The organism is Paenibacillus sp. L3-i20, from assembly GCF_022180385.2.
GTDB lineage: Bacteria > Bacillota > Bacilli > Paenibacillales > Paenibacillaceae > Pristimantibacillus.
The window spans coordinates 1,782,802-1,840,472 of sequence record NZ_BQME02000002.1 but is presented as its reverse complement, the minus strand read 5'-3'; the positions used below and the strand labels follow the sequence as shown (position 1 = coordinate 1,840,472).

Annotated in this window: 44 protein-coding genes (2 of these 44 only partly in view); 27 read left to right on the top strand and 17 right to left on the bottom strand. The window is 40.1% G+C overall.

All coding sequences use genetic code 11. The features are described 5' to 3' along the window. From MFF31_RS22360 to MFF31_RS22340, 5 genes are all read left to right on the top strand, one after another. Nucleotides 1-230 carry the final stretch of an IucA/IucC family C-terminal-domain containing protein gene (locus MFF31_RS22360; RefSeq protein ID WP_238191175.1) on the top strand. 556 nt of this gene lie to the left of the window's left edge, so only the last 230 of its 786 coding nucleotides appear in the window; the start codon falls outside the window, past its left edge; its stop codon occupies nt 228-230. A 219-nt stretch (nt 231-449) separates the two neighbouring features. After that, complete coding sequence (locus MFF31_RS22355) at nt 450-2,288, top strand: UbiD family decarboxylase (protein ID WP_238191174.1); 1,839 nt, start codon at nt 450-452, stop codon at nt 2,286-2,288. A 201-nt stretch (nt 2,289-2,489) separates the two neighbouring features. Continuing rightward, complete coding sequence (locus MFF31_RS22350; protein ID WP_238191172.1) at nt 2,490-2,915, top strand: DMT family transporter; 426 nt, start codon at nt 2,490-2,492, stop codon at nt 2,913-2,915. Between the two features lie 36 nt (nt 2,916-2,951). Beyond that, nucleotides 2,952-3,713 carry a Crp/Fnr family transcriptional regulator gene (locus MFF31_RS22345; protein ID WP_238191170.1) on the top strand — a complete coding sequence of 254 codons (762 nt, stop codon included), beginning with the start codon at nt 2,952-2,954 and terminating at the stop codon, nt 3,711-3,713. Further along, nucleotides 3,667-4,098 (top strand): DMT family transporter, encoded by a 432-nt coding sequence (locus MFF31_RS22340; protein WP_238191168.1) that lies wholly within the window; start codon nt 3,667-3,669, stop codon nt 4,096-4,098. Before MFF31_RS22345 ends, MFF31_RS22340 begins: the two co-directional genes overlap by 47 nt. A gap of 205 nt (nt 4,099-4,303) precedes the next feature. Here MFF31_RS22340 and MFF31_RS22335 read toward each other — a convergent pair whose 3' ends face one another. Both MFF31_RS22335 and MFF31_RS22330 read right to left on the bottom strand, forming a co-directional pair. Then, a complete protein-coding gene (locus MFF31_RS22335) occupies nt 4,304-5,239 on the bottom strand; it encodes a hypothetical protein (protein WP_238191166.1) in 936 nt (311 codons plus the stop codon). Further along, nucleotides 5,239-5,388, bottom strand: coding sequence for a hypothetical protein (locus MFF31_RS22330; protein WP_238191163.1), 150 nt, complete (start codon nt 5,386-5,388; stop codon nt 5,239-5,241). The genes MFF31_RS22335 and MFF31_RS22330 overlap by 1 nt, the downstream gene beginning before the upstream one ends. 207 nt (nt 5,389-5,595) lie before the next feature. Here MFF31_RS22330 and MFF31_RS22325 point away from each other — a divergent pair, with 207 nt between their 5' ends. The 7 genes from MFF31_RS22325 to MFF31_RS22295 all read left to right on the top strand — a co-directional run bounded on the left by MFF31_RS22325 (nt 5,596) and on the right by MFF31_RS22295 (nt 19,396). Then, nucleotides 5,596-7,314 (top strand): vWA domain-containing protein, encoded by a 1,719-nt coding sequence (locus tag MFF31_RS22325; RefSeq protein ID WP_238192201.1) that lies wholly within the window; start codon nt 5,596-5,598, stop codon nt 7,312-7,314. A 24-nt stretch (nt 7,315-7,338) separates the two neighbouring features. Continuing rightward, entirely contained in the window at nt 7,339-10,728 is a 3,390-nt protein-coding gene (locus MFF31_RS22320; protein WP_238191161.1) for a tubulin-like doman-containing protein, read from the top strand. 11 nt (nt 10,729-10,739) lie between these two features. Further along, nucleotides 10,740-13,118 carry a tubulin-like doman-containing protein gene (locus tag MFF31_RS22315; protein WP_238191159.1) on the top strand — a complete coding sequence of 793 codons (2,379 nt, stop codon included), beginning with the start codon at nt 10,740-10,742 and terminating at the stop codon, nt 13,116-13,118. 53 nt (nt 13,119-13,171) lie between these two features. Beyond that, nucleotides 13,172-14,449 (top strand): vWA domain-containing protein, encoded by a 1,278-nt coding sequence (locus tag MFF31_RS22310; protein WP_238191157.1) that lies wholly within the window; start codon nt 13,172-13,174, stop codon nt 14,447-14,449. 35 nt (nt 14,450-14,484) lie between these two features. Further along, on the top strand, nt 14,485-15,120 hold the full coding sequence (locus tag MFF31_RS22305; RefSeq protein ID WP_238191156.1) for a beta-mannanase: 636 nt from the start codon (nt 14,485-14,487) through the stop codon (nt 15,118-15,120). Between the two features lie 131 nt (nt 15,121-15,251). Then, nucleotides 15,252-16,511 carry a TRAFAC clade GTPase domain-containing protein gene (locus MFF31_RS22300; RefSeq protein ID WP_238191155.1) on the top strand — a complete coding sequence of 420 codons (1,260 nt, stop codon included), beginning with the start codon at nt 15,252-15,254 and terminating at the stop codon, nt 16,509-16,511. Continuing rightward, on the top strand, nt 16,511-19,396 hold the full coding sequence (locus tag MFF31_RS22295) for a GAP1-N2 domain-containing protein (protein WP_238191154.1): 2,886 nt from the start codon (nt 16,511-16,513) through the stop codon (nt 19,394-19,396). Before MFF31_RS22300 ends, MFF31_RS22295 begins: the two co-directional genes overlap by 1 nt. Before the next feature lie 108 nt (nt 19,397-19,504). On the opposite strand, the gene MFF31_RS22290 is transcribed toward MFF31_RS22295, so the two are convergent. Next, on the bottom strand, nt 19,505-20,227 hold the full coding sequence (locus MFF31_RS22290) for a helix-turn-helix domain-containing protein (protein ID WP_238191153.1): 723 nt from the start codon (nt 20,225-20,227) through the stop codon (nt 19,505-19,507). 632 nt (nt 20,228-20,859) lie between these two features. Between MFF31_RS22290 and MFF31_RS22285 the strand changes: the two genes are divergently transcribed. Further along, nucleotides 20,860-21,213, top strand: a complete 354-nt coding sequence (locus MFF31_RS22285; protein WP_238191152.1) for a hypothetical protein — start codon at nt 20,860-20,862, stop codon at nt 21,211-21,213. Nucleotides 21,214-21,299: 86 nt separating this feature from the next. Here the strand turns inward: MFF31_RS22285 and MFF31_RS22280 are convergent, their stop codons facing one another. Further along, nucleotides 21,300-21,881 (bottom strand): hypothetical protein, encoded by a 582-nt coding sequence (locus MFF31_RS22280; RefSeq protein ID WP_238191151.1) that lies wholly within the window; start codon nt 21,879-21,881, stop codon nt 21,300-21,302. 360 nt (nt 21,882-22,241) lie between these two features. Here MFF31_RS22280 and MFF31_RS22275 point away from each other — a divergent pair, with 360 nt between their 5' ends. Beyond that, nucleotides 22,242-23,084 carry a tyrosine-type recombinase/integrase gene (locus MFF31_RS22275; protein WP_238191149.1) on the top strand — a complete coding sequence of 281 codons (843 nt, stop codon included), beginning with the start codon at nt 22,242-22,244 and terminating at the stop codon, nt 23,082-23,084. A gap of 1,580 nt (nt 23,085-24,664) precedes the next feature. Here the strand turns inward: MFF31_RS22275 and MFF31_RS22270 are convergent. The 3 genes from MFF31_RS22270 to MFF31_RS22260 form a co-directional block, all read right to left on the bottom strand. Beyond that, entirely contained in the window at nt 24,665-25,132 is a 468-nt protein-coding gene (locus MFF31_RS22270) for a MarR family winged helix-turn-helix transcriptional regulator (protein ID WP_238191147.1), read from the bottom strand. A 14-nt stretch (nt 25,133-25,146) separates the two neighbouring features. Beyond that, a complete protein-coding gene (locus MFF31_RS22265) occupies nt 25,147-25,953 on the bottom strand; it encodes an N-acyl homoserine lactonase family protein (RefSeq protein WP_238191145.1) in 807 nt (268 codons plus the stop codon). Between the two features lie 157 nt (nt 25,954-26,110). Continuing rightward, complete coding sequence (locus MFF31_RS22260; protein ID WP_238191143.1) at nt 26,111-27,091, bottom strand: LacI family DNA-binding transcriptional regulator; 981 nt, start codon at nt 27,089-27,091, stop codon at nt 26,111-26,113. 205 nt (nt 27,092-27,296) lie between these two features. On the opposite strand from MFF31_RS22260, the gene MFF31_RS22255 reads away from it, so the two are divergent. Continuing rightward, nucleotides 27,297-29,504, top strand: coding sequence for a glycoside hydrolase family 3 N-terminal domain-containing protein (locus tag MFF31_RS22255; RefSeq protein WP_375541346.1), 2,208 nt, complete (start codon nt 27,297-27,299; stop codon nt 29,502-29,504). Nucleotides 29,505-29,620: 116 nt separating this feature from the next. Here MFF31_RS22255 and MFF31_RS22250 read toward each other — a convergent pair whose 3' ends face one another. After that, nucleotides 29,621-30,493, bottom strand: coding sequence for a carbohydrate ABC transporter permease (locus MFF31_RS22250; protein WP_238191141.1), 873 nt, complete (start codon nt 30,491-30,493; stop codon nt 29,621-29,623). Between the two features lie 41 nt (nt 30,494-30,534). Next, entirely contained in the window at nt 30,535-31,392 is an 858-nt protein-coding gene (locus MFF31_RS22245) for an ABC transporter permease (protein WP_238192197.1), read from the bottom strand. A gap of 234 nt (nt 31,393-31,626) precedes the next feature. On the opposite strand from MFF31_RS22245, the gene MFF31_RS22240 reads away from it, so the two are divergent. From MFF31_RS22240 to MFF31_RS22225, 4 genes are all read left to right on the top strand, one after another. Then, nucleotides 31,627-33,426, top strand: coding sequence for a sensor histidine kinase (locus MFF31_RS22240; RefSeq protein ID WP_238191139.1), 1,800 nt, complete (start codon nt 31,627-31,629; stop codon nt 33,424-33,426). Nucleotides 33,427-33,442: 16 nt separating this feature from the next. Continuing rightward, the gene (locus MFF31_RS22235) at nt 33,443-35,050 is read left to right on the top strand and encodes a response regulator transcription factor (RefSeq protein ID WP_238191137.1); all 1,608 of its coding nucleotides are present in this window, start codon (nt 33,443-33,445) and stop codon (nt 35,048-35,050) included. A 107-nt stretch (nt 35,051-35,157) separates the two neighbouring features. Continuing rightward, nucleotides 35,158-36,837: a type 2 periplasmic-binding domain-containing protein gene (locus tag MFF31_RS22230; protein WP_238191135.1), complete on the top strand. Its 1,680-nt coding sequence runs from the start codon at nt 35,158-35,160 to the stop codon at nt 36,835-36,837. 182 nt (nt 36,838-37,019) lie between these two features. Beyond that, complete coding sequence (locus tag MFF31_RS22225; RefSeq protein ID WP_238191133.1) at nt 37,020-39,125, top strand: methyl-accepting chemotaxis protein; 2,106 nt, start codon at nt 37,020-37,022, stop codon at nt 39,123-39,125. A 160-nt stretch (nt 39,126-39,285) separates the two neighbouring features. On the opposite strand, the gene MFF31_RS22220 is transcribed toward MFF31_RS22225, so the two are convergent. Further along, entirely contained in the window at nt 39,286-39,609 is a 324-nt protein-coding gene (locus MFF31_RS22220; protein WP_238191131.1) for a DeoR family transcriptional regulator, read from the bottom strand. A gap of 205 nt (nt 39,610-39,814) precedes the next feature. Here MFF31_RS22220 and MFF31_RS22215 point away from each other — a divergent pair, with 205 nt between their 5' ends. The 4 genes from MFF31_RS22215 to MFF31_RS22200 all read left to right on the top strand — a co-directional run bounded on the left by MFF31_RS22215 (nt 39,815) and on the right by MFF31_RS22200 (nt 45,708). Further along, a complete protein-coding gene (locus MFF31_RS22215) occupies nt 39,815-40,456 on the top strand; it encodes a TetR/AcrR family transcriptional regulator (RefSeq protein ID WP_238191129.1) in 642 nt (213 codons plus the stop codon). 56 nt (nt 40,457-40,512) lie between these two features. Continuing rightward, nucleotides 40,513-42,858, top strand: coding sequence for an FtsX-like permease family protein (locus tag MFF31_RS22210; RefSeq protein WP_238191127.1), 2,346 nt, complete (start codon nt 40,513-40,515; stop codon nt 42,856-42,858). Between the two features lie 15 nt (nt 42,859-42,873). Further along, nucleotides 42,874-43,641: an ABC transporter ATP-binding protein gene (locus tag MFF31_RS22205; protein ID WP_238191126.1), complete on the top strand. Its 768-nt coding sequence runs from the start codon at nt 42,874-42,876 to the stop codon at nt 43,639-43,641. A gap of 105 nt (nt 43,642-43,746) precedes the next feature. Continuing rightward, entirely contained in the window at nt 43,747-45,708 is a 1,962-nt protein-coding gene (locus tag MFF31_RS22200; protein WP_238191124.1) for an AraC family transcriptional regulator, read from the top strand. Nucleotides 45,709-45,806: 98 nt separating this feature from the next. Here MFF31_RS22200 and MFF31_RS22195 read toward each other — a convergent pair whose 3' ends face one another. Then, nucleotides 45,807-46,364 (bottom strand): dihydrofolate reductase family protein, encoded by a 558-nt coding sequence (locus tag MFF31_RS22195; RefSeq protein ID WP_238191122.1) that lies wholly within the window; start codon nt 46,362-46,364, stop codon nt 45,807-45,809. A 451-nt stretch (nt 46,365-46,815) separates the two neighbouring features. Between MFF31_RS22195 and MFF31_RS22185 the strand changes: the two genes are divergently transcribed. The 3 genes from MFF31_RS22185 to MFF31_RS22175 are packed head-to-tail and all read left to right on the top strand — an operon-like array spanning nt 46,816 to nt 48,678. After that, nucleotides 46,816-47,199, top strand: coding sequence for a GntR family transcriptional regulator (locus MFF31_RS22185; RefSeq protein ID WP_238191120.1), 384 nt, complete (start codon nt 46,816-46,818; stop codon nt 47,197-47,199). Beyond that, complete coding sequence (locus tag MFF31_RS22180; protein WP_238191118.1) at nt 47,196-48,062, top strand: ABC transporter ATP-binding protein; 867 nt, start codon at nt 47,196-47,198, stop codon at nt 48,060-48,062. Before MFF31_RS22185 ends, MFF31_RS22180 begins: the two co-directional genes overlap by 4 nt. Next, nucleotides 48,055-48,678, top strand: a complete 624-nt coding sequence (locus MFF31_RS22175; protein WP_238191116.1) for an ABC-2 transporter permease — start codon at nt 48,055-48,057, stop codon at nt 48,676-48,678. The genes MFF31_RS22180 and MFF31_RS22175 overlap by 8 nt, the downstream gene beginning before the upstream one ends. Before the next feature lie 181 nt (nt 48,679-48,859). On the opposite strand, the gene MFF31_RS22170 is transcribed toward MFF31_RS22175, so the two are convergent. The 5 genes from MFF31_RS22170 to MFF31_RS22150 form a co-directional block, all read right to left on the bottom strand. After that, entirely contained in the window at nt 48,860-50,968 is a 2,109-nt protein-coding gene (locus tag MFF31_RS22170) for a catalase (RefSeq protein ID WP_238191114.1), read from the bottom strand. A 273-nt stretch (nt 50,969-51,241) separates the two neighbouring features. Next, nucleotides 51,242-52,114, bottom strand: coding sequence for a hypothetical protein (locus MFF31_RS22165; protein ID WP_238191112.1), 873 nt, complete (start codon nt 52,112-52,114; stop codon nt 51,242-51,244). A gap of 167 nt (nt 52,115-52,281) precedes the next feature. Beyond that, nucleotides 52,282-53,064 carry an arylamine N-acetyltransferase family protein gene (locus MFF31_RS22160; RefSeq protein ID WP_238191110.1) on the bottom strand — a complete coding sequence of 261 codons (783 nt, stop codon included), beginning with the start codon at nt 53,062-53,064 and terminating at the stop codon, nt 52,282-52,284. 36 nt (nt 53,065-53,100) lie between these two features. Beyond that, nucleotides 53,101-53,733 (bottom strand): nitroreductase family protein, encoded by a 633-nt coding sequence (locus tag MFF31_RS22155; RefSeq protein WP_238191108.1) that lies wholly within the window; start codon nt 53,731-53,733, stop codon nt 53,101-53,103. 36 nt (nt 53,734-53,769) lie between these two features. Further along, on the bottom strand, nt 53,770-54,720 hold the full coding sequence (locus tag MFF31_RS22150) for a DMT family transporter (protein ID WP_238191106.1): 951 nt from the start codon (nt 54,718-54,720) through the stop codon (nt 53,770-53,772). A gap of 164 nt (nt 54,721-54,884) precedes the next feature. Here MFF31_RS22150 and MFF31_RS22145 point away from each other — a divergent pair, with 164 nt between their 5' ends. Next, a complete protein-coding gene (locus tag MFF31_RS22145; protein WP_238191104.1) occupies nt 54,885-56,231 on the top strand; it encodes an aminotransferase-like domain-containing protein in 1,347 nt (448 codons plus the stop codon). A gap of 14 nt (nt 56,232-56,245) precedes the next feature. On the opposite strand, the gene MFF31_RS22140 is transcribed toward MFF31_RS22145, so the two are convergent. Then, nucleotides 56,246-57,671, bottom strand: partial view of a methyl-accepting chemotaxis protein gene (locus tag MFF31_RS22140; protein WP_238191102.1) — the 3' portion only. 356 nt of this gene lie beyond the right edge of the window; the window shows 1,426 of its 1,782 coding nt (coding positions 357-1,782); the start codon falls outside the window, past its right edge; the stop codon is at nt 56,246-56,248.

The window sequence follows — 57,671 nt, the reverse complement described above, 5'->3', positions numbered from 1 at the left end:
ATTTAGCAGCAAAAGTGCTTATTCATGAGGACTTTGATTATATTGTACGGATAGCAGAAGCGGGCATGTTTGGGGAACGGCGGAATCCCCTTACTCAGTTTGTGAGTATGATGAATAATACAACTATTTGTGATACTACAAATAAATTACGTAAAACATGCTGCTTGTATTACGAAATCTCTTCCGAATATTGTTTAGCCTGCCCGAAACCTGCTCACTTACGGAGTTAAATGAGTCGATAGATCGAGATCGTGGAACAATTGCAAAAATCGGAAATCTTTCCTTTAGGGGAAAGGTTTTTTTGCTTTATATAATAGAATAAATTAAGATACATAGAGAGTAATTCACTAAAGATGTACACCTATGAATCGATAGATTGATCCACTGTGGCAGAACGGTTATTGGATTTAAAAATGAAATTATTTCCTTACATAGATTGGAGTTTAAATATGAGCTATCGCAACTTGGAAGAATGCGTTATCGATTTAGAAAAACATGGTCATTTGGTTCGGATACATGAAGAAGTAGATCCCAATCTTGAAATGGCAGCTATTCATATGAAAGTATATGCGGCAGAAGGTCCAGCGTTATTATTTGAAAATGTGAAGGGTTCGAAGTATCGTGCCTTATCTAACCTTTTTGGTACACTTGAGCGCAGCAAGTTTATATTCCGTGATACGCTTGAGTCAACCCAAGATGTTATCGCACTTCGCAACGATCCGATAAAGGCGATCAAAAGCCCCTTCAAACATGTTAGTACAGGACTAGCTGCCAAAAAAGCATTGCCTATCAAATCATCTAGCGGTTTACCTTCGGGATTTCAGGAAATCCAAATTTCTGATCTTCCATTAATAAAAAGTTGGCCGATGGATGGTGGCGCATTTGTCACTTTACCTCAAGTGTATTCCGAGGATCTAGATAAGCCGGGTATTATGAACGCCAATTTAGGGATGTACCGTGTTCAGCTCGATGGCAATGATTATGAGTTGAACAAAGAAGTGGGCATTCATTATCAAATTCACCGCGGTATTGGCGTGCATCAGGACAAGGCGAACAAACTAGGGAAACCTCTCAAAGTTAGTATATTTATTGGTGGTCCTCCTTCACACACATTGTCAGCGGTAATGCCCCTTCCTGAAGGGATGAGTGAGTTGACCTTTGCAGGGCTGCTTGCAGGGCGCCATTTCCGATACAGCTATGTTGAAGGACATTGCATTAGCAATGATGCGGACTTTGTTATTACAGGCGAAATCCACCCTAGTGAAACGAAACCGGAAGGTCCTTTCGGCGATCATCTGGGTTATTATAGCCTTACCCATCCGTTTCCTGTCATGAGAGTGCATAAAGTATATGCCAAACAACAAGCTATCTTCCCATTTACCGTCGTTGGTCGTCCACCGCAAGAGGATACATCTTTCGGAGAGCTTATCCATGAGCTGACTGGAGGAGCAATTAAGCAAGAGATTCCAGGGTTAAAAGAGGTTCATGCAGTCGATGCAGCAGGCGTCCACCCATTGCTCTTTGCAATTGGCAGTGAGCGATACACACCTTATCAAGAGGTGAAGCAACCTGCTGAGATTTTGACCCTTGCTAATCGGATACTCGGAACAGGTCAACTAAGCTTAGCCAAATATTTGTTTATTGCAGCCGATGAGAAGGACAGATTAAGTACGCATCATATTGAGGAATTTTTAACATATATGCTGGAGCGGATTGATCTTCATCGCGATATTCATTTTCAAACCAATACAACGATTGATACGTTAGATTACTCAGGAACCGGACTTAATACTGGGAGTAAGGTTGTATTTGCAGCTGTAGGGCAGAAGAAGCGGGAGCTGTGTAAGGAAGTACCGAATGGACTAAAAGGAATAAAGGGATATGAAGCGGTCAAACTGATCATGCCAGGGATTGTGGCGATTCAAGGACCTGCTTTTGTAAGTTACACGGCAGTACAAGAGGAAATAAATGAACTCAGTAACGCAATTAGTGAGCGCGGTGCGATTCCGTCATGTCCGATGATCATTTTGTGTGATGACAGCGAATTTATGAGTGCGACAGTTAATAACTTTTTATGGGCCGCGTTCACACGCAGCAACCCGTCTCATGATATTCACGGCGTGAATGGTTATTATGCGCATAAGCATTGGGGATGTGATAATCTCATAATCGATGCACGCACCAAGCCGCATCAAGCACCCCCATTAGTAGCTGATCCAACTGTCGAACAAAATATAAAACGAGTATTTGTAAATGGTGCTAGTTTAAGTGGAGTTAAAATCAAGTAGAACAATTAAAACTTTAATAGAACATGAATCTTTAAAAATAGGGTGTGCCGTCCAAGTGATGGCATACCCTATTGATTTGTGAACCAGCTTTGATTCGGATAGCTTAATTTAGTTGATAATGAGTTGAGGACATATGTCCTTTCCTGCAACTCGTAATTATCGTTTAATGGAATGAGCGTTAAAGACAAGGGGGAACAACGAATGAAGGGTGTTATCTATGCATGTCTAGGAGGGGTGTTCCTGACTTTGCAAGGAGCTGCTAATGCAGCCATTGGTGATAGGATTGGTACGTGGCAGGCAGCTACGCTTACGCAAGGAACTGGATTTATAGCAGCTCTACTTATTATGTTAATGTTTCGCGATCAATCTTGGAGAAATCTCAATCAAGTGAAGCCAGTGTATCACTTTGGTGGAGCATTTGCGGCTTTTATTCTGTTCAGCAATATTAAGGCATTTCACATGAACGGTGCTGCTTTGACGATTTCGGCTATATTAATTGCCCAAATGGTCGTAACTATAATGTTAGAGAAAAGTGGCTGGTTCGGAACTGCGCAAGTACGTATAAAACCTGTGCAATGGACTGGTTTAGGCTTAATGGTTATTGGTATCCTTTGTTTAACACTATAAGGAATGCTATAGCCGCTTTCGGAGGGATTGGCGGATATGAAAGAAATGAAGGACAATGAGAAAATAAATCAATATATCAAAGAGTATAAACTAGAAAATGTATTCCCAGAATCGTTAAGAGAACATTTGATCATACACCGTTTTGAGCCTAATGAGGCACTCTGTCTACAAGGCGAAGAACCACATTACTTATACATGCTGGTGAAAGGGAAAGTAAAGGTTTATACAACCTCATTGGAAGGTAAAACATTGCTGTTAAGCTTTAATACGCCATTCGGATTCATTGGAGAAATCGAATGTGTAAGAGGCGGGGAAAATCTTAATACGGTAACTGCGGTTACGCAAGTAGAAACAGTTGCATTTCATAAGCGTTGGCTAAGCCAGTATGGAGAGGAAGCGCCGTTTCTTCGTTTTTTGCTCGATATGGTGACCCAAAAGTTTTATCTGAAGTCGTTGTCTCTCAGTTTCAATCTTATGCATCCCGTAGAAGTTAGGCTAGCGAGTTATTTACTTTCTGTATCAACTGAAGAAGAGTTGGAATCACATTCACACGTAAGCATAGAGAGTTTAAAGGATGTTGCTAATCTCATCGGCACGAGTTACCGGCATTTGAACCGAGTTCTGCGAGGCTTTTGTTCTACAGGATTGGTGGAACGGAGTAGAGGACTGCTTATTGTGAGAGATTGGAAAGGTTTGTCCGATGTGGCTGGCCGTAATATTTATGAAATAGGAATTAGGAGAGAACTAAACTATGATAGTAGGCATCATGATGGCTTTGGCAGCAGGTTCGTTGATTAGTGTTCAAACGATGTTTAATAACAAAGTGAACGAAGCAGTAAGCTCTCAGGTGACAACGACTTTAGTGCTAGGTATGGGGATGTTAGCGTCGTTTGCTATGGGAATGCTCATTGAAGGGACAAGTTTTTTATCTTTAGACTCCATGCCAACTTGGTATTGGTTTAGTGGATTGCTTGGGGTAGGCGTTGTCATTTGTGTCGTAAATGGAGTGAAGCTACTAGGAGCCAGTTATGCAATATCTATCGTAATGGCTTCGCAGCTCATTTGTGCATTATGGTGGGACTCCGCGGGTTGGTTTGGACTTGAGATCGTTCCTTTTACGTTCCAAAAAGCAGTAGGTATAACCGTTTTAATCGTGGGTCTATTATTGTTTAAGAAAAAGTAGCTACTACTGCCATATAGCGTAGAGTACTTGCTAGGAACTGTTTGCTTTCCCCATTGATAAAGATTTACGAAAAAACCACGTCTTTCGGACGTGGTTTTTGTTGCGGTATAACCTAGACTAAAGTCTGGCATCTGTCGAGACTAAAGTAGGTTTTCGATTATTTATGAGCGCTGTATGCTGAATGGAACTCGATTAGACTGATAAATTAGTTGTTACGGAAATCAGAGTCTAGGTGGTATTTCTCTTCATAAATGCGAATAACCTCATCGTACAATGGTCCCGATCGGACTAGGGTATCGCTCTTAATGATTCGATATAACCGCAGGAAACGATCCCTTGGAAGCAGGCGTGAATAACGAATTAATAAGTAGGGATATAAAGTGAGATAACGTTTCTTGCGCACAGCAGCACCTGCAACGCTGGTTAGGATGGCTTCACCATCAGGTAGTTTTAATATTTGTGCTTCATATTGAAGTACATAACGGAATGTATTTTCTTTTAGCAGATCGCGCCTAATTTTGGCAAGCTCTCCGATATAGGCAACAAGATCAACGTTGAATTTTTCCATTAACAGTGGCTCTAACATCAAATCCATATCTTTACGCAGACGGAAAGTTTGCAGGAGCATAATTTGTTCCAAGCGTAGCTGATCTGTTTGCACAAGTGCCCCAATTTCTCGTAACATCACATAAGTTAAAGGTTTGTTACCTTGTTGGAATACTGTGAAGGCAGCTTGATGATCTCGCACTAGGCCAGAAATGAGTGTATTTGCATATTGTTGAAACATTTTCTGTAGCTGTACTCGTCTAAGTGCAGGGGTGGATCTAACCTGCAACGTCCATAATAGTGATAGGAATGCAATGCCGCATGCTAAGAGTAGTCCTATCTCTAAAGGAGAAGTACTAAAGGGAATTCCAATTCCAATGAGCAGAAGAAGGAGAAGTCTCGTTTTCCATAGTTTTTTTTGTACGGTGACAGCGGCTCGCTTCTCGACTGGTTGAAGTGTAGATTTACCGCAATGTGTACAAACCGTATCACCTAACACGGTAAAATGATCACACTTTCGGCATACTTCAAGTTTTTGATAGGGATAACGTGCAGGTGTATAAGGCTGTAAAGTTACGGCTATCTTTTTCATCATTATAGATCACTCTGCCCGCGTTTTAATATGGACAATACAAGCTTGCTTATTTGTTCCTCCGAAGGAGCGCGTTTCCTTAATGAACGGTACTGTATAGCTTTTATAACAACGATAAAAACGATGAGTCCTATAACAATATATGTAACCATTTTAGTGCCTCCCTAATATGACAAAAGAAGTGATTTCTGGAATTCGATCGAGTATACTTGTTGATAGTATATCATCATAGTGGCAAGCATGACTAACAATGACTTTTGAACTAATTACGTCAATTAGCAATATGACCGAGGAGGACTATCGTGATTTCACTTAAAAAATATGTACATTATTCTATCATACTAGCACTTGTTGTTTTAATGAGTTTCAGCAGTGTGACGACTATAGCAGCAGCTGGAGGAGCATCCAAAATTGATGCTGTCCTAGTTCTTGATGTAAGTCATTCTATGGATAACAGTGATCGTGACAAGATTGGTAATGAAGCTATGAAAATGTTTATCGATATGTTGTCTGAGAAGGGAGATCGTGTTGGCGTCGTCGCTTATACCGATCAAATTCAACGTGAAAAAGCGCTGCTAGAAATTCGTTCCGCAGAGGATAAAGAAAATTTAAAATCATTTATTGATCAAATAGATAGAGGTTCGTATACGGACGTTTCTGTTGGTGTGAAGGAAGCTGTGAAAATATTAGAGGATGGGGCAGCTCCCAATCGTGAGCCAATCATTATTCTATTAGCGGATGGGAACAACTCGCTTGATCCGAAGTCCGGACGGACAGAAGCTGAATCGAATGCAGATATGGATAAAGCGGTGAAAGGGGCAAAAGACAGCGGTATTCCGATATACACAATCGGTCTTAACGCTGACGGTAAGCTTAACAAAGCTGCACTTGCTGATCTCTCCAAAAAGACAGCTGGTAAATCGTTTGTAACGGATTCAGCAGATGATTTACCACAAATTTTAAGTGAAATATTTGCTAGTCATTTGGAACTGAATATTGTTCCAGTCAACTCGTTTACCGCTAATGGATCTTATCAAGACGTAAAAATAACTGTTCCTAACAGCAATGTGCTGGAAGCTAATATTTCGATTATGTCAGCAAAGCCAGTTGATGCGCAGCTCGTTGATCCGAGTGGCAACACCGTTGCTATTCCATCGAAGAATGCTTTGTTATCCAAGTCGAAGAGCTATTCTTTAATTAAGCTGATGCAGCCAATCGAAGGAGATTGGACGCTCAAGGTCAAAGGTGTTGCAAAGGATAAGATCGATGTCAACTTGATATTTAATTATGATTTGACATTAGAGCTTTCACCACTTCAATCAACAACTTTCTCCAAAGGTGACAAGGTTGAAATTAACGCATTTTTGGCGAGTGGCGGCAAACCGCTGAGCGATGTATCGCAATACAGCAACATGCAGGCTGTAATGTACGTTAAAGATTTAACGACTGGAAAAACAGAACAAATAGAAATGAAGACGACGGACGATTATTTCCAAGGGGAATACAAAATTGCTAACAGCAATGATTATGAAATTAAAGTGAGAGCAGAGGAGCAAAGCTTCTTCCGCGAGAGCGCTGCACTTAACATTTCTGCGAAGACTGGAGCAGCTAAGCCGACTAACCAGCCTGACAAAACAGCGGAGGATAAGCCGTTTCCAACATTAATTGTGGTCATCGGAGCAATTGTTGCTATTGTCGTTCTTGCTGCTGGGTATTGGTTATGGCGGATACTTAAGGAGAAAAGTCGTGGTTTCGTTGGACAATTGATTATTGAAATTCGAGATGAAAATACAGGGGATAAATCTTCGCCCCAATATAAGAAGCTACACCACTTTAAAGGTAAATTTCAGCTGCATCAGTTGCTGCAACTTGCTCCTGAGCTTAAGGAAACAGAAAAAATTATTTTTAAGCCAGCTAACAATGATCGCGTGCTGTTAGTGAATGACTCCATATGTAAGGTAGAAAAGTTCGGAAGAGCGATAGTTGCAGGGCGTGACCTGGAGCTTCAGAGCGGTGATCGAATTACGGTTACACTTACACAAGTAGACAAAACGATCTATATCGAATATCTCGTATAACTAGAACCCAGGAGGTAAGTTGCAATGAAACCAATCGTTAGAGAGCATATACAGCAGCTGGATGTATCGTTAGGCGGGGGTATCGTCAGTGAAAAGATCAGAGTAGATACGATTGATAATCCAATCCTTATTATTGGGCTAGGTGGAACAGGTATCGATGCGCTGCTCCGTTTGAAATATCAAATAAATCGCAGATTTAAACTGCCGGAGGACCCAATTTCCAAAAGAAAGCGTGACAAGCCCGATAATGTAGAGTTTCTCGCTTTTGAGACGAATGAACAGGATCGCAACAAAAAATATAAAGGGGTCGGTCTCGATCCCATTAATGAATTTGTACTGCTATCAAATGCCGAAGTAGGGGGATTGTTGCAAAATCGCAGCATTTTGGAACCATATATAACGGATTGGCTTTCTCCTGAGTTAAGTATTACGGATGGTATGAACGGTGCGGCGGGGGTCCGTCAAGCAGGAAGATTACTTTTATTCACTAAGATTAACCAAGTTGTGCAAAGCATTGATAAAAAGGTGAAGACGTTATCTGTTGGTACAAATAAAAAGCTGATGGTGTTTCTTCTAACGGGATTATCAGGTGGAACCGGCAGCGGCTGTTTCCTCGATATTTCTTATATTGTAAGAGGCATTATTGAACGTGATCACGGTGCTGCAGGAATCGATCGAGTCAATACATTAGGCTATTTGTTCACACCGGACATCAACCTTGCGAACAACAGTTTAAGTGATCATACAAGAGAATATATTAAGAAAAATGGATATGCAGCGTTAAAAGAATTGGATTATTGGATGAACGTAGATGCAAGAGGAGAACGGTTCAAGCAGCAATATGGCAACATTTTGTCTGTAAATTCACCCCTGCCGCCGTTTAATCTATGTCATCTTATTTCTGCTACGAATACAGAAGGCAAGCTATTGGACAATGCTTACGATTATTGCATGAACGTAACAGCGGAGAACATTACTAACTTTATATCGAGTGAAGAGAAACAATCCGGTGAAGAGTTTGCGATACATGACTATATTAGCAACATTAGAACGAATATCGCCCAAATGAACAAGATGTACCCTGCTAACTATGACTACAACATCATTGGTGCTTCGTCAGCAGTATTGCCGATTGAAGAGATGACAACATATTTGGCATATCGCTTGTTTCAAAAGATGGAAGGAATGTTCCACAAAGCACCGTCACAGGAAGATGTGGAGAAGTTTGTCCACAAACTTGGGATTGACCTCGAGTCTATGATGAAGACGTTTGATGCTCGCGTTCCTGAGCCGCTGCCTGGCTTCGAGAATAGTGAACGTATGAGCTACAATAATGTCATTAAGATGCAAGCAGTCAACATGGATACTGAGCTTGAGCTGAATTTTTTGACTAGAGCACGTGAGGAATATATTAAAGCGAAGAAACAATTTCCAGGTGAAAGCGTTGAGAAGTTTAAGGATCAAATACGTCGGATTTTTCTTCATCCAGAGCAAGGTCCTTTTTATGTATCACGACTTTTGTACACGGAAAAAGGCTTTTGTTTGTTAAAGATGTTGCTTTCATATATTGAATCGCTTAAAGAAGGTTTGCAAAGACTTCCACGTGAAATTGAAGCGGCCAGAGATCAAGCAGATGAGAGAATGGGCGATGCGAAGAGCGCTTTTGTATCCAAGGATAAGAAAAAGAACAATTATATCGAAGCAAAAATTAATGAATATTGGCTCCGTGCAGATGTTGAGCGGATGGAGCGCATGATCGAATTTTATGAAGATTTATATGAGCTTCTTAATGCGGAGAATAACCGTATTTATAACGTATACACTGAAATTTTGAATGTACTTAATACGATCTTTGCGAAAAACGGTGAAATACTAACGAGTGGTGAAGAGCAAGGAGACCATAAAGGCAACAAAACGTATTATTGGAATATCGTTAGTGTGCCTGATATATCTAATGTGATCAGCCGAGTGATGGACAATAAAGACGGTGAGGATCTCATTCGTGACTTTACCCGGGAATTGCTTGATCATTCCAATCTATGGGTCAAGGAGCAAGAAATCGATATTGTCGGCTCAATCTCAGAATTTTTGACGGATAAGTTCGGAGATTTGATTACGAAATCGATGGAAGATTTCCTTGTTATGAAATATGGCAATGATGAATCAATTGAAAAATTTGTTGAGCGTAATATTGCGAGCAAGCTGGATGAGGAAGCGATTCCTGTGTTCCATCTTAGCAATAGTGCAGGTAATTTACATGTTCCTTCATGGGGCTTCGTATCGGTTCCTGTACAGGCGCCTAGCATACTGCGGGGGATTCGTAACTATCAGAATAGCTCGATTGGCAAGTCCCACTTTACGATAAAAGAAAGTGAAGTTCGCAATCGAATTTTCTGGCTCAATACGAAAAACGGTGTGCCACTTTTTGTTTATACTCCATTGAAAGTTTATGAAGAGAGCTATGAACGTACGATTTTGGACAAAGAAGGCATCGGACGCCATCTTGTTCAGAGCGACAAGGATAATTGGACCTTCTTGCCGTCGCCAATCCCTGAGAAGTCATGGGGAGAAACATATGTGAATGCCCGGGTGCAGAGCTATAACGCAAGAATTCGAGTGGAGTTTGCGAGTGCGGTGAACTATGGAATTATTGCCGAGAAGGGTATCGACAATCCGCTTAGCAATCGATACAACATTCGGTTTACTAAACCTTTCCAACTGTCGGATGTGCTAAAGTCATTCACTATGCAATTGGAAAGCGCAAAGCCGAACTTGGGTGAAGTGAAGTGTGCGGTTATAGAACTGAAGAGATTGTTGGCAGGCGGCTTAGAGGTTGAGTCGACAAAGGATATTTTCGGTAGTTATTCAGAAGAGCTGGCACAAGAAAATTTGATCCGATCACCTCAACAATTGAGGAAAGTTCGTGAGGAGCTTGCGAAGATGGATGCAATCGCAGCTTCCATTAAGGAGCTAGAAGGATTGTTAGTTCTTCATGAAAGTGAAGAGAAGTGGTTGGAGCAATTTATTGAGGCTTTGTATACAGATACAATTTGTAAGCGCGGAGCGCTATATGTCTATGATCGAGATGCCGAAGAGGAAGCATGGTCGCCGTTTGCCAACCTGATGAAGGGTGGCAACTATATTGAATATGATGTGTTCGAAAGCTTCCGTGCATTAGATGAAAAAAGCCGCAACACATTGCTGCGTAAAGCTGGCCGCCGGGTGACGGAACTTACAGCTAATGAAGATACTTCGGTACTTGTTACTAAGCTAGATGATCTATTCGGCATATACCTTGATGCCCGTGAGCGTCTGGAATATGAGAGGGCTGAGCTGGCAAACGGTGAGGAACTGTATCAGTTTTACAAAGGGATGTCTGCCAAGCTTCATGATATTCGCAGAAAGTTGAAGTAAGGATGAGAGATATGGTAGAACAATTTGCTGCCGATTATTCGGCAGCTGAACAAAGATTAAAAGGGTCGGAAGATGACCAGAGCAGTATTCATTATCCAACTGTCTTTTTATTTGTTGGTGATGAGGCTGGGCAAGCAATTGAACCTATGATGAAGTCCAATGCGCTAAGATGGGCGAATAACAGGGGTGTTGTTTATTGTCACGTATCAACTGGCGCATCTGTAAGTGAATCAGCAAATTCGGACGAAGCTTCTGCAAATCTATTTACAATACCTTTGACGGGTCTTCCATCAGAGCTTGTCGATAAACGGACAAAGCGTGAACGATTAAGCAGTACTTTTTTTTCGAGTAGAGATCATTTGATACTGCTTAATCGAACCTTCCGCCAGATTAACGATACAATCGGTGATTATGGACGGATGTATGCATCATTTGATCGCCTTCATCTAGCAGTAATTACACGTGTTGATGATCCAATAAATATTTTGATGCCTGACATTACGCTGTTAGCACAATCAATATTTGGCACATTGTTCAAGTCGGTTCAGATGGATTTATTCGCTCTAATTCAAGAGAGAGAACAAGGCGATTCATTTGGTTATGCAGCAGCATTAGGCGTTAGTTTCTTACGAGAGTTGGAGCGGGTGCAGCGGCCTGATTTCACGTACAGCGCACCTCTTCAGCTGACTGGTGACGGATTAACGATACAAGTAAATCATGGACCATCCGCGCTGTTTGATCTCGTTTATTTGTTATCAGATCGCAATGAAAGAGGAATGACTGCCCTTAATGGTATGGAGCAGAATTATGAAATCATCTGCCGAGTCATGTTATTGAAAAATCGAAGTCGCAAAGATGCCAGCAATCAATTCAGCGGAGAAAGCTATAACAACACTTCTTTTAAAAATAGTTTGAAGGCTGAATCCGGTAAAATGGGATATGTATCGGCTGGTTTAGCAAGAGTACAGCGTCCCGCATATGCCATTGCATTAACAGTGTTATACCACCTCTTTGACCAAGTCATCGTAAGGTTGCAGGCTGTACAAGAACTTGACCAGAAGGAGAAGCTTCGTTTCTTCGGAGTAGATCATGTAACACTTGCTGCAAGAAGCAACAGCTTAATTCCTGGAGCAGATCGGCTTGAAGATTTGAAGGGGCTTATCACGAGTGGAGTTAGCTATGAACAACTACGAGGTATGACGTTGTTAGAAGCAGAGCACGCCTTATATGGAAATGGTTGCGATACCTTCTTCAACAAACATTTTGTAGAAGCTACTGAACGGCTGATTGAAAGATTAAAAGTTGCCGAGGACATCAAGGCTACACTTGCTCGGAACATGAAAGAAAATACGAATATTTCCTTGTTTCATTTGTTCAAGTGGACAGACGATAGTGATGGGAAAGGTGAAGTAATAGGAGCTGTCCGCGAAAAAATTCGAGATCTTACCCGAGCTATTGAACATGCCCAAGAAGAGCTTGAGGTAACAAGTGCTACGCGAGTTGAGAACTTGAAGTTTCAACGGATTCCTTTTATGGACAAAAGAAATGTACGCTCCTTCATCAATGCTTTCTTAGAGGGAGTCTACGGACTGCGATATGAAGTGCTGCGACTGAAAGCGGAACTTACTCTTTATCGACGTATTGCTGCTGAGCTTGAACATTTGAATCAATGGTACCGTGTTCGTATTGAACGTCTGCATGATCTAAGAGCTCAATTAAAAACAGCAGCGAAGCAAAGCATTTCCTTAGGAGATGACTATATCGGGCAAAATGTGTTTGATTATTACGAACGTGTAACGTCAGATGTTGTTCTAGAACTTGAGGAGAAACGCGGGTCATCTGTATTGTTTGAGGAACGTTACATAGGGAATGTAGCGGAACTGTTGGAGCAGGAACAATCCCTGTTCATTGAGAGATTGATTGTCGTTTGCCGAAGAGACATTTTTACAACTGAACGTTTCGCTTTATCGTTTGAGGAAGAATTGCTGGAGCGAGCAAATGTGTCTGTGTCCTATAATAATCGGAAAGCATTGCCTAAGGAGGAGCTGTTTCAGCAGCTTTACCGCATGCTAGAGGACAATGCGACGATTAATATTCGACTGTTCGATTATATGCACAAAAATCGTTATGAAGAAAAGTATTTGTTCGGAGATCGAAGCAGTGAATTTATTCGTTATGCGTTCGGAATGGATGAAGCGTCACGCATTCATAAGCTCGGATGTTTGAATGAAAAGCGCAGCAGTGAGGTAGAGAAGCTTCATTTGATGGGCGGTTTTCATATGGAAGATCTTATTTATTTCCGAAATGCAAAAGTGTTCTATGTAGCTTACTTGCATGATGGCCATAAATTTCATTCGATTGACGAATCTGAGCTTTCCATTCTTCGATAAACGAATCAAATTAGGTATTAGATCAATAGTTAAGGAGAGAGGGTGCTGTCAACATGCAACGGAAAATAAATATGCTGCTTCTGCTGTTTAGTTTATTAGGTGCAGCAATTGGGTTTGCAATTGGCGAGGTTGTCATGCTTACGCTGCCAGAGGATTGGCCAAGCTACGTTGTCGTTGGACTTTATTTCGGCATACTTGCTTTAAGTATTGGTCTATCCTGTCTAATTGCGGAACTCGTTTCACCGAAGTTAAATGGACACTCATGGCGACAACGATATGTCGATATATCTTGGAAGCTGCTAGTTCCAGCTACACTTGTTCTAATGTTTGTAATAGGTGCTGTACTCCAGCTTATTTATAGTCTTGATTTCGGTGATACGAAGAAGGTAAGAGATATCGTACTTGTTATCGATAATTCTGGCAGCATGCTTGAAACAGATCCTAACAATGATCGTTTTGAAGCTGCCAAGGGGCTAATAGCCGAAATGGATAAAGAAAAGCGGGTAGCAATTGTTACTTTTGCCGATACAGCGGAATTGTTAATGCCATTTGCGAATGTAGGTACAGAAGAACAGAAATCGAGTGTCTATGGAGTAATTGATACGATTCAAGTATCTGATGGTGGAACGAACTATAGTGCAGCTCTGGACCAAGCTTTAGCTGTTATAAAAGAGAAGGAATTTGCAGAACGTGGGACGATGGTTATTTTATTGTCGGACGGATTCAGTGAATCTAATATTACGGAGCAAATTAGTGAGTTTCAAAGCCAAAACATTGCAATTCATACGATCGGGCTCAAAATGGGCTATGACCAAGGTGTTATTTTGCTTCAAGAGATAGCAGAATCTACTAGCGGGAAATATTATGATGTCTCTAAGTCGGAAGGACTTGCGGACGCATTCCAAAATATTTATATGACAATCGATAATCGGATGCTTCATGCAATTAACGCTAATGCACCAGATGAGCATTCCATATATAAATTTTTGCGTGTCTTGTCTTTTGTTATTATCGGATTAACTTTAGGAATAGCATTAGGGCTAATGTTCGATAACCGTTTCTTAGCACTTAGCTTTGGCTCTGGCGGGATTGTCGGAGGTTTGATCTCTGGTCTTATTTTGAATGCGGGATTGTCGGGTGTACCGTTTACAGATGGGATGTACCGATTGATCGCTGCACTTGTACTTGCCGCAGTAATTTCCCTGTTTACCTTAGTTGTTCCAGTAGGTGAGCGCAAAAACACTCGACGGGATAAAGGTGGAGCGATAGAGAGCCCTGTTGCAAGTGGTAGAGGTGGACGTGGCAAAGAGGGACGCAGTCATGGCTTTTAGTGAATTGTTTTTACAATAAAGAGGGGATGGAGAACATGCAGTTTATAATCGCAGAAGAAGATTCACCCCTTATTACAGGACTTTCGCGTTCACTTGAAGAGGATCGTTGCACATTGCGCTTTACGTGGCCGCGAGGAGTCGACGCAGTTTATATAAACAAGCTCGCTTTGAACGGTTCAGAAGAAGAGATTGAACATAACGATGACTTTAATCTATACACAAAAGCAGAATATAAAGCGAATAACGGATACGTTACTCGACTTGATCGCGCCCGCCTGTATCGATTTACTGTGTATGCTCTTGTTGAGTCCCAAGATGGTTCATATTTGCTTAAACAGCCAAAGGGAGATAATACGATCGAAATAAGTGCTGGAAGAGCTAAAGTCTATTATTCCATCTCGGAAAAGGGCGGATTATTCCGTACACAGAAGAGTATTCAGATCGAAGTAAATACGGAAGTAGCTCTTGGGAATGATGTATTGTGCTATGTGAAAAAAAGTGGAAGTTATCCAGCAAACCGAGAAGATGGCATCTTATATCCTTTTGTAGCCTCATTCTCAGCGGGAAGAAACATACTGCCTACTTTTGAGGTTGGGAAATCGGACTATGTTCGTTTGTTTTTAGCTGATGGTCGAACACATGGACAGTTGTATGAATTAATTTCGAGATAAACCGTGCAAGCAGGGCAGGTTAGTTGCACTGACCTTGGATGCTGCTTACAAAGTAGGTTTGCTTCGCAAACCAAAGATAATGCTTACGAAGTAGGTTTGCTTCGCAAACCTTGGAGAAGGAGTGATGGGATATGGGTCTTATGGATCTATTTAGGAAAAAGCCGGAGAGTAAGCCAAAGCCATTATTTTATGATATTGTTTGTCCATATTGCTTCAGTAAATTTGCACCAGATGAAGTTGTATTCCGTGCTTCACATTCTCGTGAAGACGATGAAGACTTTGCATTAGGCGAAGATGAAGAGCTGAACAAATACAGAGAGCGCTTCGGGCTTGATTCCTTACACGATATTGAAGCTGTAATTAGCCCGCAAGATGTACCGACAGAGGAACATATTTATTCTGGTCATGTTCTCACTGGGCTTCGTGATCGATATGGGGAGCTTACTCGCAGAAGGTTATGTCCGAAATGTCATAATGAAATTCCTATAACAGCAGGAAAAGTGCCAAGCAACATTATTTCTATTATTGGTGCTTCACAGGTCGGTAAATCTGTGTACATGACTGCACTCATTCATACGCTCCAACATACAACGGCAGATCACTTTAACGCTGCATGTATGCCATTAAATGCTGAGATTAGCCGGAAGTTCCGTACGAACTATGAAGAACCTTTGTTTGAGCGCGGTGATTTGCTTGCTTCTACCCAGAAGGAGAAGATGCAAGAACCGTTTATATTCCAATTTGTATTTAAGGACGAAGAGACGCCGCCTTTGACACTCGTATTTTTTGATGTAGCGGGTGAAGGTATGGTAGAGCAAGATTATCTTGGTCTGCACGGTCAACATATTAAAAATTCAGCTGGTATTTTGTTTATGGTAGATCCGCTGCAAATTCGTTCCATTCGTGACAAAATTAGAATTAAGCATGGTGATACACGTGGAGAATGGGTGTCGCAGTATGATGAGCCACGCGATGTGGTATTGACGATGTTTGGCGACTTTATTGCTCACCAAGACAAAGGGAAAACAGATATTCCAACGGCTGTTGTACTGACAAAAAGTGATATGCTGCATTCGCTCAAAGATGAAGATGGTGAATACATTAAGAGCAACAGCAACATTTTTAACAATATGGTTCATCGTAATTATTTTAACCTTACTGAATTTGAAAATATTGACGGTGAAATTCGACGCTTTATCGAAAAGGTAGACCGCCCCTTTAAGGGGACGATGGATGTTTATTTTACAGACACAGCCTATTACGCCGTATCTGCATTAGGTAGTAATCCTGTGGATCAGAAGCTGCAGACAGTCGTGAGCCCTATTCGAGTGGATGAGCCTTTTATTTGGCTGCTGTACAAGCTGAACTATATTGAGGGGAGAAGAGAATAGTGACAGACTATACGCCCCGCACTGCTATTCAGCAACAGATGTACACTCGTGAGAGGCGCGGCATATTCCGCTCTACTGAAGGGTATGACACGATTGCGAAATCAAGTGGGTTAGACTCTTCGTTTGTGAAGAAGGTGCTTCATCCTCTATGTGTTTATGATGCGCCTGCTGAGCTGACAGCTCGCGGTGAAAGGGATAATAATGCTTATCCTGAGGCGTTGCATCTTATTCAACTGGATAACGGAGAAATTGTACTGGGTCGAAGTGTTTATCAGGAGGCTGATTTCACAGGACTGCGCAGCACATTTTTTACTCATCACTATATTATTCCTGCGAATTACGATGATAAGGCTGATCTAGATTATATGAGTTTGCTGTCAGCGGCATTTGTAGAGAGCTATTCGATAGAGTTAGGAACTGAAATAGAACAGCTTCCTCGTCTTCCTCAAGCTTCAAGTAGTAAAGGTGAAGTATCGTCTAGTGAACTGCTAACGAAGTTAGGAATAGGTGAAAGGGAGTTTAAAGCATTATTACATGCGGTAATGGCATCCCTTGGCGGCAAGAAAAAAGTATATATTTCATTACCAGTTCCTATTGGTGAACTTTCGAATAGCGCAAAGGAACTGCTCGCTGTCTTATACAGCTGCTTACCGCATGCTCATCGTAAGCTATTAGGATTTATGACTTATTCAAAAGAACCGATTAGTCGGAAAGGGATACATGTTACTTTTGTGGAGTCGAGCAGCCTGCGCTCTGTTGAGCGTGAAATAGAGAAGGAGTTTATTTTTGACTTAGCAAATGATCGTATTTTGAATGTTGATTTGGATGGACTGGATTTTCCTTACCTCAATTATATGTGGGCAAATTTAAATAACAAAGTTGAGATAGAGAAATGTTGTAAAATGGCAGTTTTAATGCTTGAAGATATGGGCGCTGAACAAGCTCAATCTCCAGCTAGCTATCATGAATTATGTGTCTTGTATCGTTGCATAGAAGGCGACGAATTAGGAACTGCTAACAATCAAATAGCAATACTTAGTAGTGCACTCCACTATTTGAGCACACCAGGTGCACTTGATACTAAGGTACAGTTGAATGATTTGTTCCTGTCTTTCTTTGATCTTGAATATGATAAGCTATTGAATAGTGCTATCCCATCGCAGGATTCTGTCCTTATATTAAGAGACTATTATGGAATCGCAGGCAAATTGATTGAAAACAAGCTTGTTGCATTTCTTATATATGCGATCTCCAATGCCATTAAAGGTGGGGATGAAAATTCTGCCTCCTCTTTCTTTGAAATAATTGAAGGTCATACGACGTTAGGCAAAGCCTTTTTTAGTAAAATTGTGAATGAAGGTAGATTTGCAGATCGTTTATTCTTCCCTTATTTAACAGGAAAGCTAAAGGCAACCTCTTTTAAAGGAATGGTTTCATCGATTGTGGAATGGGGTAAAGCGTTTCCCAAGCTATATGAGTATGAGATGTTTTATACGATTGCACGTGACAATATAGTTTTGAAGTTAGCAAAAGAACGTTACTCACTTGGAGCATCCAACCAACTATTGGAGCAATTGAAGGCGCTTGACACAAGCTCAAAGCAAAGTAATGAACGAGGGGATAACCAGGTTATAGACTTGGTGAAAGAGCTTGAGATCGCCGTCTATTCGTCCATGTTAACGGGACTTGAGCCGGAGAAGTTAACTAGGGATGCGCTACGGCAAGCAACGTTTATGAGTGATAACGAGCGATTAAAGCGTTGGAATAAAGAACTTAAAGATTCTAATCAGAGTGCAGTAGCCCGTATGCTTGGCGCTTTATATAATTGGTTTTCACAAAAGGCGCCTAATGAGGAATTGTTTGATGAATTAACATCACAGGAAGTTAATCGTGTGCAGGGCGTTGGTCGTCACATTTTATCTGCAGGACTGAATGCAGACGACTTTCCACAGCTTGTGCTGGCCTTTCTTCGTGCTCCAGAACTTGAAGTGATAGATTATAATAGTTTAATAGACTTTATCCATGGGAAAAGCTTTGAAAAGGAGACGGTTTATCGTTTCTTCATATGGACAGAGTCACATACCCATTTCATGAGGTCGAGAGGGTTTGTTCCTGCATATAAATTAGCAATTATTAAATATTTCGTAGAGCATGATCCTACAGCGCTGAAAAAAAGAAGCAATTGGAAGGAATACTTTGATCAGAGTGGAGATCGACTTAAAGCTATTTTCAAAGAAGCACAACTAGAACTTTCTTCGCCGCTTGTACGGATGTTTCGCAAAAATCGTTCAAAAACGTTAATTTTATTTACTTTCGCTCTAGGAACGATCATGATTATTTCTGGTATTGTGATGTCGTTCTCGGGTAATGGTAATACAAATAAAGAGATTGTGAATGTTCCAGTAACGACAACCTCACCTACGCCTTCTTCCGAAACTAACATTGCTGACGGGTCAAATACAATTGTATTTGTAGAGCAATTGCAACCTGCAGTGGGAGAAAAAGCGCATGCTTCTCTTGTGTTTCAGTTTAAAAGTGAATTGATCTGCAAAAATTTTAAACCAGAAGAGTTGTCGATTCAGTTTCCAAATTCGGAAGCAGAAAAAGTTATATTTAGAGAGTTAACCGTTTTAGGAGTTTGTAAAGCTGAAGGAACAAATGCGTCGATCGATACGCAATCAACAGATAAACCAATTAATTCGGAAGTTACAACTTCACAAGTCCCATCTACTAGTACAACAGATGAAGTACCCAGTGATAATCAAAACGAGCAATACAAAAGTCGTGTTGCTATAAAGCTAGGAAAAGAAATGGATATTCCTATAGGGAGCCTTGTCTGGGTAGGGGATGCGACAGAACCTTTTAAAGTACAAAGTAGACCTTAATTAACAATACTGAATATTGAAGTAGTTAGAGTGTCGAGAAAGCTTAGTTGCTTCTCGGCACTCTTTTTATAATTACAAAGTAGTACTATATGTTTATAGTTGTATCATTCACATAGATACATTCCGCATGCAAGGTAAATAGTTATTTACTTGAACAATATTATTTTCATAGATGCCGAGATAGTTAAATGCCTTCGCAACAATCTCCTCATCCACTCCGTATAAGTGGAGCGGTGACATTCCACTTTCCTTTGAAATATAGTTCAACTGCTGCACCATGTACTCACTGTTACAGAGTACGACAGCTTTGTTACAATATTTTAATAACTTTTGCTGAAAGACCACACCACGTTCCATAACTTCAGGTGAATATGCAGCAGGTTGACCATCTGCACTTAACATATATCTATAATCAGCCATTATATTTAAATTCCGCTTTCCGTAACGAAGGCAAATGCCAAGTATCGTTGAGGCTAAGTAATCGAAGTCCTTATAACTAGAAAATAAACCTGTGACTTGAAAAGCGAGTACATTTTTTTCGTAATCGAGATAATACATAAATCTATCGACAAATGGAATTCTGGAATCTTGCTGCTGATAGGCTGGAGTAATACAAAATCGTTCATTTGAAAATAAATAAGGGATTGTAATCTTTAGTGCTTTAGCAATCTTTGCAATATTTACAATACTAATATTCCTTTGTCCACTTTCAATGGAGCTTATATAGCTTCGATCCAATTCTGCGAGGTGTGCTAATAACTCTTGGGACATACCTACCCGATTACGTAGCTCCTTTATTCGGTGGCCGAAATCAATACGGATATCTATCAACGCAGCTACTCCTTCACACGTTAAATTTTTTTATTAGATTGTTTCTTTATGCAGATCTAATAAATTGGTGGCATCAAGTGTGTGATCTCATTTGGAAAGTTGAGTTTAATATTGCGAATCCTGATGTTTTGTATATCTAAGAGGAACAGTCATTTTAATAGGGATCTTATGAGGTATTACCGATAGAAAGCTCAATAAATCTAAACCAATATTGACATAAAGCGAGGTGAAAATGCAACTATTTTTTCCGATAAATAACTTTTGAAACACTAACTAGGACTTTGGGGATATGACTTTGTAAATCAGATTAGCTATTTTGGTTCATTTTGTCGAATGATAAAGTTTAATAGCGAGGGAAAATTTTTATTGATGATAAAGTTTTGTTTTGGATAGGTATTACTACACAATCTATTACAGATGTCCAAAGAAAATAAAGTATTAGACTAGCAGAAGCTTCATTAAGTTAACTGGCAGGATAATGTAGTATTCCATCATGCAACCGGCGAAATATTCGCTTGCATGTTCAGTTCTTGGGTAAATTAGCTTAAATTCTATAAATAAGATTATATATGGTATAATATGAAAATATATTTTAAAAATACTAAAGCGTTATGAAATGGTGGGCTAAACGAATGGAACGTACAATTCAATTAATGGAAACCCATTTAAATATCGATCTTGGAAATCCGCCCTTTTTAAAATTAGATAACGGATTGCAAATACCATACTCTTCGATTAAGGGGATAACAACAGGTAGACCCATACCAAATGCTTTCAAGCTTTATGGTTTTTCTTTTGGAGGAACAAGAAATGGATTATTTAGATTCAATGGAGATTATCATCTCTACTTTTTTAATAATGAGGTTGACACCCTTCATTTTGACATGAATAATTTTCTTGTTGGTAAATTTAAAATATCAAAGTTAATCATTGATGTTAAAAACCCTGAAGAAATAAGTAAAACTATCTCCGAAAGATTGACGTGATAGCTCAATACCGAAAGGTCTACCGCACTGGCTTTTCTCAACTAACGGGCAGTTTGATCTCCACCCTTTCCTGATATGAGGTTTCATTATGGATGTGCCGGTTCTTCAAAATCAATCACAAATATGGTTTTCGCTTTATTTACTGATTTATCTACATCAGCAACTTTGTCGTTTAGTTCACTTTGTATCCTAATCATATCGCGACTAGTATTGTGAGGATGCATGGTGGTTATTTCTTCAAGCCAAATCGCCGCGATTTCACCTTGGTAGGGAAAACAATCACTTGAAAAAACGTTGTAGTTGAGTTTCCCCGATTCACGTTCAATGTAGCTTAACTCAGCGGTCTTGCTATCAAGTGAGTAAACCTTATATGTCCCAAGCGAAGTTAGCCCTCCAAAGATGAACTGAAATGAGCTTGGTACACTTAGTAGAGTGTTTTTATTTTCATCAAGCCATGGATTTATATTTTTTTCTTTTATGATGCCAAGGCGCGTAAAGATGGTGTCTTCAAATTTAGTAACTTGCATGAATGATAGTGTCGTTTCCACGGCTCCTACGATCGCATAAAACGAATTTTTAGAGACCTGAATGATTTTCTGTGCGTCTTCAGCAACAGGATCACCATAGTTTCCATCTGGCAGGATACTAGTAGCGCGCCGGTCAGCCATAACAGTAAGGTACCTGTCCGTAATTACAGTAGATATAAAAGTCATTTTAAATCTACTTTGCAATTGATTTTGGTACTTTTGCTATAGCTATTGTATCTCATAATATTGGAGTTTACATATCTAATTTAGGTGTAGGAAAGCGATTGCCCGTATCGCTTTTTTTTTTAATATCGTGCGGTTAATTTGTAAACCCTGATGGATTTTTGGATAACGACTGATGGGGGCGCTCTCTTGCCGCTGACAACACAATACTATAGCCTTTCGTTAAACTAACGGGAGATGCTAGATCAAAAAGGCCAGATTAAAACCTTCCATAAGAAGCAAACTAGATTTAATAGCTTCTAAATGGGAGGTTTTGTTATGAATCTAAGTGAGTTGTGGCGGTCATATGAGGCTGACAAACGTATTCAAGGATTTAGTCCGAAGACATTAAAAGCGTATATCCTTCAGCATAGAATGCTGATGTCGGAACTTGGTGACCATGATATAGCTGATATAACGTTAACAATGTTAAAAGAGTACTTGGCGAAACAGGCAGATCGGTTAAAGCCGAGCAGCCTGGGACATCGTATTCGGTTTGTTCGTTCTCTTTTCCGTTACGCTTATGAAGAAGCTTACCTGACTTCAAATCCTTCACTAAAATTAAGAGAACCTAAATTGGATAAGCGCATTCCTAAGTTTTTAATTGAAGAAGATGTCATTCACTTGAAGAACTCTTGTCAGTCATTGAGGGAAAGATCTCTGCTCGAGTTTCTTTACTGTACTGGCTGTCGTGTTGGGGAGGTAGAGAAGATCAACATTGAGGATCTGAATTGGGAACATTGCTCTGCGATAGTTATTGGCAAGGGTTCAAAACAGAGAGAAGTTTACTTCACAACTGAGTGCAAGATATGGCTAAAGAAGTATCTCGCCAGTCGTGAAGATACCTGTAAAGCATTGTTCGTGACGGAAACCCAACCCATTAAGCGTATGGCCATTCCTACGATTAGATGGGCTTTAAAACGGCTTGCAGATCGAGGAGAAATCGATGCGAATGTATATCCGCACCGATTTAGACATACTTTTGCTTGCCAGCTACTAGATAACGGTGCACCTCTGGATTTCATCCAAGGTATGTTAGGTCATGAAAAAGCGTCAACCACGCAAATCTATGCTCAGCTCCGCGGCGAACGCCGGAGAGAACTTTACCGCAGATTCTTTTAGCTTGTGTATTAGCAGCGGATTGCGTTAATGATCCGCTATTAAACTAAAGGGCAGGTTAGTGGAATACAACAACAGGTACTAAATAAAGTTGGTACTCGTCTTATACATAAGTTTTATTTACAATTGATTTGTAAGATGTTGGGCGAGCTTTTTTCGAGATGGGGGGGCAGAACTATGTCATTTTTAACTATCATAGCAGTCTTAATCTTAGGAATAGTAATGTTTTCGATTGGATTTGCAACTAAAAAGAAGTGGATTAAACTACTATCAATTATTCCACTAGCCATTTCATTGTGGCAAATTGCAATTCTATTTTCAATAGGTTATGGGTGAAAAACTACAATGAATATATTTTAGCGTTAAACTAACGGGTAACGTTAGTTAAACGACAACAGCGGCAGTCTAAGACTTTATTTATCAAGTCTTAGACTGCCGCTGCATTTATTAATGGATCAGTCTAAACCTTATTTTTCGAAAACTGACGATTTTCAAACCCAAAACTGCCTTAAATCAATGACTCCAGTCTAATACTTTATTTTCTTCGTACAACAGACAAAATTCATATGTATTACGTGTAGGTTTGTTCATAATCAACACTATGATGAAGTACTTTGTTGCTCTATACATAGCAAATATTACCTATTTAACTATTTATCTCAACTGACAAATATTTTTAAATGTTACTCATAGTCAACAGACTAAATCAAGAGCAAGGGATATTCTAGTAATAAGAAATCATAATATAGATTTCCTAATACGATAAGAGGAGGTGTTAATATGTCTCAGCCAAATTGTGGTTCTTATAGTTATTGTACTGGCACTCAATGTTATAGCTCAGGATCACCTGCATGGGTTCAAACGACTGTTACTTTTCATGGCTATCAATGCCAGCATGCAAGTGAATCTCATTCTTGTAGTTGCTAAACAATTAATTCATAAATTATGTTTATACTGATGGATGGTGAACAAAATGACTATAAATGTGAAGTTGTGCACCAATTTAGTGTTTGTTCTTGCTAAATAAAATTAACAGAGCAGCATTATTGTTTCTGTTTTTATTTGATGCAACAAAGCTATAGTAAGTAGTGGCTTCTCAAGAGGAGGTGATAATATGCCATGTGATTCAGGTTCTTACTGCACATCTATTCCCTGCTACGATTCAGGAAATCCTCGCTATTATAAAGTTGTTTATGATATGGCGGGTCCATTTTGCTCAGAAAAATGGGAGGCCTATGTTTGTAGTTGCTAAATTTCCAATATAGTGGGAGTAATTTTATTTGTATTTTATGCAGTAACCGTATAATCAGTTAGCCCCTTCTGTAAGGAGTTGAAATCAATGTGTGAAGAAGTTGCTAGTTATTGCACTGGTGGATCCAAATGTAGTCCAGACGGGCAACCAGCAAAGTATGGTAAAGTGAGTATTATACGTTGTCTTAATGGACACACTTATTCAACTACTACTTGTGATTGCTAATTTAAAGAAGCAAATGGAACTTACACATTAAGTTTTATCATGGTTGTCGAGCCAGTCTCGACAACCATTTTTCTCACACAAGTGAAAATCTTCCTAGCCACCGAAATTATTTCATTAATCCACGTTTCCGAAGTGTTTCTGCATCGGGGAAGTGAACTAGCATCTTCTCTAGTGTTGAGCTCATTAATGACAACTCTTCATCGTTAAATACCTTTTCTAAATTCCCTCGTAGCTTTTCTTCAATCTCTTCGATTTGTAGACTTTTTTCTTGACCCAAGTCTGTTAACTGCAAGAGAACAAATCTAGCGTCAGCTGGATTCATAACTTTATCGATAAGACCATCTTTAACAAGCCGCTCGATCAAACGAGAAGGACTGTCCTTCTCACATACAAGCAGTGTTCCTAGATCTTTGAGCGAAAGGGGCTGCCATCGTTTTAACACTTGAATGACTTCAGATTGAGAAGGAGTCAGATCGATTGCTTTCATGTATTCGCTGATTTGGCGGCTACCGAGCCTTTGGGCAGCTATTAGTGAATGACGAAATCGATCAAATTCATAGTGGGATAGTGCCATAGTGTTTCCTCCGTTTATGTAATGATGTGTGGTTTAATAGTTGGATCGTGATTAGCTAAAATACAGCGACAATCATCTCGTAAAGAAAATTGTTGAACCCATTGGAGTGACCGAAGCGCTTCTTCGGCATTGCTTGTTATACCGGGAATAATGCTCTCTTTCCATGATCGTTCAGCATAAGCTACATCGCTTACAATCAGAACCCAACCTCCATCAGTCTTCACCATAACTGAAAAAAGACCTTTGCTGTGTCCGGGAGTAAATACTAAATATACGGTACCTTCTTGAAATAAATCTATTCCTTTATTATACGGACCAAACGGAATGGTTTCCATCTCGAAGGTTTGTATCGGAACATCTTGCCACATAGAGCGGTTATAGCCAACGTCTTTGTTGGCGGATTTCCATTCAATAGCACTAGTTAAAAATTTACTAGAGTCTATCAAATCCTTAATCCCACTTACATGATCAACATGCAGATGTGAGAGCAGTACAATATCTAAATCTTTTGGACGAAGTCCAATAGCGTATAATTGCTCCCGAACAGATTGACCTGGAAGTAGCTTAGCTTTAAATAGGGCATGTGAGAACCATCCTAAATGTTTTTTTGGAGAAGTTCGTATTTCCTCGCTCCATCCAGTGTCGATAAGTATATTCCCTTTTTGATGTTGAATGAGGTAAGTAGATACGGGCACCCAGTTTTTTTTGGATTTAGGTCGAAGAATACCGGTATAAGGAGCAGGGTGAAGCAATTTTTCCCGAAAAGCAAGAGCTTGATCAACGTACACTTGCCCGCAATGCCATACATGAATAGTAGTCAAGGGAACATCTCCTTTTTTAAATGACGCGTCATCTATTTATCTATGATAATAAATGACATGTCATTTATATGCAAGCAATTATGCCTTAATCATCCAATCTGCCATTTGAAAATGGTGAGTCAGAGACTAATCCGAGCTCACCATTCGTAATTGTTGTTTAAGCTTCGCCATGAAAGGGAGCAACGGACGCTCCTTTAACTAATGAAACATAGACTCGTTCGTGCTCAATTGGTTCACCAGACAGCATCTTGAGCAACTGCTCTGAAGCGAGTGCCCCCCACTTCCGCATAGAATAATCGATAGTTGCTAGTCTAGGCTGAACAAATTGTGACAGCTCAATATTATCGAATCCGATAAGATGAATATGCTCGCCTATTACGAGATCAGTATGATTGTGAATATAGCCGTAGAAGCCAATTGCCATCTCATCGTTGAGACAGAATACCGCGGAAGGTTGTTCATATTCGGCTGCGATGATTTTTGCAGCTTGTTCGCCAGATGATTTACTGAAGTCACCCTTTACTTCATGGAATGATAGATGTGGCGAACGCTCGATCACTTGTTTAACAGCGCGTAAACGCTGGCCAGCATCGTACGAGCCTTCGGGGCCAGTTACGACATAAATGTTGGCATGTCCTTGTTCAATTAGGTACTCCATAGCAAGTGTTCCACCTGCTTTATTATCGAGAAGTACTTGGTTAATATGTGGATGTTGTATTTCACGATCTAAAACAACTGCCTTATGACCTTGGTTCATATATTGAATGAGTTCTTCATCGGTGAACGTGACATCGAGAATAATTGCCCCATCGATCATTCTCTCAGCAATTAACCTGCGTGATTGAGGCCCACTGCATACGAGCAAATCATAGCCTCTAGCGTTAAGGAAGTCTTTAATGCCTTGTAATAGATCACCGTAGAAGCTGCCATTGAAATCGGTAAGAAAAATACCAATCATGTTTGATTTTTTGGTTTTGAGTAATCGAGCAGCAGCATGGGGAACGTAATTTAATTGCTGGGCGATTTCTAATATTTTGGCTGTCGTTTCTTTCGTTACCTTATCGCTGCCATTAAGTGCACATGAAACGGTCGAAATAGAGACGCCGGCTTGCTTTGCAATATCTTTAATACTAACCAAAGACCTCGCCCCTCTACAATATTTGGTGAAACGTTTAGATTTTAACTATAACCGAACTGGAAACGGCATTCAACCCCTCTATATAGCACTATAATACTCGTTATATTCCATTTGACAGCAATAGAAAGGGACAATTATAATTCAATTATAGACTAATCGAAACGTTTCGATTAAGTTGTGAATGACAACAAGAGAGGTTGTGCTAATGATGTCAAAACAAAACGAACAGACTCCAAACGTAGCTAGTAACAAAGTGAATTTAGATGAATTAATTAAACAAATGACACTTGATGAAAAAGTGGCTCAGCTTATACAACTGGCGGTACCTTTCTATGAAGGTGCGCACGGTGACGGACTAATTACAGGACCGATGGATTCCCTTGGCATTAAAGAAGAAACGGTTCATAATTCTGGTTCGGTACTAGGTATAGCTGGAGCGGAAGAAGTTATTAATGTACAGCGCACACATCTTAATTACAATCGTCACGGCATACCTCTTTTGATGATGGCGGATATTGTGCATGGTTTCAAAACGATATTCCCAGTTCCATTAGCAATTGGATGTTCTTGGGATATGGATCTTGCGGAGAAAAGCGCAGAAATTGCTGCCAAGGAAGCAGCTGTATCTGGTGTGCATGTAACTTTCGCACCGATGGTAGATCTAGTGCGTGATCCAAGATGGGGACGTGTTGTAGAATCAACCGGAGAAGACCCATATCTAAACGCTGAGTTTTCTAAAGCTTTCGTAAGAGGATTCCAAGGTAAAGATCTTGCAAATGATATGGACAGAGTAGCCGCTTGCGTGAAACACTTTGCAGCGTATGGTGCTGCTGAAGCTGGTCGTGACTATAACACAGTAGATCTTTCAGATCGTCAGATGCGTGAGTTTTATTTGCCAGCATATAAAGCAGCACTAGATGAGGGCTGTGAGATGGTGATGACATCCTTCAACACAGTAGATGGTATTCCTGCGACAGGCAACTCTAAGTTAATGAGAAAGTTGCTGCGGGAAGAATGGGGCTTTAACGGTATTCTCATTTCCGACTGGGGAGCAGTTAGAGAATTGATCGCTCACGGAATTGCTGCTGATGAATCTGAAGCAGCGCTTAAATCGATCAAAGCAGGCGTAGACATCGAAATGATGACGGCTTGTTATGTGAAGCATTTGTCCGAGCTAGTGGAGAATAAAGAAGTGGATGAAGCGCTTATCGACGAGGCGGTCCTACGCATTTTGCAATTAAAAGAGAAGCTTGGTTTATTCGAAAATCCTTATCGTGCTGCTGATCCAGTGCGAGAGAAAGAGATCGTATTCTGCGAGGAACATCGCGAAGTTGCACAAGATCTGGCTATAAAATCTTGTGTTCTGCTCAAAAATAATGATGTCTTGCCGCTTAAGCGTGATCATAAGATCGCACTAATTGGTCCGTTTGCAGCAAACAATGATGTACTTGGTCCTTGGTCTTGGACAGGCGCTAAGGAAGACGCAGTTACGCTTGCGACTGGAATGAACAATAAGTTAAGCGGACATGGACAACTGCTAGTAGCAGAAGGCTGTGGCATTGAGACTGGCACGAAAGAGCAATGGCAAGCTGCTCTTGAAGCAGCACAGGATGCAGATATTATTGTACTCGCATTAGGTGAGCATTCGGACATGAACGGTGAAGCAGCAAGCAGAGCTGATATTCGTCTGCCACATATTCAGCTTGAGTTGGTTCGTAAGCTTAAAGAGTTAGATAAACCAATGGTAGCTGTACTATTCAATGGACGTCCATTAGATCTGCATGGTGTGTACGAAGAAGCAGATGCGATCTTAGAAGCATGGTACCCGGGTTCACAAGCGGGCAGTGCAGTAGCTGAACTTTTGTTCGGTGATGCGAATCCAAGCGGAAGATTGGTCATGTCATTCCCATATAGCGTAGGTCAAGTACCTGTTTATTACAATGCTTACAACACAGGACGTCCACAAGGTGCTCCAGATGCTCAGGTTCGTTATGTATCTCAATTTTTAGATATCCCTAATGAACCGCTGTTGCCATTTGGATTCGGCCTTAGCTATTCTGATTTTGAATATAGTGCAGCACAATTATCATCAGATGTTATAACGGTAGAAGAGTCGATTAAAGTGACTGTTACGGTGACGAATAAAGGCAGCGTTGCTGGTGTGGAGACCGTTCAACTATACGTTAGAGATATGTCAGGTGAGGTTGTACGTCCAGTTAAAGAGCTAAAGGATTATCGTAAGGTGGCTCTTCAGCCTGGAGAAAGCAAGGAGATCGAATTTGTCCTTTCGGAGAACCAGTTGCGTTACTACCATTCTGATCTTACTCATGATAGCGATGCAGGAGCATTTGTTGCATTCGTAGGTCCGAACAGCAAGTCCAATACAGCACTTCCATTCCGATTAGAGAAATAGTGTTTAACGGAAAGTAAAAAGATAATTGTAAGCATCAAGTTTACATCTAAACAATACGAAGGGGCTGTCCCAAAGGACAGCCCCAATTGTGTCGCTATTTGCTTGTGTACAAGATGTTATTCCTTAACAGCACCTATAACAATACCTTTTACAAAGAAACGTTGTAGTAATGGGTACACGATCAGGATTGGAAGAGCACTTATAAAGATTTGCGATGCTCTAAGTGTTCGCTCTGACATGTTTTTGATTTGTAATAAATCAAAGCCAGTTTGACTGCCTTGTACGATTAATGTTTGCATGAAGCTGGCAAGCGGCAAGTTCTCTACGCCCTTCATGTAGATCAGTCCGTCGAAGTACGCATTCCAGTGTCCCACCATCGTAAACAATGCAATTGTTGCAATAGCTGGCATTGAGATTGGAATATAAATCGAGATGAAGGTTCTGAAATATCCTGCGCCGTCAATAAAGGTTGCTTCTTCTAGTTCCTTAGGTACAGAGCGGAAGAAATTCAATAGCAGAATTACATTATAAACAGCAACGAGTCCTGGCAAAATTAATGCGAAAATATTATTCAGAAGGCCAAGTTTTAGTATTAGAATGTAGCCTGGCACAAGACCAGCACTGAATAACATAGTAACGACAAAGTACCAGAGATACACGTTTCTACCATGGAATATACGGCTATCCTTGGACAAAGCGTATGCAGCCATTGCGTTAACTACAAGTGCCATTGCTGTACCTAGAATAGTACGCTTAAGTGAGACCATTAGTGATGTTGTAAAGTTATCATTTTCGAATGTACGAGCGTAAGCCTCAAGGGTGAAATCGATGGGCCACAACGTAACAAGTCCTGCGTTGGCTGCTGCGGTATCACTGAAGGAAACCATGAGCAAGTGGTAGAGCGGCATCAAACATAAAATTGAAACTATGCCAAGAAAAATATAGTTGAACACGCTAAATATGCGATATGGTACGGTTTTATGATACACAAGTGGTCACCCTTTCAAGTAAATAGTTCGATCGATTCGTATTAGAAAATACGATATCCAGCGTATTTACTAGCTAGACGGTATGAAACAATAATTAGGACTAGGCTGATTAGTGATTTGAACAAGCTGACAGCAGTTGCAAAGCTGAATTGTCCGCTAAGCATAGCTTCTCTGTAGACAAATGTATCAATGATATCACCTTGTTGATAGACCATTGGGCTATACAAGTTGAATACTTGGTCAAAGTTTGCGTTAAGTACGTTACCAAGTGCAAGCGTTGCAATAACAATTAGTATCGGAGTTAGCGAAGGGATCGTAATATGCAATGTTTGTTTGATTCTGCTTGCGCCATCAACCTCGGCAGCTTCATACAGGGCAGGATTAATTCCAGCGAGTGCGGCAAGGAATAAGATCGTATTAAAACCAAATTCTTTCCAAACATCACTGAAAATGATAGTAAGTCGGAACCAAGTACCATCTCCTAAGAAGAAAATAGGCTTAGTACCGAAGAGAGCAGTCAGTAGTTGATTGATAATACCGGTCTGGGCAAGCAGATCAATCAGAATTCCTCCTAGTGTAACCCATGACAGGAAGTGAGGCAGGTAAACGAGTGTCTGAATAGATCTTTTGTAAGCCATATTCCGAACTTCGTTTAACAATAGTGCAAAGATAAATGGAATAAATAAATTCAAAACAATTTTGGAACAAGCAAAAATAACGGTATTCAGCGTAATTTTTAAGAAGTAATCATTTTCGAACATGTACCGGAAATGCTTTAAACCTACGAATGGAGAGCCTGTAATTCCAAGTGCAGCCGTATAATCCTGGAAGGCCATAACGATACCGCCCATAGGTATATAGGAAAAAATGAAAACGGATATTACAGCTGGAAGCACCATTAAATGAAGTATCCAAGGTATTCTGTAACCTGTTCTCTTCTTCGTTTTCCGTGAGGCTTTGAGATTGGGATGTGTTGAAGTTAGCTGGTCCATTATTCTCTCCCTTTCTAAAAATTTCATTTGTATATAAGGCGAAGCCCTGCTATATATAATACCAACACGTATGATCATCGAACTATAAGACTTTATTAGGATCGATAGGGTTTTGTTATGGAATTTTCGGGGGGAAGATAAATGATGGTTGGAAGAGGGATAGGCATGATTAGAAGAAAGTTAGGTTTTAAAATGAGCTTGTTTGCGAAAATAAATTGGCTGATTATCATCCTTTTTATTCCGGTAATCATCTTTTTCACATACTCAAACAAAGCTTCATTAGCAGTTATTGATAAAGAGCTTCAAGCATCGAATTTGAAACAGTTGACCTATTTTTCGAGCCAAATGGAAGCGCGGATTAATCAAACGATGGATTTTGTCGTTACCTTCTCAAGAGATCCGAACGTACGTAAATTTAATGGATTGAACATATGGGATGATCGTTATGATCGGATGCAGACAAAATTTGTTATTCAAGAAAAGATGATGCTCCAATCAGGGGTTATGAATATTTGGCCAGTAGAATTCACGGTATATTCACAACTGAACAAAGAGGCTATCTCGAATGCTGATAGAATGGTGCAGTATGAAGAGCAATATTTGAAAAGAAATGTTACCGGTAGATGGTCTTATGGTGATGGGGAAGCAGTCACTCCAGAAAAGCCGGCGGCATTCCATTGGTTTTATACCGATTCTTTCGGAGAACAAGATGCTCTTATAGGCAGTAATTTAGTCGTACAAGCTAGCTTTTATCATGAAAATATTCAAAATATGCTAGATGCGTATAAAACAGGCGGTCAAGGTGATCCATTGCTCTATCACAATGGAAATTCGCCGATCTTAAATCGAAGTGCTAGTGAGGATTTGTCGAGTGAACTTGTTCGTTATTTAGATGGGATAGAACTTGAAGATACGATGCAGGAAGTTGTAGAACTGGAGAATAAACGATACTTGATCAGTTCTGTGAAATCGTTTTCGTTAGGATGGCATTTAGTAGATATTGTCCCTCTCGATCAAATATTGGACCCGTTATCGAAGAATCGTAATTTATTTTATTTGGCGATGGGCTTGCTCTTTGTTGTTGGGCTTTCCGCTTCGGTGTTGCTCTATCGGAATGTTCAACGCCCAATTCGCAAGTTAATCCTTGGTTTGCAAAGTGTACAAAAGGGCGACTTCTCGGTGCGAATAGAATCGAATGTAAATAATGAGTTTGCATTTTTATTTTATCGGTTTAATGATATGTCACAGCAAATTCAAGAGTTAATTGATAATGTATTAAACGAGAAGCTTAGAGTAAGGGAAGCGACTTTAAAACAATTGCAAGCTCAAATCAATCCGCATTTTTTGTACAATTGTATCGGATATATGATCAATATGGCAGAAATGAAGGATGAAGAGGCAGTCGTTTCAATGGGGCACAATCTAAGTGCTTATTATCGGTACATGACGCGATTAGAGCGGCCAACAGCTTTCATGAGTGAGGAAGTTGGCTTAATCGTTAATTACTTGGACATTCAGAAACTTCGTAACGTTAGAATTCATTATCACATAGATATTCCAGCGGAAATGATGAAACAGCAAGTACCGCGATTAATGCTTCAGCCAATTGTAGAAAACGCAGTTATTCATGGAGTTGGAAAGACGTTTTCGTCAGGTGAAATTCGAATTACCGGTCAAATAGAAGAGGGTTTCTGCAAACTTTCTGTAGAGGATGACGGACCAGGAATGACAGAAGAACAGTTAGAGATGCTGAACGCTAGTATGAGTCAACCACTTCGGGAAGATATGGGGTACGGCTTCTGGAATACGAACCAACGTATTATTCATTTGTTCGGAGGAAAATCGAATCTTACTTTTACTAAATCGGAAATTGGAGGAGTTCGGGCCACAATCGTGTGGGAGCTCAATGCTGGCGATGTACAGCATCATCCATCCCAATAAGAAGGAGCAAAATTACATGCAAATGATCATCGTTGATGACGAAGCCCATTGGGTAGATAACCTATCTACGACTAAACCATGGCATACACTAGGAATTGAACAAGTTCATCGAGCATATTCCGCACAAGAGGCACTGCAGTTAATTGAAATTCATCCAATTGACATAGTCATTTCCGACATTCTTATGCCAGAGATGACAGGACTTGAGCTGATGGAAGAAATCCGCAATCGTGACAAAAAGATAAAATGTATTATCCTTTCAGGATATTCGGACTTTGAATATACGAAGGAAGCTCTTCGGAACCAAGCGGTTGACTACTTGTTAAAACCACCTACTGATCAGGAACTGCTCGGTGCAGTGAAATCAGCGATTAAGCAACTAGAGGCTGAGTGGGGGAACGTGAGCTCTTACGAAAGAATTGAAACGATTCTTAGAGAAAGCTTGCCTCAATTACGCAGTCAATTGTTGTTAAATGCGTTGCGGGGAGAACAACTGTCAGCTCATGAATGGGATAAAAAGCTTGAAAGTTATAACCTTCCACTTCATTTTGGTGAATGTGCGTTGTTGCTTGTTCGAATAGAAGAGGAATATGGACTGTTTCGAAGTAACGGGCAGCATTTAATGGAATTCGCTATTATGAATATTGCTGAGGAGATCTTTGGCGAATTTGCATATGTATGGAGCGCGAAAGAAGAACACGGTTATCTCGCATTTCTGTTGCAGTTCAAGGAGGAGCTTCCAAGCGCTGCTAAAGAATTGAAAGTTGAAAAAGCAGCTATACAGCTCCAAGCGAAAGTAAAGCAATACTTGAAGGGATCACTGTCCGTAGTAATGACGGAGCCATTCGATTTTCCGAGTAAACTTTCCCACCAATACCGTCATGCACTTGCTTGTTTCAGGCAAATCGTTGGAGACGAACGAGAATTTGTTATGCGGGCAGACGACCATGACCGGCAAGTATCGCAAGGGGTTTTGGACGTAATCCATGCTCCCCCTAGTTTAAAAAACTTGCTGGAGGCCGGACGATGGGATTCGGTGGACGAGAAGTTGACTCAAGTATTTGCTGAACTGGATCAGAAGTGGTCCGATTCTTGGGAACATTGCTTGGAAGCGGGGTATTTGATTGCATCCACCTTCACTCATTACTCCCATCGCAACGGACATTCGCTTGAAAGTCTTCTTGGCAGAGATATTGAATTATTGCAAAACGGAGAAGTTTTCTCTTCAATCGGTAAACTTCGGAGTTGGACATTTGACACAATGGGCAAGCTGAAGGAAAAAGCTTCTAGTGAAGTGAAGGATATTCGTTCGTTATATGTGAAGAAAATTCAGAAGTTTGTAGAGCTTAACTTACATCTCGACGTATCGCTTCGTGCACTAGCTGACCATGTAAACCTTCACCCAACCCATCTGTCCAAGCTGTACAAGATTGAAACGGGAGAAGGGGTAAGTGATTTCGTCTCGCGTCTTCGAATGGAGACGGCATGTCACAAGCTAAAAACAACGGATAAAAAGGTGTATGAGATTAGTGCGGATATCGGTTATTTGGACCCAGCATATTTCATCAAAGTATTTAAGCGACAATTCGGAACTACACCGCAAGAATATAGGGAAGGAAATTAACAACCTAACATAGTCCTATGGAAACTGAAAATATCATATAGATGGCCTCCTATACCCATTGGTAAAGTAATACTAGAACATAACTTACACAGCAGGGGGAAATCAAAATGAGTAAATTCAAGAAGTTATTGTTGCCTCTAATTGCCATTATGCTCATCGTATCGGCTTGCAGTAAAGACGATAACAAAGGAAACTCGGGCGCTGAGAATCCTGGCACAACTGCAACAACGAAATCCGAAGGTGATATTGCGTTCGAGAAGGGCAAGTACGACCCTCCAATTGAAATTAGTACCGTTATTATGCCTAAGGAATATACAAAGGGCGAATCAAAGGAAAACAATGTTCATGACCGTTGGATGCTTGAAACGCTAGGTCTAAAATATAAAAACACGTGGTATCCAGCAGGTGCTGATCAATACAAGCAGCAGCTTCAACTAGCACTTACTTCTGGTGAGAAGTTGCCAGACTTCGTATTTGTACCTACTGATCCAGTATTGACGAATCAACTTATTGATTCGAAGCAGTTCCTTCCAGTTGAAGAACTGTTCGAAAAGTATGCAAGTCCAATTTGGAAAGAGCATGCTGCCAATAACCCTGAGCTATGGTACCCGTTCACTAAGGACGGAAAGAAGTGGAACTTGCCGATTTTGGAATATACGGACAATGACAACACACTTCTATGGCTTCGTGAAGACTGGATGACAAAACTTAAGCTTGAAGCACCAAAAACAATTGCAGATCTAGAAGTTATTATGGATAAGTTCAAAAATGAAAATCCTGATGGCTTAGCTGCAAAAGATGTTTATCCATTAGCTATTTCAATGAAAAACAATACAAACACTTGGATGGGCGGACTTGACTGGTTGTTCGGAGCTTATGGCTCAGTTCAAGAGCAATGGAATAAAGATGCAAACGGTAATCTAGAATACGGCTCAGTTAATCCAGGAGCGAAGCAAGCACTTGCTAAGATGCGTGAATGGATGGATAAAGGTTATGTACATCCTGACTCCGCACTATGGGATGAAGGTAAATCAGCTGAAATTTGGACAAGTGGAAAAGCGGGCATCTTGCCTGGCGCTAACTGGGTTCCAGACTGGCCAGCTCCAGATTTGATGAAAAACGTTCAAGGTTCCGAATATAAAGCTTACCCAGTTCCTGCAGGTCCAGATGGCCATGTTGGTACGAAATGGCAAAACTCAGGTGTTAACAGTAGCTTTATGATTAATAAAGATGCAAAAAATCCTGAGGCGTTCTTCCTTTACTATAACTATCTTCTAGAAAATCTTGCTAATCCAGTAGCAGGCGGCAACTTCGAATATGGTTTCGCTAAAGGTTATGACTGGGATATTATTGATGGTAAACCTACAAATGAAAAAGAAAAAATCGATGGTTTCTTCGACAAATTCCCATACATTACAGGACCAGCTCGTATTCCTAACCTTTACATGAGTACTCTAGTGAAGCTAGCGAACGGCGAGAAAGCTGAGACTCCTTATGAGAAGCAACAAGAACTATTCCGCAAACCAGAAAACTGGTATGCTGCAAAAGTTGTAATGTCACAAGCTGACGTTCGTAAACAAAACTACTTTACTGGTGCAGCAACTCCTGCAATGATTGAAAAGTGGAACTTGCTTCGTCAATCTGAGCTAGAAACATTCAATAAAATCGTTTACGGTAAATTGCCTGTAGATGCATTCGATGATTTCGTTACTAGCTGGAAAGCAAACGGCGGCGAACAAGTAACGAAGGAAGTTAATGAATGGTTCCAATCTGTTAATACGAAATAAGACATTTTTAATCAAGCTCCGTCACTAATTAATAGTGACGGAGTTTTTACGTTCCCAATGTTACTCGATTAACGAAATTGTAATGAAATTTTTACCTGAAAAATTAAAGAGTATATCTGTTCATTTTTTGTCACTTTGTGTCGATTAATGTAGAGTGAAGTCGATTATAAGGAGCGGGGCAAATGCGGTTTTTCCGAAAGTTACAATTATCAGCTAAATTAATTTGTTTTTTACTGATCGCTCTGGTTGTTGTATTTGGTGTCTATGGCATGGTGAACTTAAGCACTTTGAAAAAAGTGAGCATCGAGAAGGCGGAAATAGAAGCAAGTAGTGCTGGTAAAGCTTATTCTCAACTTATTACGTCCGCTATGCATGGTTATGAATCTACACTAACGACGTTATCTCAATCTTTAATCAGTTTGAGTGAGGTAGCGGACCGCGATGATGCGGAAAAGCTATTGAAAAATATATTAGAGATAAACCCAACTATACATGGTGTATATACACTTTGGGAGCCTAATGCGTTTGATGGAAAAGATGTAGAAGTTGCCTCAAGTAAACAAGAAGGAATTGACCCATCCGGGCGATTTAACGTTTATTTTGTACGTGATGAAGGTGCGATTAAGCGAGAAATATTAGCAGATTATATGCAAGAAGGAGTAGGAGATTATTATTCAGTTACGAAGAAAACGAAGAAATTGCAATACATAGATCCTATCATTTATGAGATATCTGGTAAGAAAGTACTTATTAGTACGATTGTGAAGCCGATTCTAGATGATAAAGGTGAAGTATTAGCCATCGTGGGAATAGATCTATCAATGAGCGGATTGCAGGAGGCAGCTGCTGGGTTCAAACCTCTTGGCGGTTATGTATCTTTGGTGACCGGGGATGGCTTATATATAGCAAATCCAAATGATTCAACTTCCATTGGTAGGCACTTTGGCGATAATCCAGGTAAGGTTAAATTGTGGGATAGCCTAATGAATGGGAAGGCATCATCGGGTTATACAATAAACTCTAAAAATAAAGAAGTTTTGAGGTCTTTTGAAACGCTCGATCTTCCTGGCTCTGATCAAGTGTGGCTTACACAAACAGCAGTTGAGAAGGAACAAATTTTTGCAAACTTTGAGCGCAGTAGGGTCATATCAATGGTGATGACAGTAGGTGCGATGCTGCTGTTAGGTGTAATCGTATTTATTATGGTAAAAGTAATGATCGTAAGTCCGATTCGATCTCTGATGGGCAAGATGAAAGAAATGGCAGAAGGGGATTTAAGGGGACAGCTTGTTGTCCGTACGCAAGATGAAATTGGTCAGATGGAAGAAGCCTTTAACACAATGTCTCAAAAATTAAGAGATATGTTTAGACAAGTATCCGATCTCGCAATGTCTGTAGGTGCAACCTCGCAAGAACTAACGGCAGGGGCAGCCGAGACAAGCAGAGCTTCCGAAACAATTGCAGAATCGATTCAAGCTGTAGCGGAAGGTGCGCAAACACAAAGTCGTACATCTGAGGATACATCACGTGCCATACTCGAGATGGCTGAAGGTGTAATGCGAATATCAGAATCGAGCGGTGAGGTTACAGCATCCATAGAGGAAGTAGCAGACCAAACAAGACGCGGAAATGAGCGAATTCAGCTGGCAGTAGAGAAGATGGGCTCCATCCAGCAAACTGCTACACATACAGAAGAAGCGTTACGTCAGCTTGCAGGCAAAACGGATGAGATTAGCAGTGCTATTCAATTGATTACGGATATTAGTGTGCAGACCAACTTACTTGCATTAAATGCAGCAATTGAAGCGTCGAGAGCAGGCGAGCACGGTAGAGGGTTTGCGGTGGTTGCCGGTGAAGTTAGGAAGCTCGCTGAGGGTGCTAAGTCTGCATCGAGTAAAATTGCAATGATTTTACGTGAAGTTCAAGCTGAGACAAGACAAGTCGAAGCTTCAATGCAGGAAAGTGTGCGAGAGATCAAAGTTGGTGTTGATGCTGTGCATGTAAGTGGTGTTCTCTTCACAACAATTCTGCAAGAAGTGGTACGCGTGAATGATCAACTTCAAGAGGTCTCAGCAGCTTCGGAGCAGATGACAGCAGGTACAGAACAAATATCTGCGACTGTTAATTATCAATCTGAGCTTGCAGATAAGGCTTCAGCCGAAGCACAAAGCGTAGCCGCAGCAGCTGAACAGCAGCTCGCTTCCATGGAACAAGTTAGTGCAGCATCTGCTTCACTCAGTGATATGGTGCAGGAATTGCTCGATAATCTGTCCAAATTTAAAATATAATTGGTTCCTATTTAAAAGAAATGTAAAAAACACCTCCAATGCTGCCTCCATATTTTACAATATGGTTGCAATCTTTGGGGGTGTTTTCATATGTGTCACAGGCTATGGCGCCAGTCCCAGAATGTGAACGTGGTGCATTTATTATTGAAAGTTAGGTGTCTTAATAAATAGCATACACTTTTACTAAAAATGAAGACGTAGCACCAGATGGATTGGCAATATAAAGTGATCTTGCCGATATGACGGTCGAAGTATTTCCACTAATCACATCATTTAATTCCGTAGGATCTGTACCCGCAGACACATCCCGTTTGACATCAAATGTGATGTCATACTCGTCTACTCCTCCGCCTTCTACTTCCCATCGTAATCTTTTTGTACCCGGAGGAAGAACCTCTGTACTAAAATTTCCGCTCGAACGATGTTTCTGACCACTTAATGGAGCTTTCTCAGATCTGATACTTGTTACTAATTCTTGTGGCATGGCGTTCCCTCCAAATTTTCTATATATTTACTTACATTCCCATTCATATTGTAGAAGTTCATCCTATAGAACTTAATTTTAAATCGGCGCTATCCTTTACTGGTGGAATTGGACGGTTTTTGTTTTTATGGATCTTGACGGTCAAATTGGATGATGTTACTATTTAATAGACCGACGGTCGGTCTATATACATGGAGGTGCTGGTTTGAGAATTATAAAAAAGCATGACGAACGAAAAAATGAAATTTTAGATGTTGCAGAGGTGCTATTTGGTACAAAAGGATACTCGAAAACAACGATAAATAACATTTTACAGATGGTTGGTATTGCTAAGGGTACGTTTTATTACTACTTTCAATCGAAAGAAGAAGTAATGGATGCCATCGTGATGAGGTTTATCGAAGGGGGGGTATTAGCTGCCAAAGCTATCATATCCCGTTCGGATCTAACAGCCCATGAGAAGATGTTCCAAATTCTAATGGCGCAAAAACCCGACAGTGAACGGAAGGAACAAATGATCGAACAACTGCACCAAGCGAATAACGCTGAAATGCATCAGAAAAGCCTTGTAGAAACGATTCTACAATTGACACCAATTTTAACCGAAGTGATTGAACAAGGTATTGAGGAGGGAGCTTTCACCACTGACTACCCTGAGGAAACGATACAGTTTCTACTTGTCTCTTCACAATTTTTGTTTGATGAAGGAATATTTCAATGGGAGCCTCACGAGTTAATGAGAAAAGCTGAAGCATTCACTTCTATTATGGAAAAGTCGCTAGGAGCAGCACCAGGCAGTTTTAGCTATATTCTAGGTGTTATTAGCAAAAATGATAGTATCACATGAACGGGAACTAACATGGGGTTAAAAAAATAGAGGGACGAAAGGAGTACTCTGACAAGATGTTGATCAAAATGCTTCGTAAAGATTTTCGCAGAAATAAAAGTTTAACGATTACTCTATTTCTACTTGTATCTCTTTCGGCGTTGTTAGTTGCCAGTGGCTCTAATTTGATCACAGAATTATTTCATTCAATGAATGCTCAGCTTACGAAATCAAAAGCGCCACACTTTGTCCAAATGCATGCTGGAGAAATTGATCAGGCTGCAATTGACCGTTTTACTGCAAATAACAAGCTTGTGAAACAACAACAGACGGTAGAGATGCTGAACATTGACGGATTAAACCTCTATTTAGCTGATGCAGCGAATCCAGAGAGCACGAGTGTAATGGACCATTGTTTTGTGACCCAAAATGAGAAGATGGACATATTGCTAGATATGGAAAATAAGAAGCTACAGATTAATAAGGGAGAAATTGCAGTTCCAATCTACTATATGCAACACAAAAATATGAAAATCGGCGATAAAGTCACTATCCGAGATGGGACATTTGAAATGGCGTTTACTGTTGTTGATTTTGTCCGAGATATTCAAATGAACCCATCCATCATTCATTCCAAACGGTTTGTGATAAGTGATTCGGATTGGCAAGGGTTAAAAAGTAATGTTGGCGAGATCGAATATTTGATCGAATATGAGTTGCTTGATACGAGTAAACTGACCCAGTTTAGAAATAACTATCAAGCATCCAATTTACCAAAGCTTGGCCCAACTCTTGACCATCAGTTGTTCAAAATGATTAACGCAATTACAGATGGTATTTTGGCTGCAGTGGTGTTGTTAGTCAGCTTTTTGTTAAGTCTTATCGCTATCTTTAGTTTAAGGTTTACGATTCTTGCTGCCATAGAAGAAGATTACAGAGAGATTGCGGTGATGAAGGCAATTGGGATTGGGCATCGAGATATAAAAAAAATGTATTTGTTAAAATATGTAGTTATCGCAGCAATGGCATCTCTAGTTGGTTATGGTGTTTCTTTAGTAGTAAACGGACTATTTACAGCAAATATTGAACTATATTTTGGCAAGGCCGCGAAGGGATTATTATTACATGCGATACCGATTGTTGCAGTAGCACTTTTATTTATAATGGTTATGTTCTTTTGTATGCGAACGCTCAACATGTTCAAGCATATATCCGCAGTAGAGGCGCTTAGATCGGGGAAGGTTGGACTTGTACGAAAGAAGAAGAGATTGTTAACATTACCGTTGCATAAGAGTAAACGATTGAATGTGCCTGTCTTTTTAGGACTAAAAGATGTCGTCGATCGGTTTAAAATGTATCGATTACTGTTGTTCGTGTTTATTATAGGATCATTCATCATTCTTGTGCCGCTTCATTTATTAAATACGTTGCAATCCTCTGGCTTCAACACTTATATAGGTATTGAGCGAAGTGATATACGAATTGATTTGCAGTATTCAGATAATATCGTAAGTGAATTTAAGCGTTTGTCTGCTCATTTAAAAGAAGACAGGGATGTAGAACAGTTTTCGTTACTGCAGACCAGTTCGCTCAAAACTGTAAATGAGGATGGTATTTTAGAAAATATATCGGTTGAATCAGGTGACTTTTCTATTTTCCCATTGGAGTATGTAAAAGGTGCAGCACCGATTCGAGAAAATGAGATCGCAATATCCTATCTAAACGGTAATGAGATGAACAAAGAGGTCGGAGATGTTATTCGTTTAGTTGTGAATGGACAAGAACTAGGAATGACAGTTAGCGGTATATATCAAGATGTCACTAATGGCGGTCGTACAGCACAGGCAGTATTGCCATTCCAGCCTGAAACCGTACTTCGATTCGAAGCTATTATTGATGTAAAACCACATGTAGCAGTACAGGAGAAAACCAATGAATACGGGCAAGCTTTCCATACTGCGAGAGTTACCGATCTAAAAGGGTATTTAGGCCAAACATTAGGCAATACGATTGAAATGCTGAAACTTGTGGCAACCGTTTCCATCATCATAGCGGTACTTGTATCTATTCTTATTACTTCATTGTTTCTGCGTATGATTGTAGCGAAAGATTCGGCTCAGATTGCAATAATGAAAAGTATAGGATTTTCCTTGCAATCGATTCGGATGCAATATGTTACAAAATCTTTAGCAGTACTAGGAATAGGTATCATTGTGGGATCAATTATTTCTAATACATGGGGTCAAAGTGTAGCAGGGGCTTTATTTTCGTTTATGGGTGCTTCCAAAATTGAGTTCGCAATCGATCCACTACAAGCTTACGTCATTTGTCCACTTGTTCTGATGATTGCCGTAACCGCTGCGGCATATGTAAGTATGAAATCGATGAATAAAACAAGTATAGCGGAGCTAAATGCTGAATAAAGGAGTGAACAATCGATGGAGATTCTTTTGGAAGCGAAAGAACTAAGCAAATCGTATCTACTGAGTCCAGATCATGAACAACATGTTTTGAAAGACATTAATGTGCAAATAAAAAAGGGTGAGTTTGTTTCCGTAATGGGTCCTTCGGGGTCGGGTAAATCGACGTTTCTGTATAACATTAGCGGTATGGATAAGTTGAGTACGGGAAGTGTTGTATTCGCTGGTGAGGAACTTTCATCGTTTTCTGAAGTTGAGCTATCTAATTTACGTTTAAATAAGATGGGATTTATTTTTCAAAACATTCATCTCTTAAAAAATCTATCTATTCTCGACAATATTGTATTAACCGCTTATATGGCGAAAAAACGAAGCCGTAGCGATATTAATAATAGGGCAAAAGAAATCATGATGAGGTCAGGCATTGCAGAGCTAGCCAACAATGATATCTCGCAAGCTTCGGGCGGACAATTACAAAGAGTTGCCATTTGCAGAGCATTAATTAATAACCCCGATATATTATTCGGTGACGAACCAACAGGCGCACTTAATTCCAAATCTGCAAGTGAAATAATGGATATATTAGCGGATATCAATCAGTCAGGAACAGCGATTCTATTAGTAACGCATGATGTTAAAGTTGCGGCAAAATCGGAGCGTGTTTTATTTATGATAGATGGATGCATCGTGGATGAATTACTGCTAGGAAAATATATAAAAGGTGACGAGGATAATAAAAAAAGAGAAGTGCGACTCACCGACTGGCTATCGAAAATGGGTTTTTGATTCATGATGGCAAGAGCATTCTCATGCGGATGCTCTTTTTTGTTTCATTGAGAATAATTTTCATTTATAATAAGTGAAAAGGGACATTATTAGAGGTGAACCAACGTGAAATACGATGAACAAATCGCTCTTTGGAATCATACAGCGGTTAAAGTTTTTGATATTAGACGCAGTGTAATGAATTCAGGGCAATGGCTGGAGTATCGCTTCCCCGCTAGCGGCTTTATTTACGGTGTTCGTGGTTTGGCGAATCTAGTATTGGATGGTCACGTTCATCGAATAGAACGTTATTATGTACTACATGGTGCTAAGGGCATGAGTATGATGATTGAGGCAGAGGAAGAGTTCGAATTTTATTTGTTATTTTATCGAGCGAAGCTTGCTTTCTCCGGTTGGAGAGAACTGAGACAACTGCTGGATCGAAAAAGCCCCTTCGAGGGACACTTCGGATTTGAACCTGAAGAACCGAGAACAATGCTTCTATTAATGTCTTCGATGGAACAGACTTTAAATAGTCTAGGCAGTTACGGCAGCGTAGAAATTAAAGGGTTATTTTATCAGTTTGTTCATGAAGTGTTACGGCACCAATACATTATCAGGACTGGTAACGGTCAAGCTGATCTTGTAACGCTAGTCATACGTTATATTCATAACCATTATCATGAGGGAATTACCCTAGATTATTTAGCGAATAGATTCAACTATAGTCCACGTTATTTATCGACGAAGTTTAAACAGCAAACCGGTTATAGCCCAATCGAATATCTTATTCAATATAGGATTAAACAATCCAAACAATTATTGCTCGAGACAGGAACGACTTTGCGAGTTGTTGCAGAGCATGTCGGTTACTCAGATGAATATTATTTTAGCAGATTGTTCAAGAAACAGACGGGGGTGTCGCCTACTCGTTATCAATTAACGATGCGAGAGAAGAGCGCATCGGATAATAGTCCATTTGCAGGCGCTAAATTGTCCATTGGCGGACTTCGATTACGAGGCTATAGTTTAACTGGTAGTGATAATCATTACCAATACTATGGCGGAGGGTTTTCGAACATGAATAGAAATAAGAAATCATCACTTATCTTGAGTACATTACTCAGTTTAACATTGCTGCTTGGGGCTTGTTCTGGAGGGGGAGCAAACGTTGGATCTAGTGCTTCTCCATCTCCATCCGCATCAGCTATATCTGCAACGGCAGCTACAACTTCTGAAGCCGAGAGTAAAGAAACAACTCGTACAGTCTCTACTGTAAAAGGAGATGTTATCGTTCCAGCAGATCCAAAACGTGTTGTTGTATTATATATGCTGGGAGATATAGTGGCGTTAGGTGTTGATCCAGTCGGTATTTCTGAAATATATGACGGTGCTGCATTTACAGAGCAATTAAAAGATACACAAACGTTAGGTCATCATGATGAAGTCAATCCTGAAGCAGTATTATCGCTTGAACCGGATTTGATTATCGTTTCGTCTGAGAAGGGTTATAATATGTTGCATAAAATTGCACCTACCGTTCTTATTCCAACCGATAAGGTAACAACAAATGAACGGATTCTGAAGCTTGGTGAAGTATTTGGCAAGGAAAAAGAGGCTCAGTCATTGTTAAACGATTTCCATGGGAAAGTGGAAGAAAGCAGGGAAAAACTTCGTTCATCTGGTGTACTTGATAAGACAGTTACAATACTCGAAGGCGGAGTAAAAGAAATGATGATTATCGAAAGTAAGGAATACGGTCGTGGTTCTCAGATTGTATATGACTATTTAGGCATGAAGGCTCCAGAGATTATTCAAGCGAAAGTTGATGTTGCAAAAGCAGCTATGAGTGAGAACGTTTCAATGGAGGTGCTTCCGGAGTTTGCAGGAGATATTTTGTTACGCAGCTCTTGGGAAGGAATGGACGACCTTTCGGATAATGCGATATGGAGCAGTATTCCCGCAGTAAAAGAAGGTAGAGTAATTGAAGCCGAGTTCGGACTATTCTTTTATACCGATTTGTTCTCTCTGAACAGTCAATTGGACTATATTACAAATGAGCTCCTCGCAACGGCATCAAATAAATAATTGGGATTATGATGAAAAGAATTGCCTCTTCACTGATAAGGTGAAGAGGCTTTTTTGTGTGAACAAGTTAAATAACTGTCTCACAGTTGTGGGTGATTCTACTTAATGATGCGGAATCGCAAATGTGTTACGTTGCCGGAATCGATAACACGTGTACTTTCTAATTCAATACTCTCCTGACCGATATGTTCAAATAGTCGTGTGCCTTCACCAAGTAGAGTAGGAACGATTTGAATTTGAAGTTCATCAAGGAGCCCCGCCTTTAAATATTGTTGTGCAATATCAGCTCCACCCAGCACACAAACATATTTATCACCTGCGGCAGATGAAGCTTGTTTAAGTGCGCTATCAATACCATCTGTTACGAAAGTAAACGCTGTTGCACCTTTTGCGAGCTCCGCAGGAGTATGATGAGTTAATACAAAGTGAGGGACGTCGAAGGGATTATCAATAAACCCATCAACCTTATCCCCAATATCATAGGTTCGTCTCCCCATAATAATTGCGCCAATCGTATTTAATTGTTCATCGATAACTTCTGTGCTAGTACCAGACGGAGCAAAAAACCATTGATGCAGCCTTGGAGCGGGATCACCGTTAGAAGCAGCAATAAATCCATCCAGTGACATCGTTATGTCCAAAATAACTTTTGCCATACATATTTGTCCCCCTATCAGTAAGTGTCAGTCTATTTATATCTCAATCTTAACAGAAGACATAAACCTTCGTTTCTTTTCAATTGCTATTCATTTGAATAATAGTCGATAATAAAATCGCAAAATTTGCGAGCAGCAAGGGAGAGGAAACGTTTTTCTGACCAAATAATATGGAAAGGTTCGTCAACACGGCAAACGAATCTTGGCGAGATTCCGGCTTCTTGGAAAAATATATCGTTCATTTTCTGAAAAACAAACTGTTCTTTGTAACCAATTTCATGTGGGTAATCGGCTTTTTTACATTGCTGTGGGAATTATACATCCTAGATGTGATGACTTGTACTACGCCTTTTCTAAACTATAAGTCATTTATGAGTTGCAAAAAATACGAATAGTGTATATATTATATATATACGGTAGTCACTGAATTGACAGCAGGTGGTGAAAAATCATGAAAATAATAATATCCAACGCATCGAGCGATCCGATCTATATTCAAATTATGAATCAGATTAGACAAAGCATACTAAGCGGTGAGCTGCATGCAGGAGACAGCCTTCCCTCCATAAGACAACTAGCCAAAGATTTGCAAGTAAGTGTAATTACAACCAAACGTGTCTATGAAGAGTTGGAAAATGAGAAGCTAATCGACTCTGTCGTGGGTAAGGGTTGTTTCGTATCAGGAGCAAATAAACTATTCATTCGGGAGCAGCGTATGAAACGACTAGAAGAGAAAATGATGGAAATGATTCGGGAAAGTAAGGAATTATGTATGAGTCAACAAGACTTAATCAATCATCTAACTATATTGTTTGAAGAGGAGCAGACCCCATGAACGCAATAGAAGTACGAAATCTAACGAAAAAATATTCTCAATTCGCAGTCGATAACGTATCTTTGGATGTGAAAAAAGGTTATATTACCGGACTAATTGGTCCAAATGGTGTTGGTAAAAGCACCTTAATTAAGATGATGCTCGGTATGATCCGCCCTGACTCTGGGACTGTAAAAATATTGGGCTGCAATATGCCGAAACAAGAAGTCGATATAAAAGAGCGAATTAGCATTGTGTCAGACGATTGTTTTTATTATGAGCATCTTACAATTCGTGATTCTATGAAGATGATTGCACCTTTTTATAAGAAGTGGAACGAAGCAAAGTTTAAGAGTTATCTTGAACAATTCGAGTTGTCCCCAAAGAAGAAGATAGAAGAGTTATCCAAGGGGATGAAAGTTAAGTTTTCTCTTGCGGTTGCCTTATCCCATGAGGCAGAGCTATTAATTATGGATGAACCTACTTCTGGACTTGATCCTGTATTTAGAAGAGAATTACTTGATTTACTTGCGGATTTAATGCAAGACGAAAGAAACTCGATAATCTTCTCGACCCATATCACAACAGATTTAGATCGTATCGCAGACTACATTACTTTCATCAATCGTGGAAAGCTCGTATTTAGTGAATCAAAGGATGATGTGCTGGAAAGATACGCGATCGTGAAGGGCGACTTACAGCTGCTTGATTCAGATATTAGAAAAAAGTTTGTCGGGATTCGTGAGACTACCGTTGGATTTGAAGGATTAGTAGATAATAGACAAGAAGCTTTACAATTGTTTGGAAATCTAGCCTATTTCGATAATCCCTCCTTAGAGGACATCATATATTTTACCGCCAAGGGAGGACGTATTCGTGGTTAATTTGCTTCGGAAAGACTTCATCGCTATAAAGAGCTCAATAGGACTCTGTTTTTTTTATCTCGTTGTATTTAGTGCCTTTTTTATTGGAAAAGATTCGTCTTTTCACATCATAGCTATTTATACAGCTTTCGCCTCAATTGGTGTTGTTACGATGGTAGATATTAAAAACTATAACCATAATTTTCTGGTCACGTTGCCAGTTAGCCGCAAACAAATTGTTAAAGCCAAATACGTAACAGCAATCATGATTACGATTTTAGGGATTATTGCTACTTACGCCGTTCACATGCTCGTCAAACAGGCTTTGCCAGAGCTTAACAAACCAGACTATTTGGTCATCGATATACTGGTCCCAGTAATAATACTGCTTCTTCTTATTTCAATTTATATGCCGTTATTTTATTCGCTCAGTAAAAAAGGAGCTGGTATTATCAATGGTATATTCATATTAATTCTGATTGCATTGGCTCAGCCTACAGCAATGATTATGCAAATGATTAATGAAAAAGGTTCTAATATTGATCTAATGATAGTTCTTATTTCGGCCGCTAGCTTATTATTATTTATTGCTTCCTATTACTTAACGGTATATCTGTTTACTAAAAAGGACTTGTAGTAGTCCGCACAGTTTAACGTGTTCACTGACATTTTTACTCTTACATTACTGCCGTAGGCAGTAATAGGTGAAATAATAGATTTTAATTCTAGAAAATGAAGCCCACCAACATAGAAAGGAGCATCAAGGGTTAATCCTTGCATGGTCCTTTTGTACGTTCGAATTATTTCTAGCTCAGCGACTATGGCTGAAGTTTTCGATTCCAATGACGATGTTTAGCAATCGCTGCAATGAATGAAGCTGCAAAATCTGCATTACCATTATGCCCAGCCCCTATTAGAATACCAGCTGATTCAGAACCGCTAGCACCTGTATATTCTACCGGAACTCTTGCGGCAGCAAGCAACTCCTTACCTTCTCCTACAGCGGCTATCGTCTTGTAATGAAGGAAAGCTTCTCTTACAAAATCTGCCCCTTTCACATCACTTAGTAACTCATCTACGCTTTGACGTCCGCAAGCAACATAGACTGCATCATAAAGTACAGAAGCAGCTGTCAGCAATGACTGATGAGGTTCAAGCGTTGTGTTATCGTCCCCTTGTATTGGAGCTTGTGTTTTACTAATGATCTCTACCGCTACTTTCGCCTCGGTTAATGCTTGCTTCAGTTGATTAACCTCCGCAGCCGAAAAGCCGTTGCCGACTAGGATAGCAACTTTACGTGTTGCGGCAGTGTTGACTGTATTCATCATGCTTAGTGCTGGTGAGATGAAAGTAGGTTTCGCAGCAACTCCTTTAGTTGCTGTCGCTCCGATAGTTACTGCGACTTTTTCTGCTAATTCTTCTGCTACTTGACTAAAAACATCAATTACACGTTGACGCACTTCTTTGGACATCACTTTGCCAAGCTCAAAGCGGAATGCGTCTACGATCTGACCCTTCTCCACATCAGACATACTATGCCAGAACATCGCGGCTTGGCTGTAGTGATCGTCAAAGCTATTGCTTCGAGCCTTAATTTTCCGTCCGTCGACCTTCTCCTCATAATGACGGTATCCGCCATCCTCTTGTGATGCTGGAGCCGGAGCATTATTAGCAATACCATTCCGATGATAACTCGTTTGCCCTGGATTGATCATCATCCGGTGCATTCCGTCCCGTTGATTATTATGAACAGGTACGATCGGTCGATTGATCGGAATTTCTGCAAAGTTTGGTCCACCGAGTCGGAGCAATTGCGTATCCGTATAGGAAAACAATCTTCCTTGCAGTAGCGGGTCGTTTGTAAAGTCGATTCCTGGAACGACATGACCCGTATGGAACGCAACTTGTTCTGTTTCTGCGAAGAAATTGTCTGTGTTGCGATTCAAAGTCATTTTGCCAATGATCCGTACAGGCACAACTTCTTCTGGCCATAGTTTTGTTGCATCCAAAATATCAAAGTCGAAGCTAAATTCATCTTCTTCTTTCAAAATTTGAACTCCGAGCTCAAACTCAGGATAGTTTCCTTGCTCAATGGCGTTCCATAAGTCACGGCGGTTAAAGTCAGGGTCCTTGCCAGCTACTTTCTGCGTCTCATCCCAGACTAAGGAGTGAACCCCTAATTTCGGTTTCCAGTGAAACTTAACGAAATGTGATTTTCCTTTTTCATTAATAAAGCGGAACGTATGTACACCAAAACCTTCCATCATTCTGAACGAGCGTGGCAGCGCTCGTCCAGACATAACCCACATAATCATATGAGCACTTTCCGTATTCGTACTAACGAAATCCCAGAACGTATCATGTGCTGAAGAAGCTTGGGGAATTTCGTTTGGAGGTTCAGGCTTCACGGCATGGATAAAATCAGGAAATTTAACGGCATCCTGAATGAAAAATACGGGCATGTTGTTGCCTACAAGATCATAATTTCCTTCTTCTGTATAAAATTTCACTGCAAATCCACGAACATCTCTGACTGTATCGCTGGAGCCGCGGGAGCCTGCTACGGTAGAGAAACGAACAAACACCGGAGTTTGGAGTGAAGGATCTGTTAGAAACTTTGCTTTAGTAAATTCTGCAATCGATTCATATAACTCAAATACACCATGTGCGCCGAAACCTCTTGCATGAACGACACGCTCTGGAATACGCTCATGGTCGAAGTGAGTCATTTTTTCCCGGAAATGAAAGTCCTCCATTATTGTAGGACCGCGGGGACCAGCTTTTAAAGAATGTTCATCATCCTCCACACGCAAGCCTTGATTCGTCGTCATCGTTTGCCCATCGTTCTGGACACGATAGGCGTTCAGTTGTTCCTGTTTCTCATTATTAGTTGGTTGTGTGACTGCATCATTTGTTTTGTTATCCATCAGAACTATACCTCCTGTAAGCGATTAGGTGGTAGTATTTTCTATTCCGCTTGAATCTATCCTGTATTTCCCAAAGAAAGCTATTGTTAATTACACAGAATTAACATCGCTTAGTGATATGGTGCAGCAATTGCTTAATGATTTGTCCAAGTTTAAAATCTAATCATTAAATGATAGGAAAGCAGTTGCTAAATAATAAGAATAAACCTAAGCCTCTGAGTAAAAGAGACCTAGGTTTATTTGTGACTGTCTGCCTTTACACGACAGCGGCTGCTACCCAATTTGCATAATATTAAGTGCTACAGAAACAAATTTAATAGTGTTTACATTCGTATTAATTAATTCCAATGTATTTGTCCCGGGTCCGGTATTAAATACGGCTGAACCTGAAGCACCGGTAAATTCGGAATTTAAATCTGGAATTGCAGTAGTTCCGGCTAAACTCTGATACATAGGAATATCATTTAATGCTAATAAAACTCGTACAGTTACTCCAAGCGCTTCGGGACATGCGATAATGCTATAGGAAGCATAGTAGGTAGAATTCGGCGCTAATGTAACAAAAGTTCTCGTAGCAGGGTCAAGTTGAATGCCGGATCCATTGACAACATTAGCTTCTATAAATGCAACTGGTTGATTCGATCCTACATCTTGGTAACCGAATCCATACATTGCTGCGTTGTTGTTAGTTACTGCACTCCCACTTGCGTTTTCAAGTTCCACGATACGAATGTTAACTGTGCTGAAGTTAATACCTGGAATACCAGCAGGTGGGAAGCCAATGAGCTGTACAATACTTGGATTAGGAGTAGCTGGCGTATTGAATACCACACCACCGGATACAGTTGAGACTGGAGTATTGAGTCCAGGAGGAATCGTTGCTGGGAACGATAGCGTTTGAGATCCCGGAATAATTGATCCATTCAGAGTTAATTGAGCAGATGCGACCTGCCCGATTACTGGCATACTGAATTGTGCATTATATTCGATAAGATAGGATAGACCAGCAGCTAATGTGATGTTGGAAAAACCTTGTAATTGAATGGATGATCCATTCTGTACTAGAGTTGTTAAGATAGCAGGAGATCCATTAATAGGTATGGAACCACAGCCGCCTGAACAACCAAAGTCTGCGCTGCTTGACATAAGTTTCACCTCTCGTTTTCAACCAAACTCAGATCAATAATGTGATGGTTCTTAATATAGTATTCTTAAATATAGATATGGAACCGAGCATCAGTCTATCTATCACAACAAAAAAAGATAGAGCCTCAGAAAATATCTGACCTCTATCCATATTTGTAGCGGATGTTTTATTTTCGTATGCCAAAGTGTCTTTCTAAAAGCTCTTTAAACGTAACAATGTCAACTTCCTCTTTAGTAACATCACCATTCACCCATTGAGTAAAAGAAGTATCGGTTAACGTTACATTTCCTTGATCAGTAAGCTTTGTAATTAAAGGATGTTTATTAAACGTAGATTCTGGATGTTCGATAACAGTGGACTGAACTTCATTACACTCATCTAAGTCCGTAAACGTGTATGATGAATCGAAAGCATAACCAATTTTCCAATCGGTATCTTTATGTTTGATCTTCATCTCAAAAGCATAGTCGTTTGGTCCATCTGACAGCTTCTTGACTCTAAACTCGCCATTGGTTGAAGTGAATACTTCCCCACTCAAGGGAAGAGGATTTAATGAAAGGTTCGCACCAAATCCAGTATCTACAAGATAAGTAGTATCATTATAACGAAGCAATATTACAACATGTGTTTTTCCAAGAGTCACATACTGTTGAGTGTCACTTTTGAAGGTAATTCCTCTTGTTAAACGGACATCAAACCCATTCTGCATCAAAAACAAATATAAGATCGCATTTAGTTCATAACAAAGCCCCCCTTCATTATTTACGATTATTTTATCAATTAAATAGTTTTTAGTGACAGCATCTCTTTTTCCTTCGAACACACGCAAATTTTCAAATGGAATAGCTAATGCTGTTCGTTCAAGTACAGTGTTCAACCGTTCAAAAGAGATTGTTTCGTTAGCAGGGAAACTAATTCTTCTGCGAAATAATAGATCAAATTCATTCATTAGTTATCCCTCCGATCATTATTTATTTTCCTGCTATTAGAATCCGTTCCAGACGATCGTTTGCTCTACTGGCATGCGGGAAGATGGATGTGCAGCTATCGCAGCCTTACCGATTGGAAGCAGCATAACAGGTACAAATTGATCCGGGATGTTGAATGCTTTAATCAATTCATCACCGTTGAACCCGCCAATTGGGCAAGAATCAAGCCCTTTTTCTTTTGCAGCCAGCATAAGCACCATAGCAGCAAGTGATGAATTGAGAATGGCAGCTTCGCGAGGAAGTCCAGCATAATTTGCATAGGCGCCTTCGATTTGCTCGATTAAGCTATCTTTCACCTTTTCTGGCAGCAGTCCAGCTTCAACTGCGGGACCGAAAACAGCCTCTGCATTGCGATTAGCTTGCAAATTTCCCAATACTGCGATTACTGCTGATGCTTCTACGACTTGTTTTTGCCCATAAGCAATTGGTAGAAGTTTTTCTTTGGCTGCTTGATCAGTGATCGCTAGAAAAGTCCAGTGTTGAAGATTCCATGAGGAAGGTGCATAGTTAGCGGTGTCGAGTAGATATATAACTTCTTCTGTGCTCAATTGATGAGTAGGGTCAAAATGTTTAACCGCATGTCGTTCTCGAACAATCGTGGACAAATCGAACTGTACTTGATTAGTCAATATAAATACAACTCCCTTATTTTGAATGGAATATCGTTATACTTCAATTTGCTCTTTGATAACCATTTTTTTGTTCACAGATCTTCGTCCCAATGTATTCGTTCCGATTACACCGACTATAATCAGTATTGATCCGATTATCGAATAGATTGTGATTTGTTCGTTTAGGAAAATGGCTCCCGCCCCGATGGATACGATAGTTGAGAGGTTGGAGAATACACTTACCTTGGAAGCCTCAACTTTGGATAAAGCGTAGTTTGACATTAAAGCAGTTAACAAGGATGACAACACACCAAGATATAAAATCGACAAGATGAAGGTGGAATTCGTTAGTGGTGTAATAAATTCATTAAATGTTCCAGCAGTTGCATGTTGTGAAATCGATAGGATACTAAACGAAACAAATCCGATTCCAAGCATTAAGTAAGTGATTTCTGCTGGACGATATGTCTTCATCAGTGAGCGAGCGAGTACACCATAACCTGCAAAAGCTAAACAAGATAGAAACAGAAGCGTTATTCCTGCAATGTTTCCCAAATCAATTGAATTGCCCTTCATAATGAAGATAAACAAAACGCCAAACACAGACAGTAGTATGGAAGCCTTTTGTAGTATAGTAGTCGTTTCTTTTAGAAATAAAGCTGCTACTATCATCGTCAGTATAGGTGTTACAGCGTACAATATACCGCCCTCTGAGGAAGTTGCGTGAAGCAGACCAAACGATTGAAGAGTAAAAAAACCGAGCGGGTACATAGTTGCGAGCAGCAACACTTTGTAAAGTGGTTTGCCACGATAATTCAATTTAACAAGGCCAAGTAGAACCGGAATCGACATAATCCCAAATGACAATATAAATCGATAAGTTAGCGTATCAATGGGAGCAGCGTGCTCGAGCGCTACTTTCGTAAAAAGAAAAGAGAACCCAATGATAATCGCATTTAGTATGATCGCTACATAAGCAAGCTTGCGTTCATTGTTTGCATTCATGTTGTCCACCTTTCTTGGAGTATCGATATTGTGTTCGCGAACTTCCTTCCGGTATCTAAATGATAAGGCCAACAAATAAACCAAACAATGGCAATTTGGAGAAACTGTATCGATACAGTTCTTTCTATCTTATATAATGAACAGAAGGAAGTGAGGAGAGTCAATTGAAGAAATTTTTGTTAATAGTTGCTGATATGGAACGAAAAATAAAGGACGGCAGTTACAGACCAGGCCAGAAACTGCCTTCCGTGCGAAGTGCTGCCGAACAATACGGGTGCAGCATTAGTACGATTATTCGTGCCTATGAAGAACTAGAACAGAAGCATACAATATATTCGATTTCGCAAAGTGGTTATTACGTAGTCGAAAGAGGAGAAGAGTCGGTCGATGAGTTGGATGCGAATAAGATTGATTTTTCCTCCGCGTTGCCCGACGTCAACGTATTCCCGTATTTGGATTTCCAGCATTGTTTAAACAAAGCAATAGACGTATATAGACATCAACTGTTCACGTATGGCGATTCAAAAGGGTTAGAGAAACTTCGTAACACATTAGTTACTCACCTAGCTAGTGACCAAGTGTTCGCAAATAAAGAAAGTATTTTCATAACTTCTGGCATACAGCCTGTGCTTGAGTATTTAGCCAAAATGCCGTTTCCGAACGGAAAGTCAATTATTTTGGTAGAACAGCCTAGCTATGATATTTATTTGCGGTTTCTTGAATTTGAGGGGTTGCCCGTACAGGGCATTGCTCGTTCAGCGAAAGGAATAGATTTGAAACAATTGGAGCGGCGCTTTAAGCATGACAATATTAAATTTTTTTATACCATGTCGAGATACCATAATCCTCTCGGTACTTCGTACAATGCTGAAGATAGAAAAACAATTGCTCGGTTGGCTAGCAAATATGATGTGTATGTCATAGAAGATGATTATATGGCGGATTTGGGCGAGGAACGAAAGTATAACCCTATTTATTCGTATAACACGAGTGGTCATGTCATTTATTTAAAAAGTTTTTCGAAGATCGTTTTCCCTGGTTTGAGATTGGGTGCAACCGTCATGCCTGATCGAATTCGGGATACCTATATTGCAGCCAACAGTTATCCCGACACTTCGTTGTTGTCTCAAGCAGCACTTGAAGTCTACATTAATAATGGCATGTATGAACGCCATAAGTACAAAATTTCTCTTCAATATAGTTCAAGAGTAAGCATCTTAAATGAAGCGGTGAAACGATACAACGTTGATAGCTTAATTGAAATATCGGAAATACATTCAGGTATTTATGTACAATTTAAAATTCCATTAGCCGTAAATTTAGAGCAGTTGATAAAGAGATTAATGGAGAGGGGGATTCGTGTTAGATCAGGGAAAGATTTTTATTTGAAAGATTATTTGGAGCGGGAAAAGTATATTCGTATTAGCATTTCACGTGCGTTGCCTGAGCAAATCGAGCAGGGGATCAAAGCGATTGTTGAAGAAGTGAAAAGGGCCGCCATTTCATTATGACGGCCCACTTCCAGTTATTCTAAATTAAAGCGATTTACGATGGAGCGCATTTCATCTGACATATCGCGCAATCTACGAGCCGAAGCTGCAATATCTTCTACGGAAGCGAGTTGCTCTTCCACTGAAGCAGAGACCGTTTGAGCTGAAGCTGCTGAGAGCAATGATAACTGTTCAACCTCTATTACTGAGGCTGACATTTGCTCGGAACTAGCAGACATTTGATGTGCAGCGGAAGAAGATTGTTGAACCTGAGCCACTATCGTTCGTGTAGCGTCCAATATACGTTCGAAAGCTTTCCCTGTTTCTTCGATAGAATGCACACCTGCTTCAACTTCTTCTTGGCCTTTACTCATCGATTGATGTGCAATACCAATATTGCTCCGTATTTCATGAATCATCTCCGAAACCTGTTCTGCTGCTTGACTAGTTAGTGCTGCTAGTTTACGCACCTCGTTTGCAACTACGGCGAACCCTTTACCATGCTCCCCAGAACGAGCAGCTTCTATTGCTGCATTAAGGGCCAACAAGTTTGTTTGGTCAGATATTCCTTTAATCGTTTCTACGATAGTACCAATCTGATCAGAATGATCATTGAGTCGTGTAATTGCGATGCTAATATCTTCAACTGTGTCGCTTACTGCTTTCATTTGTAAGGATGAGTTCACAATAAGCTGATTGCCTGCGTCAGCTTCTTCGAGTGTCTGTACCGACATTTCATACGCATGTGTAGACGATTCTGCTACTAGCTGAATACCTTTCACCATCTCTTCAATCGACTTAGTAGTCTCTTGAGCAGTATTAGCTTGTATTTCATTATTGTTGGCTACTTCACTAATTGAAGATGAAGTCTGATGTAGAGCATCATTTGTTTCTCCTAATGTTACAGATAATTGCTTAGATGATGATGCCAAGATGTTAGAGCTTAACGTTAAATTACCTACTAATTGCCGAATATTTGCTGATAACAAGTTAAAAGATTGACCTAGTTGTCCGATTTCATCCCGATTGCGAATGGAAATTTCATTACCGCTTAAATCACCTTGAGCGATCCGTTCAGCCTCTTTGGCAATGCGAACAATTGGTTTAGATATATGTTGGGAAAATAATAGTAATACAATAATACCAAGCACAAGACAAATGATGAAAGTTGTTATTATCCCTTGTGTAATATTTTTTTGACCTGAATCGTAATCTTTCATATATGATCCAGCTGCGATGATCCAATCCCAAGAATTTGAGAGTTTTGCGTATGATATTTTTAGAGCTTCGGCCCCGCCATTCGCTACTGTTCCTTCCGTTTTTGGCAATGGCCAATTATAGAAGGTAGAACCGCCACCATTTAATGCTGCTTTAATTAGATCTTGTATGTAAAAAGTACCGTTCGATGTTTGCTTGTCCCAAATATTTTGACCTTCAAGTACGGGATGTGCAAGAAGTGTT

What these genes read in the sequence shown, in the direction of transcription:
- MFF31_RS22355 (WP_238191174.1), top strand. Translation starts at nt 450, where the DNA reads ATGAGCTATCGCAACTTGGAAGAATGCGTTATCGATTTAGAAAAACAT.
- MFF31_RS22350 (WP_238191172.1), top strand. Translation starts at nt 2,490, where the DNA reads ATGAAGGGTGTTATCTATGCATGTCTAGGAGGGGTGTTCCTGACTTTG.
- MFF31_RS22345 (WP_238191170.1), top strand. Translation starts at nt 2,952, where the DNA reads ATGAAAGAAATGAAGGACAATGAGAAAATAAATCAATATATCAAAGAG.
- MFF31_RS22340 (WP_238191168.1), top strand. Translation starts at nt 3,667, where the DNA reads ATGATAGTAGGCATCATGATGGCTTTGGCAGCAGGTTCGTTGATTAGT.
- MFF31_RS22335 (WP_238191166.1), bottom strand. Translation starts at nt 5,239, where the DNA reads ATGATGAAAAAGATAGCCGTAACTTTACAGCCTTATACACCTGCACGT.
- MFF31_RS22330 (WP_238191163.1), bottom strand. Translation starts at nt 5,388, where the DNA reads ATGGTTACATATATTGTTATAGGACTCATCGTTTTTATCGTTGTTATA.
- MFF31_RS22325 (WP_238192201.1), top strand. Translation starts at nt 5,596, where the DNA reads ATGAGTTTCAGCAGTGTGACGACTATAGCAGCAGCTGGAGGAGCATCC.
- MFF31_RS22320 (WP_238191161.1), top strand. Translation starts at nt 7,339, where the DNA reads ATGAAACCAATCGTTAGAGAGCATATACAGCAGCTGGATGTATCGTTA.
- MFF31_RS22315 (WP_238191159.1), top strand. Translation starts at nt 10,740, where the DNA reads ATGGTAGAACAATTTGCTGCCGATTATTCGGCAGCTGAACAAAGATTA.
- MFF31_RS22310 (WP_238191157.1), top strand. Translation starts at nt 13,172, where the DNA reads ATGCAACGGAAAATAAATATGCTGCTTCTGCTGTTTAGTTTATTAGGT.
- MFF31_RS22305 (WP_238191156.1), top strand. Translation starts at nt 14,485, where the DNA reads ATGCAGTTTATAATCGCAGAAGAAGATTCACCCCTTATTACAGGACTT.
- MFF31_RS22300 (WP_238191155.1), top strand. Translation starts at nt 15,252, where the DNA reads ATGGGTCTTATGGATCTATTTAGGAAAAAGCCGGAGAGTAAGCCAAAG.
- MFF31_RS22285 (WP_238191152.1), top strand. Translation starts at nt 20,860, where the DNA reads ATGGAACGTACAATTCAATTAATGGAAACCCATTTAAATATCGATCTT.
- MFF31_RS22280 (WP_238191151.1), bottom strand. Translation starts at nt 21,881, where the DNA reads ATGGCTGACCGGCGCGCTACTAGTATCCTGCCAGATGGAAACTATGGT.
- MFF31_RS22275 (WP_238191149.1), top strand. Translation starts at nt 22,242, where the DNA reads ATGAATCTAAGTGAGTTGTGGCGGTCATATGAGGCTGACAAACGTATT.
- MFF31_RS22270 (WP_238191147.1), bottom strand. Translation starts at nt 25,132, where the DNA reads ATGGCACTATCCCACTATGAATTTGATCGATTTCGTCATTCACTAATA.
- MFF31_RS22255 (WP_375541346.1), top strand. Translation starts at nt 27,297, where the DNA reads ATGATGTCAAAACAAAACGAACAGACTCCAAACGTAGCTAGTAACAAA.
- MFF31_RS22245 (WP_238192197.1), bottom strand. Translation starts at nt 31,392, where the DNA reads ATGGTGCTTCCAGCTGTAATATCCGTTTTCATTTTTTCCTATATACCT.
- MFF31_RS22240 (WP_238191139.1), top strand. Translation starts at nt 31,627, where the DNA reads ATGATGGTTGGAAGAGGGATAGGCATGATTAGAAGAAAGTTAGGTTTT.
- MFF31_RS22235 (WP_238191137.1), top strand. Translation starts at nt 33,443, where the DNA reads ATGCAAATGATCATCGTTGATGACGAAGCCCATTGGGTAGATAACCTA.
- MFF31_RS22230 (WP_238191135.1), top strand. Translation starts at nt 35,158, where the DNA reads ATGAGTAAATTCAAGAAGTTATTGTTGCCTCTAATTGCCATTATGCTC.
- MFF31_RS22225 (WP_238191133.1), top strand. Translation starts at nt 37,020, where the DNA reads ATGCGGTTTTTCCGAAAGTTACAATTATCAGCTAAATTAATTTGTTTT.
- MFF31_RS22220 (WP_238191131.1), bottom strand. Translation starts at nt 39,609, where the DNA reads ATGCCACAAGAATTAGTAACAAGTATCAGATCTGAGAAAGCTCCATTA.
- MFF31_RS22210 (WP_238191127.1), top strand. Translation starts at nt 40,513, where the DNA reads ATGTTGATCAAAATGCTTCGTAAAGATTTTCGCAGAAATAAAAGTTTA.
- MFF31_RS22205 (WP_238191126.1), top strand. Translation starts at nt 42,874, where the DNA reads ATGGAGATTCTTTTGGAAGCGAAAGAACTAAGCAAATCGTATCTACTG.
- MFF31_RS22195 (WP_238191122.1), bottom strand. Translation starts at nt 46,364, where the DNA reads ATGGCAAAAGTTATTTTGGACATAACGATGTCACTGGATGGATTTATT.
- MFF31_RS22185 (WP_238191120.1), top strand. Translation starts at nt 46,816, where the DNA reads ATGAAAATAATAATATCCAACGCATCGAGCGATCCGATCTATATTCAA.
- MFF31_RS22180 (WP_238191118.1), top strand. Translation starts at nt 47,196, where the DNA reads ATGAACGCAATAGAAGTACGAAATCTAACGAAAAAATATTCTCAATTC.
- MFF31_RS22170 (WP_238191114.1), bottom strand. Translation starts at nt 50,968, where the DNA reads ATGGATAACAAAACAAATGATGCAGTCACACAACCAACTAATAATGAG.
- MFF31_RS22165 (WP_238191112.1), bottom strand. Translation starts at nt 52,114, where the DNA reads ATGTCAAGCAGCGCAGACTTTGGTTGTTCAGGCGGCTGTGGTTCCATA.
- MFF31_RS22160 (WP_238191110.1), bottom strand. Translation starts at nt 53,064, where the DNA reads ATGAATGAATTTGATCTATTATTTCGCAGAAGAATTAGTTTCCCTGCT.
- MFF31_RS22150 (WP_238191106.1), bottom strand. Translation starts at nt 54,720, where the DNA reads ATGAATGCAAACAATGAACGCAAGCTTGCTTATGTAGCGATCATACTA.